Genomic DNA, 57,671 nt, shown 5'->3' with positions numbered 1-57,671 from the left:
TCGCCACTTGTCCGGCACCATGGTCGCCAGCATGAAAGATATTCTTGCCCATAACAGCGAGTATCGGTCCGGCTTTAGCAAATGCATCTTCACTACCACCGACAATAAAGGTTAACGTACCAGCGATGGCGCCGCCCGTACCGCCGGAGACTGGTGCATCTAAAAAGTCGATACCAAGCTTACTTGCTGCTTCTGCTACCAATCTTGCATCAGCTGCTGCGATGGTACTGCTATCGATGACTAATGTGCCTTTTGGTAGTTCTGCTAATAAGCCGTTATCTCCATCATCGCCTAAATAAACAGAATGGACGTGCTTGCCCGCAGGCAACATACTAATGACGACTTGCGCATTACGCGCAGCGTCTTTAGGGTTATCAGCCACACTAGCACCTGCTTGTTCTAAACGTTTGCTCGCCTCCTCAGACAAGTCATAGACAGAGAGCATATAACCTGCCTTTAACAAGTTTTCTGCCATCGGTGCACCCATATTACCAAGACCAATAAAGGATATATTTGGCTTGGCAGTATTGCTATTGGTCGTAACCGTATTCTTTGTTTCTTGATTACTTAGATCTGTATCCTTTGTACCCATCTCATCGCTCCTTGATGATTGCTTATTATTTATACATATATGTATGTAGACAGTGCTACATAGAGTCTTACGTTTCTTAATTTATACCTGATTTTTATAATGAGCATACAAGCCTTTAGCGCACAAGCTGGCTACCTAACGCTTCGTCACCCAACCAATTATCTAAGGGATGCTCACCTTTAGCATAAGGATTCACAAAATGCTGATGAATGTATGCTTGCCCTTCGGTGCTGAGACAGTCTGCTAGTGAACGCGACCATTGTGGATTACGGTCTTTATCAATCAGTAGCGCACGTACGCCTTCTTTAAAGTCAGGATTGGCCGCACAATGTACGGCTACGTTAGCCTCTAAATACAGCACTTGCTCTAGCGATAAGTCAGTGACTTTATGATAAAGCGCATAGGTCAGCGCTGCAGTCACTGGGCAGCCATGTCGATAGGTTGCTACGGCTCGCTGCGTCCAACTGTCGGCAGCAAAATCTGCATCAAGTTGTGTAAGCGCTTCGTCGCTTTGTAGGAGTGCATCAATATCTCCCAAGCCACCGCTGTTCATCAGCTGCTGGATAGCACTCCAATGCTGTGCAAGCTTACTAGCAGGCAATTTAGCAACTGGTTGCGCTGCCAGTGCGCGGCTCACGATACTATGGGCGATATTGTTATGATATTGATCTGTGCTACCAGCTGTGGCTTGCCAATCGCTCTGCTTTAGGCGTTGGATGATGGCATCATAATCATCACTGGCGACGGCATACTCTGCCAGATTGGCCAATAGGGCATCATTGCCATTACACATCGCACCCGTTAGCCCTAAGAACAAACCTGTTTTAGCTGGCATACGCTGCAAAAACCAACTGCCAGAGGCATCAGGGAACAGTCCAATGGTAATCTCAGGCATCGCAAAACGGGTGCGCTCAGTGACCAGACGATGACTACAACCTGCCATCAAGCCCATACCGCCACCCATAATAATGCCATCACCCCACAGGATAAGCGGCTTAGGGTAAAAGTGCATCTGTCGATAAAGGTTGTACTCACTACCAAAGAACTCTGTCGCATAAGGGTTTGGCAGTGGTGCTGTCTCTGACATACTGTCATAGAGCTTACGGATATCACCGCCAGCACAAAACGCCTTATCGCCCGCCCCTTTTAATACCAATGCCACTATCTGATCGTCACGTTGCCACTGCTCTAGCTGCTCGGCTAATAACTGACACATCTCAACGCTGAGGGCATTTAGAGATTTGGGCGTGTTTAACGTCATTATCCCAATTAAATGACCACAATCTGTCGGCTCAGTATTAAACAATACCGGTGCTTCTTGTTCTTTGTTTTCTGTTACTGCTGTCATAAAAGAGACCTACCAAAATTAAAATGAGTAAAGTAAATATTAAGACATGCCTACGGGCTATTTATTTTGCCAAGTGGGTTTGCGCTTTTCTAAGAATGCTTGCACGCCTTCGCGCTGATCTTTGGTGTCGAATAACTTAACAAAAGCTTCGCGCTCATGGATAAGGTTTTGGGCAGGTGGGGTGTTTCTCGCCGCTTGGATAAGCTGTTTAGAACAACTGACGGCAACAGGTGATTGCTTAGCGACTTTTTGCGCCAATGCTTGCGCCGCTAATAAACCACCACCTTTTACCGTGACTTCTTCGACTAAACCAATGCGTAATGCGGTATCAGCATCGACGCGCTCACCGCATAATATCATGCGCTTTGCCCAGCCTTCGCCAACCAACATAGTCAGGTTTTGTGTGCCACCAGCGCACGGCAATAAGCCAACGCCTGTCTCGGGCAATGCCATCTGTGCATGCGCTTCTGCGATACGGATATCACAGGCCAGCGCGCACTCAAGTCCACCACCCATCGCATAACCGTTGATGACCGCGATGCTAACGCTGCGATAGGCTGATAGCGCTTCAAACGCTTCACCAAAAGCGATAGCCATGCTGATGGCACGACCTTTATCACCATCTGCAAAATTATTTAAATCTGCACCAGCTGAAAAGAACTTCTCACCATCGCCATGAATAATTAAGGCATAAACATCATCATTCGCATTGAGGTCAGAAACCAGCTGCTTGAGCGCTGGTAGACTTTCCATCGTCCATGTATGAGCTGGTGGGTTGTTCAATGTCACGGTAGCAGTATGACCGTCAATCGATAATTGAAGATTGGTATAATCCGTCATGATCAAACATCCTTATCATAAAATCATTTTATTCATAAAAACAGGTTAGCGTAATTGGCTTAACGCATCATCTTGTAGCAGCTGACGCGAGACTATCACGCGCATAATCTCATTGGTGCCTTCCAAAATCTGATGGACACGCAAATCTCGCACATGGCGCTCAAGCGGATACTCATTTAGATAGCCATAGCCACCATGTAATTGCAGGGCTTCGTTAGCAACATCAAAACAAAGATCTGTAGAAAGACGCTTGGCCATAGCACAGTAGGTAGATGCTTGCCCGTCATTGTTATCGACTTTATTAGCCGCTAAATACAGCATTTGCCGTGCGGTAATGGTTTGAGTGAGCATATCAGCCAGTTTAAACTGTACTGATTGTAGGCTGGCAATCGGCCTACCAAATTGGCTGCGTTCTTGCACGTAATTGGTTGCTGTTTCTAGTGCAGACTGCGCGGTACCCACTGCACAGATACCGATATTAATACGACCGCCATCTAAACCTTTCATAGCGATACGAAAACCTTGGCCTTCATCGCCGATTAAATTCTCTACTGGCACTTTGACGTCTTTAAAGCTGATGGTGCGCGTTGGCTGCGCCTTCCAGCCCATTTTATGCTCATTTTTCCCATACTCGATACCGGCGCTATCAGCGTCTACTAAAAAAGCTGAAATGCCTTTTGGCCCTGTACCACCTGTGCGAGCCATCACTACTAAGACATCGGTCGAGCCTGCGCCTGAAATAAAGGTTTTTTCCCCATTGAGTACGTAATGGTCGCCTTGCTTATCAGCTTTGGTACGTAACGATGCGGCATCAGAACCGGCGTTCGGCTCAGTTAAGCAGTAGCTACCAAGCCACTCACCGCTGACCATATTGGGCAAATACTTCTTACACAAAGCATCACTACCGTACTCACCGATCATCCAGCCCGCCATATTATGAATACTCATATAGGCAGCAACCGCCGTATCACCCCATGCCAGTTCTTCAAAAACCATGGCAGAGTCTAAGCGTGGCAATCCCAAACCATCATATTCTGGATTGGTATATAGCCCCAAAAAGCCAAGTTCGCCTGATTTTTTAATCACATCGACTGGGAAATGCGAGGTGCGATCCCATTCAGCCGCATTGGGCCTTAGCTCTCTTTGGGCAAACTGTCTGGCAGTTTGGCGAAAGGCAATTTGATCTTCGGTCAGTGAAAAATCCATAGGGTCATCCTTGTGCTTAAAAAAGCAAATATGGTGGAGAGAGTTTAGTAAAGTATCAATTTAAAGTCACTTCTATAATGCCACTTATGAATGTCACTCATAATAGCAGCGGCATAACGAAAATCACAAAATCATGCATTAATGTTTAAAAAACTATAGTAAACAAGATGGACGTTACACCGCTAATATAGTGAATTAATGATTAAATTGAAATAGTGGTATTAACCCCGCGGCTCGCCTCATCATCAAACCAGCGCGCTGTAACGGTCTTGGTTTGAGTATAGAATTGCACAGCCTGCTTACCATAAGGACCGAGATCACCAAGTTTACTAGCACGCGAGCCTGAGAATGAGAACATTGGTAGTGGCACAGGAATTGGCAAGTTAATACCGATTTGACCCACTTGCACATCCTGTTGGAACTTATGCGCAGCAGCCCCTGACTGGGTAAAGATAGCGGTACCATTACCATGTGGATTGGCATTTAGCAGCTCAATCGCTTCATCAAGGTCGGCTGCACGCATGATACACAGTACAGGTCCAAAGATTTCTTCTTTATAAATTTGCATATCCGCAGTGACGTTATCAAAGATAGTAGGTCCTACAAAGTTGCCCTTCTCATAACCTTCAACCGTAATACCGCGACCATCAAGAATCAAACTAGCCCCTTCTTCTACACCAGTACCAATCAAATGCTCGACGCGGGCTTTTGCCGCAGGAGAAATCAGCGGACCTAAATCTTTATCATGCTTACCCGCTGATACAACCAAGCCTTCAGATTTGGCTTTGATATCATCAATCCACTCACCTGCTGCACCTACTAGTACCACGACTGACAGCGCCATACAACGTTGCCCAGCAGCACCAAAGGCAGCACCCGCTAGCTGATTAAGCGTTTGCTCTTTATTGGCATCTGGCAGGATAACACCGTGATTTTTTGCGCCCATCATACACTGAGCACGTTTGCCCGATTTACTAGCACGCTCATAGACGTGTTTACCGACATTGGTAGAGCCAACAAATGAAACCGCTTTGATGTCTGGGTGATCACAAATAGCATCAACCGTCGCCTTGCCACCATGAACCACGTTTAGTACGCCTTCAGGCACACCCGCTTCAACGGCTAGCTCAACCAAACGCATAGTGACCATAGGATCTTGTTCAGAAGGCTTAAGGATAAAGGTGTTGCCCGTGGCAATCGCCATTGGGAACATCCATAACGGAATCATCGCTGGAAAGTTAAACGGTGTAATGCCTGCGCAGACGCCAAGTGGCTGCCAAATGCTGTAAGTATCAACGCCTGAGGCGACGTTTTCAACGAAATCACCAATCTGCAAGTTAGCAATACCAGCGGCATGCTCAACCACTTCTAAGCCACGAAATACATCACCGCGCGCATCAGCAATCGTTTTGCCTTGCTCGGCCGTTAAGATTTCTGCCAGCTCGTCCATATGTTCACGTATCAATGCTTGATACCTTAAGAAGATACGGGCGCGGGTGGTAATTGGCGTTTTTCGCCAAGTTTGAAAAGCCGTTTGAGCGGCCGCGACTGCTTGGTTAATCTCATCATCGGTGGTTTGCGGAACTTTAGCGATGACTTCCTGCGTGGCAGGATCGGTAATATCAATCCATTCGCTAGTATTAGAATCAACAAATTGACCATTGATGAGCTGCTGAACGTGGTGCATAAGATTTCCTTATCTTGTTTACCGGACTGCCGTGTGACGGTGTCTTCGTGTGCGTAAAAGATGTTAAAAATAATAAGTTTTTAGCAATCAAATATAATTTTAAAATGATTTATTTTGTATCGTTATTGACTATAACAATAAAACAATTTTAGGGTCAAGCTCTTTATGTTGCTTTTAGCAAAGTTAATGTTAATGTCCGATTTCTTTATCATTACCAGTAAATTATTGGCGACAATAAAAAAGCCCATGACGATTCATGAGCTTTTTTAGATAAAGGCTATTTTAAAATATAGCTAAAAATGTGCTTAGTAATCTTTCATAGACTGTTTAATGGCCTCAATCGCTGTTGGATTATCCAGTGTAGACATATCACCTGTCTCATTACCTTCTGCTAAAGCACGAATAGCACGGCGTAAGATTTTACCAGAACGCGTCTTTGGTAATGCTTGCGGGAAATAAATCGCCGCTGGCCTTGCAATACCGCCAAGGGATTTGACCACTGCACCAATGACCTGCTGCTCAATGCGGAAGCGGTTTTCTGTCGTTGCCACTTGCTCGTGATCTTTGAGCACACAGAAGGCGATGGGCAATTCGCCTTTTAACTCATCTTGGATACCGACGACCGCACACTCCGCCATTTCTGGATGGGTACTGATCGCCTCTTCAATCTCTTGCGTCCCAATACGATGACCGGCAACGTTAATCACATCATCGGTACGTCCTAATATATAAAAATAACCGTCTTTGTCAGTCACGGCATAGTCTGAGGTCGAGTATTGCTTGCCGTCAAATAAACCAAAATAACTGCTAATAAAGCGCTCGTCATTACGCCATACTGTGGTGAGACAACCGGGCGGCAGTGGTGCACGAATCGCTAGCAGACCTTTTTCACCTGCAGCACAAGGCTCGCCTGTTTCTTCATTAATGACATGCGTATCATAGCCATACATGGGATATCCCGGTGAGCCTTGTTTGTGCGGTTTATGATTAAACTTGGGCGTATTACTTAGAATCGGCCAACCCGATTCTGTCTGCCAGTAATGATCTAAAATTGGCACCCCTAAATGTTTAGTCAGCCAATTGGCCGTTGACTCATCAAGTGGCTCACCTGCTAAAAAGAACGACTTGACGCTTGAAACATCATAGCGCGTCATCCAAGTCTCATCTTGTTTTTTGAGCATACGTACACCGGTCGGTGCGGTGAATAAGATATTCACTTTATTGGCTTCGACAATGCGCCACCAGATACCTGGATTTGGGCGATGCGGTAAGCCTTCATACATGATACTGGTCATGCCAGCGAGCAATGGTGCATAAATGGTATAAGAATGCCCAACGGCCCAGCCGATATCTGATATTGCCCAAAACGTCTCGCCCGCCTTGCCATCGTAGATATAATCCATCGACGTCGTCAGTGCCACTGCATGACCGCCGGTATCGCGTTGCACGCCTTTTGGCGTACCAGTGGTACCTGAGGTATAAAGCAAATAAGAGGGCGTGTTAGATTCTAACCAAACTGGTTCGACAATAGCACTGGCTTCACAGCTGATGCGGCGCTGGGTTGCATAATCCACATCAATAGCTTTTTTCTCAAACGGCAACACACCGCGATTAACGACTAATACATGCTCTGGCTTGACTGTTGCTTGCTCGACGCCTTGATTGACGAGGCTCTTATAATTAATAACTTTACCGCCTCGCAGACCTGCATCGACAGTGATAACCATTTTTGCTTCGGCATCATCCATACGAATAGCCAGATTATGCGCGGCAAAGCCACCAAACACCACTGAATGCACCGCACCAATACGAGCGCAGGCTAACATCGCGTAAGCGGCTTCTAGTATCATCGGCATATAGATAATGACGCGATCGCCTTGCTTAATACCGTGACGCTGTAGTACATCTGCGAAATAATTGACTTCTTTATAAAGATCGTTGTAAGTCAGGCGACGCTTGGTATAGTCAGTATAAAACTCAACGTTATTGCCCAAATCTTTAAACGCATTAACCACAGCGGGGAAGGTTTCTATTAATTCTTGATTAATCTCAGATGAGAGCCAGATAAAAGCATCCTGCTCTGCGCGTTCTTCAAGGTGACGATCGACACAGTTATAGCAGAGATTGGTTTCACCGCCGACGTACCATTTGGCAAACGGCAAATTGCTGTCATCAAGAATTTGCTCAGGCTCTTTATGCCAATAAATACGCTTAGCTTGCTCTGCCCAAAACTGCGCTTTATTTTCAATAGAGGAGCGATAAATATCAGCAAAGGTTTGATTGTTAGTTGGCGCTTGAGAGGTCTGGGTTGAAGTTTGGTTGGTCACTGCAGTGGCGGTTTGCTCGCTCATAATAGCTGTCCTTAGCATAAATGATGGGTGATGCGATATATGTATCCGATAATATCATAATATAAGACTGGCTATCCCGGCCAGAACTAAAAAACCGATACGTTATGTATCGGTTTAAAATGTAGCAGAGCGAACGATAAAGGTCAACTATTAAGAACGTAAGCCATTCGATATTTTGCTAGGCGTAAGTATGTTTAAAAGCCGACCACTCCCTAAACCATTACACCTCAGTCTGATTACCATACATCTCACGCATAACTTTTTTGTCATGTTTACCAACAGAGGTTTTAGGTAGCTCATCGACAAACTTAAACTGACTAGGCACACCATATTTAGGAATAATACCGCGCTCTACTGCCTGCTCAGCAATCGCTTTGATGTCATCAGCGCTGGTATCTTGGCAAGCAGGTTTGAGCACAATCAAGGCTAGCGGACGCTCGCCCCACTGCTTATCACGTACGCCAATCACTGACACATCAGCCACCGCTGGATGCAAGGATAAAATCGTCTCAATTTCTAATGATGATATCCACTCGCCACCTGACTTGATGACATCTTTTAGACGATCGGTGATTTTGATATAACCATCAGGTTGGATGTAGGCGATATCTTGGGTATGCATATAGCCATTTTCCCACAGCTCTTTACCCGCATCGTCATTCTTTAGATAGCTCTGCGTTAGCCAAGGGGCACGCAGCACCAACTCGCCCGTATGATCTTTACCGGTACCAACCGATTCATTGTTGGTATTCCATATTTGAGCATCGACCATCAGCACCGGCTTACCAGTCATACAACGGCGAGCAATATCTTCTTCTTCAGACATCTCAGGCTCATCGAGACTAAATTCTGTCAAGCTAATAAGGGGTGCCGTCTCTGACATACCATAGCCAGTATAAACTTCAATACCTTGCGCCAACGCTGCTTTTGCTAACCCTTCAGTCAGTTTAGAACCACCGATAATCATTTTTAGACCATTAAAACTGGCCTCGCGATCTTGCGCTTCTTTAAGTACCATTTGCAAAATAGTTGGTACGCAATGGGTGATACTGACCTTTTCATTGATAATCAAATCCATCAACACATCGGGCGCATAGCGACCTGGATAGACCTGCTTTAGCCCTACCATAGTGGCTGTAAAAGGGAAGCCCCATGCATGAACGTGGAACATCGGCGTCATTGGCATATAAACATCGCCGTAACTGACGCCTTGCTTGTTGGGCAGCATACCCAATGTCGCCGCCTCTGTGAGGGTATGTAATACCAATTGGCGATGGCTAAAGAACACACCTTTTGGATCGCCGGTCGTGCCTGAAGTATAAAAAGTAGTAGCAATGGTGTTTTCATCAAAATCTGGGAAATCAAATTCGCTATTGGCCGCCTCTAACAATGCCTCATACTCACCTGTAACGCGGTTTTGGTTACCACCGAAGACGCCTTCGTAAGATACCCCATTGTCATCGAGCCAAATAATATGCTCAATGCTGGAGTTTTCAAACTGATAATCTTTCACCAATGGCGCAAATTCAGAATTGAGTAGTAGTACTTTAGGCTTAGCATGATTGATGGTATAGAGAATTTTTTCGGGCGACAGACGGATATTAACGGTTTGCAGGATATACTCTGACATTGGTATGGCAAAATACGATTCTAAGTAGCGATGACTGTCCCAATCCATGACCGCAATCACATCACCGGCATCAAGATTCAAACTTGCCAAGACATTGGCTAAGCGATTGATACGCCCAAACAACTCTTTATAAGTGAAGCGCTTTTTATCGGCATAAACGATTTCTTGCTCTAGCGACACCGTTTTGGCACGGTTTAATAGTTGCTTAATAATTAACGGATAATCGTAGGCTGACGGCGCACTATGATAAATATTTGACATAGATTTAACTTCCTTGTGGATGGTTTAATTATTTTAAATTACCTTTAACATGTTTTAGAAAAGAGGGCATTTTTATCACATCGCTAACTATTATCATCGGTATACACGCTGCTATAACTGATGGCAACGCTTATCATCATGCTTGATAAGCTCCATTGATAGTAAGAAAAAACTTAAGGCATGTAAAGCGTGCTTGCGTAAGTATCTTACGACTATAAGTTCTTTGATAAACATTTAAATACTTAGGTTATTGTGTTATGGCAAGTTATGGTATGACGATGTAGAGTTAAGTTAAAAAACGTGGTATCAAAGGTTAGAAAAAATCCTCTTAATTCGTACGAGGGTTTGTTTTAATCATCCCAATACTGGCGACCAATAATGCCAGCACTTGCACAAACAATAATAACCAAACGGTCAGCGACCATTGCCCACGCGTATAAGCGATACCGCATAGCCATGCACCCATCGTACCGCCTGCGTAATAGCCCATATAATATAAGCCCGACGCCAATGAGCGTCCTTTTTTGACATTGACTGCGATATAGCTGATGGTAGCAGCTTGGGTAATAAAGACGCCGGTGGACATGACAGCAAGCCCTATCACTATCCCCCAAAGCGGTGTCACTAGCGTTAAGAGCACGCCAAGCATCGATATAATAACCGCTACCCGAACTGTACGCGCCGAACCAAAGCGGCGGAGCAACGTCGTCGACAATGGCGTAATAATAACGCCAATTAAATACACGGCAAAAATATTGGCAAGCGCACCTGTGCTTAATGCATAAGGCGTGCCTGCAAGATGCAAATTAATAAAGGTAAAACAGCCTACCAACGAGAACAACACGCAAGCACCGAGTAAGCAGGACGTGACGACATAGCGGTTGACTAAATGCTCACCAAGCGTCTGCATGGCTGAACGAAAATTGGGATTGGCGACAAAATGCCGTGATGCTGGTAGCATTTTACCCACCCATAGCGCCCCGATAAGTGTCATCGCTGCCATCACATAGTATCCGGCACGCCAACCAATCAGCTCATGCAAGTGCCCAAGTAAAAAACGCCCCATAAAGCCGCCAAGTACCGAACCTGATACATAAAACGACATCAGCTCAGTGACCGCACGTCCCTCAAACTCTTCACCGATATAAGCAATCGTCACCACCGTAATACCTGGTACAGACAATCCCTGCATAAACCGCCACATGCCCATCCAACCAATATCTGGGCTTTGGGCAATTAACGCAGTGGGTATCGCTAAAAACAATAACGCCCCCACGATAAATGATTTGCGCCCCACGGCATCCGAAAGCATGCCCAAAAATGGCGACATAATCGCAATCGCCAATATAGTGGCACCGACGATCATACCTGCCTGCACCTCAGTTGCCGAAAAATCCACCATCAATACCGGCAAAATAGCCTGAATAGAATACACCTGCAAAAAAGCAAACATCCCAATCAAGCCAATCGTCAGCTTCAGTACCCAAGAAGGGGCATCAAATGGCACTGGCTTATTGGGTGCTTGCATACGGCGGCTGATGTAGCTGTTATCTTCGCCATTGCCGTTAATATTGATGTTGTTATCTATACTGTTATTTATATTATTATTCAAAGTAGCACTGACTATATTGGACACCTTTTTTTAGCTGAAGCTATATAGGGCATGGGTGATAGAAATGGAGCGATAGCATTTGATATCGCAATAATAGAGCACATGGCTTACCGTAAAACGATGCGTGATTGATGATTTTATCACACCAAATACCAGACTCAGGTTTCGGTGTGTTATTCGCAATGCCTTTTATGAAACCAGTTATTGTTAAAGTACTTATGATTAAAGCGCTTATAACTAAAAAGCTATGCTAGGTTTAAAACTCTAGAGGTAACTGATATTTTTGACAGCTAACAGATTACTGCCTATTATTGTTTTACCTTGACGTATCTAATTGAGATTTCTACTTTATCGACTGTAGAGCATAAACCACAGACCAACTTAAGCCCTAAAACAACATAGGTTATAAAAGAAAACCTCATATAACAGACCATTTATCATGTTAAACACCCCTTTTTATTTAAGATTAATTACTGCTACAGGCACACTGATTTTTTCTATGAATGTGGCAGCGGTCACAACAGAACAAATAGTCCCAATTGAAAAGCTAACAATCAAAGAGCTGTCAACCGTCACCCTATCGACCAAAGAAGCCTCAACCACTACATCAAAATGCATCTCTGACAGTGTCATTACTGCAGCTGAACTGTCAGCTAAGCGTGATAACGGTCCTTTTACTGTGGCTAGTAAACCCGTTCTTCGGCAGCTGGCAAATGGCTTTGGTGGCGGAACCATTCATTATCCAACCAATGCTGGTGACTGTGGTCTGTTAGGCGGCATCGCAGTCATTCCTGGTTATGTGTCTTACGAAGCGTCTATTAAATGGTGGGGCCCGCGTCTCGCATCTTGGGGCTTTGTGGTGATTACTATCGATACCAACTCTATTTATGATGACCCAGATAGCCGAGCGACCCAACTAAGTACCGCCCTCGACCATATGCTTAGCGACAGTACGGTGGGTGCGCAAATAGATAGCACTCGTTTGGGCGCTATCGGTTGGTCAATGGGCGGTGGTGGCGCGCTGCAGTTAGCGACCAAGCGCAGTGACGTCCGCGCCATTATTCCGCAAACGCCCTATCATGATAAAGACTATGGCACTATGGACACGCCCGCTTTATTTATCACCTGCCAGAACGACCGTATTGCTTCCAATAAGAAGTATAGCAGTCCTTTTTATAATACTGCTGCTGGGCCAAAAATGAAGATTGAGATAAAAAACGGCAGCCACTTTTGTCCAAGTTATCGCTTTAACGAGATATTACTAAGTAAACCAGGTATTGCTTGGATGCATCGTTACATTAATGGTGATATGCGCTTCGATAAATTCTTATGCAACAATGAAAATTATGGCAGCAGCCCTCGCATATCAGCCTACGATTATAAGAATTGTATATAGTCAATTTAAGCTAAAAAGAATACAGCACGGCTGGGATAAATTTTGCGCAGCCACTGGAGTATGAAGCACACAGCAAGCAAGGACAGAAGGAAGGAAGAAGAAGTTATCTCAGCAGAACGCTATTTTGAACGACCCCTTTTCTATCAAACTGACCATATAGCAGAGCTTTTAATATTTACACATCTATATGGCTGATATCTATTTCCTTACAGACTTTACGACCTTAAAAAATCATAATCAGAAAGTATGCATAATTAGTTGGTATTACCAACAATGAAAAAACTCAGAAAATAACGATTAAGGAAAATATCAATGACCGATAAAATACATGATTTGGGTGCAGGGTTTTGGAATATTCGCGGCACGTTTCGCTTAGGTGGCGTCATTAATATAGGCACCCAATGCTCACTTATAAAATTAGCCTCAGGGCGCTTTGTGTTTTTGGACAGCTACGAGCTCACTGGCGACGTACGCGATGAGATAATGGCCTTAACCAATAATGGGCAAGATGTCGAGGCAGTACTCAATGTCCATCCCTTTCATACGATACACTGCGCGCAAATGGCAAAAGACTTCCCGCAAGCGATATTTTATGGCAGTCGCCGTCATCATAAAAAAATCCCTGAAGTTCAATGGGCAGAAGATTTAGTCGAAAGCGATGCGGTCGCCGAGCGTTACTCTGAGCTGAAGTTTTCTATATCGGAGGGTATTCACTATATCTCGCCTAATGAGATGATTCACGCAGGCTCGCTGTTGGTATTTCATCCTGCCAGTAAAAGCCTGCACGTCGATGACACCTTTATGAGCCCACCAACCAAACTACTAGAAGCTGTATTACCGGAGCTTTTGTTGCACCCAACGACCAAAAAAGCGCTTAAAGATGAGCCTGATGCTGGCAAGCAATATTGTGATTGGGCGACCAATTTGGCACATGAATGGCGCGAGGTACGAAACTTTTGCGCGGCGCATTCTTATTTGGTTAAGTTTAAAGAGGGCGAGTTTGAAAACGCTTTATTAAAAGCCATCGATAAAGCACGTCCTAAGCTTGAAAACGCTTAGCTGCTTGAATTGAATAATTTAAAAATTGATAGTAAAAAAGGCTGCCGACACTGTTACTAGTGGGGCAGCCTTTTTTAGTAACTTTATATATAAAGCTTTTATTTTACAAAGCTATTTAAGCTATTTCTATAAAATAACAACTCCGCAAGCTCTGCTTCATTACTGATAATATCGGCCAAAGTATAGCGCTCAAGGACGTTAATAAAAGCGGTCAATGCTTCAAAGAATACTTGTTTAAGCTGACAGACAGGGCTAATGATACAGCCCGATTTGACCACCGTACTTGCCTCTTCATCGATAAGCGTCAAAGATAAATCTTTGGCAGCCCCTATGTCGTCATCACTAATAACCGCACTATTAGCACTGCTATTCTTATCAGGCTCAGCGGTTATTAATAAATCGGTCGAAAAACACTCAACCAAATTAAAATCTGGCTCAATTTGCTTAATTAATACGCCTAAATTGATATCTTTTGGCGGACAAGCTAAGCGGATGCCACCATTTTTACCGCGTACGCTATCTATGTAACCAAGCTGACCGAGCTGGTGAATAATTTTGGTTAAATGACTTCTGGAAATATTGTAGCTATTGGCAATGTCACTGATATTTGCCAATAGATGCGGCTCAGGCTTAATCGCCAAATATATTAATGAGCGCAGCGCATAATCACTATAGTTTGTCAGTCGCATATTAAGCGCTCCGATTATTAATGTCGATGTTTAACTTACATTCTATCTCTTAAATAATACTTTATATACCACATCGATTGTTAAGTAAATTTTATTTTTTCATAAATTGCATTTTAAGATTACTAAGACATTATCACCCAAACAAGCCGTCTGGTCGTTGCCGTGCCAGCATCGGTAAATAACTGATGCAAAATAGCGCAAAACAAGCGATCCAAGCACCTTGTGCAACCATGATCCATAATAAATAATGACTTATATCAACCAAGGGCAAAAATACCCGACTGACAAACGTCAGTACCATAAGCGCAAACATGACATTAACGATTTTAGGCGGTTGATGTATACTACGTCCCGTATGACCGAGCGATACCCGCGCCATCATTGCTACGGTCATCATGCCCACGCCAGAGATTGATAATCCATGGACGGCGATACTGTGACTGTAGCCGAGCCATGGCTGCAATGCGTACAGCACAAAACTCACACACATCCCTAAAAACGCGATATATAACGACCATAGCAGCGGTTTTTGCCAAATGCCGTGATGGTACCAGCCTACCAAGCGTACAATGTTGACCACCGCCACCCCAAGTGCACTGATGGTCAGCAAGTATTTATTGGGATAAAACAAATCAACGAGGAAGAAAGCGAAAAAGAACAATAAGCTTGCGATATCTTGTGCTTTATTATTACGTACCGTTACTGCTTCTGTTTCGCCTTTAGCGTTTGCAATACTCAGACCACGCTCGATAAAGAACGGCACCACGCGGCGACCAATGGTCAATACCAAGCCGATAATGATATAGAAGCCTAAATACACCCCTAACTTGGTTAGATTCATGTTGGCGCTGATAATGCCCCAATAGCACAAAGCATTACCTAGTGTTAGGAGCGCAAGCTTGGCTAAAATACCCATCTGCTTATATTGTTTAACTTGCAGCACAGCCCGAAAAATTACGAACGCCATCGAGCCGACAAACAATAAATCAAATACCGCAGCCGCATATAGTAACGCCGCCCCATTGCCAGCAACCGTGATACCCAAGCCAAATGCCACCCAGCCCAGACGGGCCAGCAACCAACACATAAAAATACCGAGCAGCTTATAACCATACGGCATCATAACGCCTGTCCAGGTCTTCACTGCAGTCAATAAAAAGCCCGCCACAACTGCCAATGCGTAGCCATATATCATTTCATGACCATGCCAATATAACGGATTCAATGTTTGCGCATCGATATCTGTATGCCCGGTAAACACAAAGGCCCACAGTGTCATTGTTATAATGGCTAACAATGCTGCTGCGCTAAAAAATATCCGAAAGCTCAAATTGAGTATAGGATGCGGCGAGCTTGGCGGCTTAGTAGGTAAATTAATCGATTGCATAGCAAACTTCTTATAGTAAAAGTTAGAAGATACGTCATAAGATACATTTTAAATGAATGTTATATATAATACAACTAAAACTATATTACTGCTATGATTCATTAACGCACTTATTGCATACAACTTTGCTTTATATAACGCGCTAAACTGGATAACTCATATTATATTAATCTATATTCTATCACTTGTACTAAAAAACTGGTATCAAATAACTGGTAGCAAATAACTTACATTGGCTAATTTACAGCAGTATGAAATCAAACGCTAAACTCTACAAACTAAGCGCTAAAGTAGCTCATACCTTGATATTTGCCATTACTGTTAGCATTATAAATAGTGACCACAGCCAATTTGACTACATAAATGGTTCACCTTTAGGAGATTATCATGACAGAAGCGCATGCACCGATTGAAAAACGTAAAATCGTTAATAGATTTTTGACCCTACTGACTGAACAACAGCCGCAGATGTATTATGCTACGACATCAGAGGTCGCGCGTAGTATCCATACAATGATTAAAGAGCATACCAATCGCCTGACGGTAGAAGAACAAGCGCTCGTTAGGCACATGACTATTGAAGAGATACAGGGTTTATTAGGTTTTCATCTTAAATAATTATGTTTAAAATTTTTTAAAAGGCCGCCATATAGCGGTCTTTTCATTTATATTAAGAGCGATAATCTATTATTCCCAAAACTGACCACAATACATTGAAATCTCCATTACGCTCTAAAAAGTTTGACTTATTTATATTGTTATATATTATATTCATAATAACGAATATATCGGAGTAATGGGATTATGCAAAACTGGGCTAAAACGACCTGGTTCTTAATAACGATATGCGCGATATTATTAATAATAGTAACGCTTTTAAGAGTAAGCCATGTCATCTAATATGACTTTGATTTTTAATAGCCTTAAAAATAGCCTCTAGATATCTTTCGTTATCGTATACAAATAAAAAGACCACCCAAAGGCAGTCTTTTTTGATACTAAAAATTCAATCTAAATTATTTAGAATGGGTTATTTAAAACTGAGTATTTAAAAAGGATATTCACGTGGCTCATGCTGCACCGAAATCCAATGCAAAGTGGTAAATTCTTCTAATATCCACTCGCCATTAAAGCGCCCGATACCAGAGTTTTTCTCCCCGCCAAATGGTGCATTACTTTCATCATTGACTGAGATGTCATTGATATGGGTCATGCCCGCTTTGATACCACGCGCAAAACGCAAACCTTTTGCCATATCTTGGGTAAAGACCGCACTCGATAAACCATACATAGAGTCATTGGCAATCGATAGCGCATCGTCTTCATCTTTGGCACGAATGATACCAACCAAGGGGCCAAACACTTCGTTACGTGACAAATCCATCTCACGCGTCACTTCACTAAAGATATGCGGTGGCACGACTTGACCTTTAATCTCACCACTTAATATCATCTTAGCGCCCTCTTCCTGCGCTTTGGCGATTTTTTCTTGCAGCGATTCGACTTGTTTTTTATTAATAATAGGACCAACCGCGGTATCCGCCTTGCTAGGATCACCCACGTTTAGGGTTTTTACATGGGCGAGGAAACGCTCAACGAAATCATCATAAATCTTATCTTCGACAATGATGCGATTGATAGCAATACAGATTTGACCTTGGTGGAGGAATTTACCAAAGGCAGCCGCCTTCACAGCTTGCTCAACATCAGCATCTTTTAGCACCACAAACGGGCTATTACCACCAAGCTCAAGCGCCACTTGCTTGATATAATCGCCACCATTAGCAAGCTCGCCGATACGCTTACCGACTGAAGTTGAACCGGTAAATGACACCAAGCTTGGAATATCGTGGGTGACAATCGCATCGCCTATCTCGCTGCCCGCACCAACTACCACGCTCAGCAAGCCTTTCGGCAGACCCGCCTCTTCAAATATTTTTGCTAATAGCAGACCGCCGGTAATCGGCGTATCACTGGCAGGCTTAAGTACCACAGCATTACCCAAGGCTAACGCAGGCGCGATAGAACGCTGGGTTAAATGTAGGGGAAAGTTCCATGGGCTAATCACTGCAATCACGCCCATCGGTTCACGATAAATAAAGTTCTCTTTACCCGGCGTATTAGAAGGACGAATTTCACCATGCACACGGTTAGGGAAACTGGCAGCTTCAAGCGTAATCGCACGCGCACTACCGAACTCTACCATCGCCTTAATGCGCGTACTGCCCGACTCTTTTATCAACCAATCGACGATTTCTTCTTGACGCTCATCAAAGGTATTGACGACATTATATAAGACCGCTGCACGCTGGGCTGGCGTTTGCTTCGCCCACTCTGCCTGTGCGTTGGTTGCCGCCTGAAAAGCTTCATCGAGCTGTTTATTGGTTGCTTGCTGAATCTCTACCAAGGTTTCGCCATTAAAAGGGTTGGTATCGGTGTTGACGCTATCGTCTTTACCTTTTTGCCAAGTACCGGCGATATATTGCAAATGAAAATTGCTATAGGCGCTCTGCTGAGTCTTCTTAGTATCGGTTGACATAATTATCCTTATATATTTTATGGTTGTTTTTAAAAGCTATTTAATCAAAAGCATTTATTTAGTTAAAAGCATTTAGTCAGATAAAAGCTTGGTTATATAAATAGTCGGCTTGTCTATTGTGCAATAAGCATTTGCTATTAAACGTTGATAAAAGGTTTCTTAACAAACGCTACTTGCTAGACGATTGGTCTAATGCTAACATAGTAATCATAAAAACAAGAATCATTTATCACTACGTATTGTTGAAAAAACGTAACGTTTAAAACTATTATTAAAAATAGCAATTTCTATCTAACTGACTATCATTCCATTAAACAACCAAATAAAGATCTAAGGAGAACATCCTCTTCATGTCCACCATTACAACCACTGCTCCATCAGATACCAGAGCGCATCTATTAGCAATAGGTTATCAGCTCATTGCGCAAAAAGGCTTCACCGCTGTCGGCATCAAGCAAATACTCGATACTGCGAGTGTGCCCAAAGGCTCCTTTTATCATTACTTTGCATCAAAAGAAGCCTTTGGTGAAGCCATCATCGAGCATTATTTTGCTAACTATAAAAAGCGCTTAGAGTCGATTGCGGCTGAGGACATTAGTGCGCAACAAAAGATTTATAACTATTTTCAAAACTGGTATGACACCCAGCAAAACGGCTGCGACCATGAAAAATGTTTGGTGGTAAAGCTCAGTGCCGAAGTGGCTGATATCTCAGAAACCATGCGTAAAGCCTTATACGCGGGTTATCAGCAAACCATCAACTGGATTGCTGAGCAAATAAAAGCAGGTTGGGCAGATGGCTCTATACCTCACCCTGATAATATCGCCGCCGAGAGTATGGCTAAGCGTTGGTACTTTGCTTGGTTGGGTGCCAGTTTGGTCGCTAAGATCAGTCAAACCGATACGCCATTAGCAGAAGTATGGCTGATGACCACCTCGCAGCTTGGTCGCTAAACCTTTATTTAGGTCTTTAATCAGTAACTGTGTTGACCGCTAATTAGTAAATGACAATTTTTAGTTATACGATAGTTTTGTAAAATCAGTTAAAAAAATACTAGACGACCGGTCTAATTAATGTACAATGCGCACAGATGGCAATAATCGCTATAACGCGTATTTACTATAACAATCTGCAGACACTTATTAAAACCTTGTCTTTAAACCACACTTTTTAAAACCCACTTACGACTTCTCATTAGAAACTAGGAATATTATGAATAACTTTCAATATTACAATCCCGTACGTATCGTCTTTGGCGAAGGTCAAATTAAACAGTTATCAGAGCTCGTGCCAACAGATGCGCGCGTGTTAATCACTTATGGTGGTGGTTCAGCGCAGCGTACGGGGACTTTAGATGAAGTTAAAAATGCGCTATCAGCCAATGGCAACCGTGAAGTATTTGAGTTTGGCGGTATTGAAGCCAATCCAGAATTCACCACCTTGTTAAAAGCCGCTGATATGGTCAATGAACATAATATTGACTTCTTATTAGCGGTTGGTGGCGGTTCAGTCATTGATGGCAGTAAGTTTGTTGCCCTTATCTCTTCATTAACCGAAGATGGCAGCACGGATGGCACGGTATCTCGTGAAAAAGCATGGGATGCACTGACCAGTTATTATAAAAATATCGATTCAGCGATTGATTTAGGCGCGGTATTGACCATTCCAGCCACAGGTTCTGAGATGAACTCTGGCGGCGTGATTAACTATAGCGAACGTCAAGCAAAACTACCATTTGGTAATCCACTTGCCTTCCCTAAATTTTCAATTCTAGACCCTACCAAGACCCTAACTTTACCTGAGCGCCAAGTGATGAACGGTGTTGCTGACGCCTTTGTTCACGTCATGGAGCAGTACCTTACCTATCCTGTTAATGCAAAAGTTCAAGATGCATTTTCTGAGAGCTTATTAAAAATCCTTATCGAGGAAGGTAAAGCGGTCAAAGCCGATCCAGAGAATTTAGAAACGCGTAAAAACATCATGTGGACGGCCACCATGGCATTGAATGGTCTGATTGGTACTGGTGTACCGCAAGATTGGACGACGCATATGATTGGTCATGAGCTGACCTCACTACATGCGATTGACCATGCTCGTACGCTAACGATAGTATTACCATCAGTGCTGCGTGAGCTTAAAGACAGCAAGAAAGACAAATTGCTTCAGTATGCGCGTAACGTTTGGAACGTTACAGATACAGATCTAGACGATGACAGCATCATCGAAACTGCTATTGTTCATACTGAGAACTTCTTCCGTGAGCTTGGATTGCCAGTTAGCTTAGAAGATGCTGAGTTAGATAAGTCAGCCATTGACCCTATTATCAAGCAACTTGAAGCACACAAGATGGTGAAATTGGGCGAACATGGTAAAAATGATTTAGACGTATCACGCCGTATTTTAGAACGCGCTGTTACCAGCAAAGCTTGATCGTCATAACGATTCATTCTCAGATTTATTTATTGTCAAAATAATTTATGGTTATAACTTTTTATCGTCATAACTTTCTATTTCTACAACAATCGGTAGCCATCCATATTGGTGTGGCTACTGACTTCAAGAATTTTAAAACTTTAAGAAAATCAATAACTACAAAATAAATAACTAGAATAAGGAGCTTTAACATGAGCCTTGATAATAATTTTAATGCACAACAAAACCAAACACAAAACCGTCAAATCAAACTGGCCAGCCGTCCTAATGGTGCACCAACTAAAGATAATTTTGAGCTGACCACCAGCAACATCCCAACTCCTAATAACAATCAAATGCTACTACGCACGGTCTACATGTCACTTGACCCCTATATGCGCGGACGTATGAGTGCTTCAAAAAGCTATGCTGACCCGTTAGAAGTTGGCGATGTCATGATGGGTGGAACGGTCGCACAAGTCATCGAATCTAATATCGATAAATTTGCCGTCGGTGATTTAGTGGTGTCGAATTCAGGCTGGCAGGATTATAGCGTCAGTGATGGCGAAGGCGTGCTAAAGCTTGATAAGAACATGTCCAACCCTTCTTATGGTCTTGGTGTCCTCGGTATGCCAGGCTTTACCGGTTATATGGGTTTGACCGATATCGGCAAACCAAAAAAAGGCGAAACCTTAGTAGTAGCTGCGGCGACTGGTCCTGTGGGCGCAACGGTTGGACAAGTGGGTAATCATTTAGGCTTACGTACTGTCGGTGTCGCAGGCGGTGCTGAAAAATGTGCCTATGCAGTCGAAGAGTTGGGCTTTGATGTCTGTATTGACCATAAAGCCGACGACTTTGCCGAGCAGCTTAAAAATGCTTGCCCAGATGGTATCGATATCTATTATGAAAACGTCGGTGGCAAGGTACTCGATGGCGTATTGCCATTATTAAATGCCCATGCGCGTATTCCAGTTTGTGGCTTGGTTTCTCAATATAACGCAACTGATCTTCCTGATGGCAAAGACCGCCTAGGTATGCTGATGGGTCTTATCCTTAGTCAACGCCTGACGATCAAAGGCTTTATTATCTTTGAAGAATACGGCGATCATTTCCCAGAGTTCTTGAAAACCATGGGTGAATGGGTTGAGTCGGGTAAAGTCAAGACCAAAGAGCATATCGTCGACGGTTTAGCACAAGCACCGCAAGCTTTCTTTGACATGCTAGAGGGTAAAAACTTCGGTAAAACCGTGGTTAAAGTTGCCGATGTTCAGTAGTCAATAGACTGCAGCGAATACTCAATTACCTTCAGATAACCACTTAACAACATAATAAGTTAAGACAACTACTGAAAATAATGATCAATGCATCAATAATATTAGCAGCCAGCATTGTTAAAGCTATGCTGGCTGCTACACACCTAAACTTGGTATTAAAACTTAGCAATCAATACAAATAATAAATAAGGACAATTATGAATATCTTAATGGTACTAACCTCACACGATAAATTGGGCGATACAGGCAAGAAAACCGGCTTTTGGCTAGAAGAATTTGCCGCTCCTTATTATGCTTTTTTGGATGCTGGCGTCAACATTACCCTAGCCTCTCCTGCTGGTGGTCAACCACCACTCGATCCAAGTAGCGATACTGAAGACGCGCAAACAAAAGATACCAAACGCTTTAAAGAAGACTCTGAAGCTCAAGAGCGTCTTGCCAATACCAAAAAGCTTGCTGATGTAAAAGCTGAAGACTTTGATTCTGTCTTTTATCCGGGTGGTCATGGTCCATTGTGGGATTTGGCAGTCGATAAAAACTCTATTGAATTAATCGAAACCTTTGTTAAACAAGACAAACCGGTTGCTTTCGTTTGTCACGCTCCTGCAGCGCTTAAAAACGTCAAAATAGATGGTGAATATTTGGTCAAAGGTAAAAAAGTCACTGGCTTTACCAATACCGAAGAAGAAGGCGTACAGCTCACTGACGTCGTACCTTTCTTATTAGAAGACGTTTTAAAAGCCAATGGCGGTCACTACGAAAAAGGCGCAGATTGGGAGTCGTATGTCGTTGAAGACGGTCTATTGATTACCGGTCAAAACCCAGCGTCATCAGAAGAAGCTGCTAAACGCTTACTTGCTAAACTTAACGCTTAATATAAAAAATACCGCCAAAAGGCTAATATCATGATTCGCTTACACCATCTTAATCAATCGCGCTCACTGCGTACGCTATGGCTACTAGAGGAGTTGGGGCAACCTTATGAGCTCATTAGCCATCAGCGTGATGCCAAAACGCATCTAGCACCTGATAGCTTAAAGGCAATTCATCCACTTGGTAAATCTCCGGTTATTGAGATGGATGGCGAGCTTTATGCCGAATCAGGGGCAATTATTGAGATGTTAATTGAACGCTTTGCCCCAGAGCGCCTACGCCCTATTACCGATAGCGTAGAATATGGTCATTACTTGCAGTGGATTCACTTTGCCGAAAGCTCGCTGATGTTGCCGCTATTGCTCGAGCTGTTTACCACTAAAGCAGGTGTGGGCGATAATGCATTCTTGAGCGGTTATATCAGTCAAGAAAAGCACAAATTGCTGGGCTACTTAAATGACGAGGTTAAAGACAAAGCGTTTATCGTTGGTAATAAGCTAAGCGGCGCCGATTTTATGCTGTCGTTTGACTTAATCATGCTGGCTAAGCGTGGCGAGTTGGACGATTATATGCATATCAAGCAATATGCGCTGCAATTGACCAGTATTGATAGCTATCAGCGCGCTATGCGTTTGGAAGCCAATCATGATGACTCTATTAACTATTAAGCGCTAAGTAAGACAGTTCTGATTGTTTAATAAAAAAACAGCTCTTTAAGAGCTGTTTTTTTATGTCCGGTTTCTATAAATAGATAGTCTATAAATAGCTTGTTTGTCAATAGATTATTGGCGTTCGACTATTTTATAACTTTGTTCATTTATAAACGCTTGCAATACAAAACTTTTGCTCAAGCCAGCTATTCATAAAAACGTTATCAGGATCAAACTCACGGCGAATTTCTAAAAAGCGATTGAGCTTAGGATATAAGCTTTGCAGCTCGAGATGGTTCAATTTATTCACTTTACCCCAGTGCGGACGACCCTGCCATTTTTTCATATACTCGTACAGCCATTTAAATAGTGGCTCACAGTCCATACCTTTATAGACATGAAACGATAATACCGCGCAATCTTCTCCCTGCGTAGGACTGAGCATGCCAGTCTCACCTTTATGCGTGCGCACTTCGATGGGAAAGTGCGAGCCTTTATTGTCTTTTAATAAAATATGATTGACCTCAGAGATACATTCATCAAAATCAGATAACTTAATAAAGTATTCAGACTCATTAAACTTAACGCCGCGCGGTGTCGGAAACACCTCATAACTATAGCCTTCACGTTTGGTATTAGGAATGGAGCTGGCAGATATTTCACTCACTTTTTTGGTCAGCAATGGCTTCATACGAGCCAGCTCACACAATACATAAAAAGCACCATTCAAAGTGACCACGCTGTCGAAATGGTCTTTTAGCTTTTGTGTACCCGTCATCGCTTTGGGCTCTATTACCGACAGCGTCTTTTGCTGAATCTTATTGGTGCCGGGAAACAAAAACCATTCTAGATGACGATGGCTGTGCGCGGTTTCATGAAAACGTGCCAAGCCTTCTTCAAAGTCTAATACTTCGTTGGACTCTTTAAGTCCATAGAGGTCAACCACTTTAAGGGTTAATTTAGTAAAAATACCGAGCATACCAAGGCTGGCATGCAAAGCATTACCCAGCTCGTCAGTTTTTGGGTCGCCGCGATGATGGGTATGTACTTCTCCTTTACCATCAACCCACTCCCACATCACTACTTGATTGGCAATAGAACCCAGAGTAATCCCTGTGCCATGAGTTGCGGTACTGGCAGCACCAGCAATAGTCTGCGCTTGTACATCACCCATGTTTTCTAACGCCAAACCATGCTCTTTAAGTGCTGTGCCAATTTCATATAAATAAGTACCGGCATGTAAAGTGGCAAGCTTCGCCTCTTTATCGACCGAGATAAGACCGCGCATATTATGCAAACTGACGGCAATTTCTTCAGGTTTTGCGCAGCCACTAAAAGAATGCGCCGCGCCGGTGACTCTAACGCGCTTTTTATTCGCCCGTGCGTTTTTGACAATCTCTTGTAGTTCTGCAACCGATGAAGGCGTAAGCTTTTGCTCAGGGGCAGCACGCTCGTATCCTACCCAGTTTTGCCAGTCATTACTTCCTTGCCACTGCTTTAATGAAAACATTTGCCCTCTCCTCGGTAAGTTGTCATTATTTGCTGCTTTTCTTCTTTGTTTGTTTTTTCACTTTTCTCTGCAAGCGTTCCATCGATTACTAAACCGTCGCTTACCAAACCATCTGCTGTAGATTGAAAAGACTGTCGATAACAAATAAGCTCGTTAAAATGCTCACACAGCTCGCCTGCCTTCGCATGCCGGCACCAAACTCCATCACCGATACTAATAAGCGGGTTATCGCTACCTTTTCTATTTTTTGAGAGAGCCATTGGCGTTTGTACTTCACCAAAATCTTCATCGCTTAATGATGATAAATATTCGGGATAATGTATCACTGGCGCTTTATCCACACCTGTCGCACCCGACGCAATAAAGCCACCACCATGACAGGTGATGACGCCTTTTTCAGGCTGACGCGTCACAGGCAGCACAAAACCAGCAGCAGGCTGAAACTCATGCATGCTATCCATATAATCAAAATAGGCCGGTTTATAATACGCCGAACCAACCGTTATCTCGCTGACCTCAGGTTGGCTTGAGGTAAAATCCATACTGCCGCTACCGCCACCGTTGACAAGCTTCAGGGTATGGCCTTGTTTATGCAGATATTCAACGATTGAGCTGCGTCGCTTACTCACTTGTTTTTGTGAGCGGCTTTTTAATAAACGAATGGCAGGTGACAACAAATTTTTGCCCGGTAAATGCTCCGGTAAACCAGCAATTTGTGCCTCATAACCCATCGCCGCACTGACATTGATATGGACACATTTTTTGATATGCTTCAGTAGTTTCTTAACATCTTTGATGCTCATCAATGCCGAGCGCTTGGTACCAAAATATAACTTTGGTAGCGGCATCGACATATTGATATCGAGGCAAACGTCGATGATGACATCATGAGCTTTGGCAACTTTATTAAGTACATCAACATGCTCAGGGCGATCAACCATCCAAATCATGGTTGCGCCTTGCTTGGTATAGTTAAAGGTTGCTGCAACGCTCTCCATATCCAAGGTTGGATAAGCGCAAAGGATATTATCAAAGCTGTTTTCTAATAGATACAATGACTCGTCGGCAGCATAGGACATGAGGCCGATAAAGTGAGGAGATTTGTTTTGAATATAACGCAGGACATCGAGAGAACGAATAGACTTCGTTGCCAAACGCAACTTAACGGCTTGGGTTTTTTGATTGACCAATTTTATATTATGATCAAGCGCGTCCATATCGAGCCATGCACTTGGAGTCTTTGGCGGAGTAATGTGAGCAAAATCCATTTTACTTTCCTTGTAACAACGATTAAAAACAGCCCCTTTTTTTATTATTCTCTCAATTACACTCTATAAAAGAGCATAAATCAGCACCATAGTTTGAACCTAGCGTATAAGACAGTCAAGCATCATATCTATAAAAATAGAACAATTGTTAGGATGATAAGATAATTTATAATTATGAGCACATAAAAAAAACCCTCTAAATACCTATATTATTCGGTTTAGAGGGATTTTTGTTTTATCAATAAAACAGCGCGCTATAAATATTCGCTATAGATGTACAAATATTATGGCAATAAGCGCTTGGTTGTCCATTTTGCCGTGCTTTCTTCGCTACTGGTATCTAACGTATAAACAATACGGTCGTGCATACGATTGGCGCGACCTTGCCAAAACTCAATTTCCTCAATCGTAATCTCATAACCACCCCAAAACTCAGGAGTGGGTACTGGACTGTCTGTTGGATAATCGGCTTGTAGCTGTGCAAACGTTTGTTCCATCACGGCGCGATTGGCAACTTCACCACTTTGCGGCTGGCTAACCCACGCGCCCACCTGACTATCATGTGGACGTTTTTGAAAATAAGCCGCAGATTTATTGGCATCAATTTTAGCAATACTGCCGCTGATACGAATTTGACGCTCAAGCTTATGCCAAAAAAACAGTGCTTCGGCATTGGGGTTTTCAGCGATATCTTGGCCCTTCGCGCTTTCATAGTTGGTATAAAAAACGATACCTTTATTGGTAATCTCGCGCATCAAAACAATACGCACGCTAGGCTTATTATCCGCTCCACAAGTCGCTAAGCTCATCGCATACGGTTCTTGCACTTGTGCTTCTATTGCCTCATTCATCCAAGCTTTTAACAGCTCAAATGGTGACGCGGGTACTAACTGTTGGTCAAGTTGGCCTTTCTCATAGGATAGGCGCTGATCGGTAAAATCCATACTCATGATTGTTTCTCATTATATTCGTAAATACAAACCATACTCGTAAATACTATTAACCCGAGGCTTTTAACCCAAGACCGTTTTGATTTTATCTGCCAAATCATTTGCCATTACATCGCATTCTATCTCATCATCTGACTCGACCATGACTCGAATCATCGGCTCTGTACCCGATTGGCGAATAAGCAAGCGGCCACGACCTTCTAAAGTAGCGCGAGCTTTATCAAAAGAGGTAACCAATTCCTCATGTTCAAACGGATCTTGCATTTTCGATAAGCGCACATTGACTAACTTCTGCGGTAATACCTCAAAACCTTCGGTCAAATCGCTAAGCGCTTTACCGCGTGCTTGCATCACTGCCAGCACTTGCAAGCCTGCAATAATCGCATCGCCAGTACGACTTTTATCCAAGCATAAGATATGACCCGATGGCTCACCACCCAATATCCAGCCATTGGCTTCAAGCTCTTGCATCACATAACGGTCACCCACTTTTGCACGCGTAAACTCAATGTCAGCGTCTTTTAACGCCAACTCTAAGCCCATGTTGCTCATTAACGTCCCAACGACGCCTTTGGCTTTGGTTTGACCTTGAGTCGCAAGTACATACAAAATACCATCACCGTCGACCAACTCACCTGCTTCATCGACCATCACGATACGGTCACCATCACCATCTAAAGCAATACCGACATCGGCTTCGTGCTCGAGTACGGCTTTTTGCAGACTTTCAGGATGGGTCGAGCCGCACTTTGCATTGATATTAATACCGTCGGGTTTGTTGTTAATCGCAATAACATTGGCGCCAAGTTCACGCATAACGCGCGGCGCGACACTATAACCTGCGCCATTGGCACAGTCGACAACGACGGTCAAATGATCTAAATCGTATTGATAAGGAAAGCTGCCTTTGCAAAACTCAATATAGCGCCCTTTGGCATCATTGATACGATTGTTTTTACCCAATTGTGCTGGATCTAAAATAGGCATCAGAGCGTCGTTACTGTCTGTGGTAGACATAATGGCGGTCAATTTATCGTTAATAGCATTTTGCAGCTCATCAGTGAGTTTTTTGCCATCACCTGAGAAAAATTTGATACCGTTATCAAAATAAGGATTGTGCGAGGCAGAAATCACTACACCAGCATCAGCATTAAAGCTGCGCGTCAGATGCGCGATAGCAGGCGTTGGTAACGGTCCTAGCATATGGACGTCGACACCGGCGGCATTAAAGCCTGCCTGCAGCGCCCCTTCAATCACATAACCTGATAGACGCGTGTCTTTACCAATAACCACACTAGGTTTACGAGCAGGATTATTATTATTTTCTATCAGCACCAACCCCGTCACATAGCCCAACTTTAAAATAAAATCAGGGGTAATGGGTAGTTCACCAAATTTTCCGCGAATACCATCAGTGCCAAAGTAGCTCATTATTATTATTCCTCAATGTTAAAAGTAAAAACCAGACGTGCGCACAGGCATAGCCTTAGATAAAAATACGCTTAATCCAATCTTGTATTTTACAAAAAAAACAGCCAACAATAACAAGGCATTGTTGGCTGTTTGTATCTCGAAGTCACGACAACGCTACTAAGCAGGTGATTTACGCTTATACAGCGTTAAAAACGTGATTAGTCGACACGATAGTTAGGCGCTTCTTTAGTAATCTGCACATCATGGACATGTGATTCTTTCATACCCGCTGAAGTCACTTTAACAAACTGTGGTTTAGTGCGCATCTCCTCGATGGTTGCACAGCCAGTATAGCCCATTGATGAACGCAGCCCACCCATCATTTGGTTAACGATACCAGCCACTGGTCCTTTATAAGGTACGCGACCTTCGATACCTTCTGGAACCAGTTTTTCTACCCCATCTTTGGCATCTTGGAAATAGCGATCTGACGAGCCGTTTTGACCTGACATCGCACCCAAGCTACCCATACCGCGATAAGCTTTATAATAGCGACCTTGGAATAGTTCGACCTCACCTGGCGCTTCTTCGGTACCGGCCATCAGCGAACCAACCATGATGCACGACGCGCCGGCAGCAATGGCTTTTGCCATATCGCCTGAATAGCGAATACCACCATCAGCAATTAGTGGAATACTGTCTTGTAGCGCATTTGCGACGCTATCAATCGCAGAAATTTGCGGCATACCAACACCAGCGATAATACGCGTGGTACAGATAGATCCTGGGCCGATACCTACTTTCACCGCATCTGCACCAGCATCACGTAACGCTTTAGCCGCATCGCCAGTGGCAATATTACCGCCGATAACTTGAACATTTGGAAAGTGCTTTTTAATCCAAGAAACTTTATCCATCACGCCTTTTGAGTGACCATGCGCGGTATCAACAACGATAATATCGACGTCCGCGGCAATCAAGGCTTCAACACGTGCTTGGGTATCAGCGCCAGTACCAACAGCTGCGCCAACTCGCAGACGACCGTGCTCATCTTTACATGCGTTAGGGTTGTTTTCTGCTTTAGCAAAATCATTAACCGTAATCAGACCACGCAAGCGAAAATCATCATTAATGACAATGACTTTCTCGATACGGTGCTCATGAAGGAGTTTTTTGATATTTTCGTTGCTCTCACCTTCTTTAACGGTGACCAGCTGATCTTTTGGCGTCATAATATGACTGACTGGCAATGATAGATTGGTCTCAAAACGCCAGTCGCGGTGAGTGACAATACCGATGACTTTATCAGTGCCCTTCTCAACCACAGGCACACCTGAGATATTATTATCTTGGGCCAATCTTAATAGCTCACCAATCGTCATCTCTGGATGAACCGTGATAGGATCAACCACCGTACCCGCTTCGAATTTTTTAACGCGGCGTACTTGCATGGCTTGCTTATCGATATCCATGCTTTTATGTAAGATACCCAAGCCACCAAGCTGTGCCATAGTGATGGCCATCTCAGATTCAGTGACGGTATCCATCGCAGCAGAGATTATAGGTAAATTCAATGTGATATTTTTGGTTAGGCGGGTCGTTAAATCAGCAGCTTTTGGTAGGATTTCAGAATAAGCTGGCAATAATAAAACGTCATCAAAGGTTAAGGCTTCATCGACAATTCGCAACATACAGACCCCTAGTGGTGGTTATTTTGATGGGTGGGCAATGCAGTATTAAGTCAATAAACGAACGTTTTGTCAAAAACGGTAGGCTAAAATGCAAATAAAGATAAAGCCGTTAGATTATGAGAAAACCATGAGGAACAAACTCTAAACACCAACATTCGCTCGGCACGTTATCTATTTATCAGTAGTAATAAAACGATTAGTAAGTAGATTTGCCAATACAGCGCCTCTAAACCTCCTAAAGTCTGATTACACGATGCTTAATAACTGAATTATCCCTTAAAAATAACGCCATATTATAACAAATAAGGCAAGCCTACGCATAACATATTTGTCAGCTTATTTTGCTATATTAATACGATGATATGATGGCACTGTCATTTAATAATCTAAGGTCATTTAATAATATAAGGTTCTTTGATAATTTATATTTATTTGGAAAGTTTTCAAAAACTTATCTTTGAGAAACTTTCCAAATAAGTTCAAGCCGTTAAAAAATGATTAAAATTAGCCGAACTTAATCAGCACTATTTTTGACTATCAAACGCTCAGCCGGCAAATATTCTTTTTGTTCGCTATATAAATAGCTCAGCATCTGCTCACGCACTTCACATTCGAGTGTCCAAGCATTGAGAGGGTTATCAGACGCTTGACTACAACGCAGTTTAATGGTGGTTTCTGATACCGAGACGGTAAACAACTCAGGCTCAATTTCACTGTCCCATAGCGCATTGTCTTTTACAAGCTCGATATATTTTTGCCGAATGGCGTCAATATCGGCACCGTAATCGACATATAAATAAATCACCGAGGTTTGATGCGATTCGGTATGCGACCAGTTCTCGACAATCTCAGTAATAAAATGCCGCATGGGCACAATTAAGCGGCGCTCATCCCACGTCTTTAGTACCGCATAGGTGTAACCCAAATCCTCAATCGTGCACCACTCACCTTCCATCATCACCGTATCGCCAATACGCACAGGCTGGGTAATCGCAACTTGCATACCTGCGATAATATTTCCCAAAATAGGCTGCGCAGCAATACCTATCACCGCGCCCGCAATCCCTGCTGAAGTGAGTAGGGTTTTACCTAAACCATCAATATTGGTAAATTCACTCAGTCCTATCCAAATTCCGCCCAAAATCATCACAAAGATAAAGACACGGCGAAAGATAGACACATAAGTGCGACGGCTGCGACCTTTATCAAACTGCGCTTCGCTTAAATTTTCTATTTGAAAATCTTTATAACGATTGGCAAAAAAATTAATGGCACGAATACCAAGCCACATGGTGCTAAACACCAAGCCAATCCAAATAATGGGGCGTGTCGATGAGGCTAAGGCATCTAGATAAGGAAGGCCGCCCGATACCAATGTATAAACAGAGGAGAAACTGATGGTAAAAGTCAAAGGTACGGTCAGCTTATTAACCAAATCCTCTACCCCGTTGTGATGAACAGTACCAAGTCGATTGCCCTCTTTGTCTAAAACATACCAATTCAGCAATTTACCAGCCGCTTTACTAAGTAACCAACCGGCGCCCATGGTAAAAGAAAAGAACATGAATAGTGCTATAAATTCCCAAATAGCAATGCCAAAGACTTTTAATTTGGTCCAGTCGGGCAAATAGCGCTCAAACTTTGCGGGCTGATATTGCTCGTATAACTTATTGATATTAGACACCGTCTGCGCGGAAAACACCCAAAAAGGCGCATTGTCATCGATGCGCACGCGCTCAAGATGTATCGGTACACGGCGCTCGCGATAATCGATATAGCCCAATTGGATTGAGCGCCTAGGAATACCTTGGATACTATTCGTGCTACCAAGCGGCGGTTCAATCAAACCGTCAGGACGGTCAGGCAGCTTATCAAACACATAGAGCTTTCTCTCTACCAATAAAAAATCAAGCTGTTTGGCAAGCTCCATCGCTTGGTTAGGCTGCAACTCCTTATCAATCAAGTTCATATTGAGCGCATAAGCGGCCAAGTCATATTGCTGCTTCATGACCGCTGATTGAAAAAACTCTAACGTTGCCAATGGTGTCGATAAATTCGGTGGCTCAGATAGTGGCGGCAAGCCTACATTGAGCTTATTTAACGCATAATAGCTTTCGTTATAATCGCCTGTCAGACCAGAATCGCCCTGTAACACGCCTGCCTGCTGCACCGTCTTTTTCTCAAGCGGGCTAATCCCTTCTCTTTTCAGCTTATCAATGCTTTGCGATGCATAATCAACGACATTCTCTGGTGCGGCAGTGACGGGCGCAGTTGCTTCATTTTGATTATTAGTAGCAGAACTGGTAGCTGAATTTTTAGCTGAGTTTTCATCAAGCACAGCGTTGACACTGCTAGCGGCATAAGCAGGCAGATAGACAATGCTTAGGATAATAACGGAGATACTGATAATAAAATGGCGTATGCTCAAATGCCTCGCCATTAATTTACGCTTACCCTGAACAGTATTCAAACTCTCACAACTTTCAAAGTTCTCAAAGCTCCTAAAACTAGAAAAATCAGTGTCGCCAATATCGCCTGTATTGTGAACTTGGATATTTTTAGCAATCAAGGACTGAGGAAAATGTTTCATACGATAAGTTTCTAGGCTGATTAGTGAAATTAGTTATTAAAATTAAGGGTTAATATAAGCTTAAGCTAATGCAATGAACAAAAAAAAGCCAGCGCTAAGCTGACTTAATTTATGAGTAAAACCATTAATGGATACCATTAGTTAGATGGACGACATGCTTTATGCGCGGCGCCAAGTGGTACCCGCACGGCTGTCTTCAAGTTCAATACCTGCATTTTTTAACTGCTCGCGTATCTCGTCAGCACGGGCGAAGTTTTTATTGGTTTTAGCATCCGCACGCTCAATAATTAATCCATCGATAGCGGCATCGGTTAAACCGTCTGCTTGCGCCTCACCGATGACCGCTTGTAAAAACTGCTGTACGGGCAGCTGCAATATATTTAATGTCTGCGCCAAGGCTTTAAGCTGCTGCGCCAATTGCCATGCATCCTCTACATTTTCAGCTTTGATTGCTTTATTGATATCACGCGCCAGCCCAAACAATACACTGATTGCCGTTGAGCTATTAAAGTCATCATTCATGGCTTTGATAAAATCTTGTCCGGCGGCACTACTATACGCAGCGGTTATCAGCTCATCATTGATGGCGAGTTCCTGCCCTTTTTGTTGCTCAGCAGCCTTTAATGCTTGATACAATCTACTTAGGCTATTATGTGCTTCATCTAAAGCTTTGTCCGAGAAATTTACTTGGCTGCGATAATGACTTGATAGTAAGAAAAAGCGCAGCGTTTCAGGATGAAAATGCTTGATGACGTCACGAATGGTGGCAAAGTTACCCAAAGATTTAGACATCTTTTCGCCATCGACATTAATAAAGCCAACGTGCATCCAATTACGCGCGTACTCGCAGCCCGTCGCCGCTTCAGATTGCGCTATCTCATTTTCATGATGCGGAAACTGTAAATCATGACCGCCGCCATGAATATCAAAGGTATTACCAAGACATTTGGTCGACATCGCCGAGCATTCAATATGCCAACCGGGACGCCCTTGACCCCATGGCGATGCCCATTGTGGCTCACCAGGTTTTGCCGCTTTCCATAAGACAAAGTCAAACGGATTGCGCTTGTCATTTTCGACATCAACGCGTGAGCCCGCTTGCATATCATCCAAATTACGCTTGGATAATTTACCATAATCAGGGAAGCTATCGACCGCATAATAGACATCGCCATTATCACCCGCATAAGCGTAGTCATTGCTGACCAAATTACCAATCATCTGCTGCATCTCATCGATATGGTCGGTCGCGCGCGGCTCGGCATCAGGCGCTAAGCAGCCAAGCGCAGAGAAATCTTCATGCATCGCTGTAATAAAACGCTGGGTTAATGCACCAATCTCTTCGCCATTTTCGGCAGCACGGGTGATGATTTTGTCATCAATATCGGTGATGTTACGCACATAATTGACGTCATAACCCAATTGCTTCAGCCATCGTACCGCCATATCAAAGGCAACCATCATCCGAGCATGACCAATATGACAATAATCATAGACCGTCATCCCGCACACATACATGCCAACTTTGCCCGCCACAAGCGGCTTGAATGACTGCTTGCGTCCGTTAAGTGAATCGTAAATGGCAAGCTGAGACATAGCGTCTGCAAGAGGTGTGGTCATAGTAGAAAAGCCTTTTGATAAAAAGTATAAGAATGAAACGAGCATATCCATACTGCATACTTAAATAATAAAAACGTCTAGCTATGAAAGCTTTGAAAGTGATTATTATCTTAGGAAAAGCAGCAATATAAAACTTAACCCATTATCTTAGCGAAAATGCTCGTAAAATACTACAATGAGCGCACAACTAACACTCGCAATGATAAAAGATACTGAACGTTAAGGAGACGAACATGGGCAATCGTTTAAGCAAAATATACACACGTACTGGAGATGACGGCACTACAGGTATGGCAGATGGCAGCCGCGTAAGTAAAGCAGACAATCTGTTTAGCGTGATGGGTGATATCGATGAGCTCAACTCGCACATTGGTTTGGTACGCGCGCAGTTGACGCAAACCTCGACTGACGCGAATAAAGAAGCCGACTTTGCTCAAGCGTTAGTGATTATTCAGCATTTGCTATTTAATATCGGTGGTGAGCTTGCCATGCCAGAATATGAAGGCGTGAATAGCGCTCATATTGAATGGTTAGAGCAGCAGATTGATGCGATGAATAGCACCTTGCCGGCGCTGAAAGACTTTATCTTACCGACGGGCTCAGTGCTTGTCAGTCAATTGCATGTGGCACGTACCGTCTGCCGCCGTGCTGAGCGTCAAGCAGTGCTATTGCAACAGCAACGCCCAGAAGCCATTCGTCCGACGGCGGTCAGCTTCATCAATCGTTTGTCGGACTGGTTATTCGTCGCCGCCCGTTTTTGCACCGACCCTGAGGAAGTTTCTGAAGTGCTGTGGGACAGTCAAGTACTACAAAAATTCGCTGAGAATAAATAGTTTAATCTTTGCTAACATCTAAAATTAATAGCTAAAAACCGATTCCAGCAAATAAAAAAGCCCACAACTATCATAAGTTGCGGGCTTTCTTATTTCAAACTCTCTAATTAAAGACCAACTACTGACATGTTATTAATAATTAATAAGTTGCGTCTTTATCTTCGATAATTACCATATCGATACTTTCATCTTTAGGTACTGACTTAGGTGTGGCTGGAGCCGCAGGCGCTGAAGTACTAGGCGTTGCAGCCGCTTGGTTATTGTTTTGATTGCTACTGTTCTGACTGCTATTTTGATTGACAGTCGGTGGCGTAGCCGGTTCAGTTGGACGCACAGGGGTAACTGGCGTTACTTGTCTTGGTTGACGAGTTTGGTTTTCGCTATTGTTTTGCGCAGCTTGACGGCGGCGTTCGGCTTCTTGTGCGGTGCGCTGGGCACGCTGCTCTTCTAAAGCCGACTGGAAGGCTGAGCCTGCCACCACTTCCGATACCACAGTAAGCAATGCAGGCTGCCCTGCGATACGCGTACGTACTTGACCGCCTTGCGTACCAACGACATAAGTAAAGGCATCATCAACGAGCATGTTGTTATTGATGCGGATATTGTCATTGGCTAAACGTGATTGCAAGCTTGGCTGATTGTTAGCTGCTTGTAGTTGGCTGGCTTGGTATAAATCTTCACTTGGCAAGGTCATGCTGACGCTCGCTTGACACGTTGTCATGCCATTATCGTTAGTAGCTTGTAACACTGCAGCGTTTTGCACATCGATGACGATACCATTGGTTTTCTCAGTGACAACGCCATTATTTAAACCAATTTCAGCATCATTAGCGTAGCTTGCAGCCAAGGTTTTTGCTTGTTGATTGAGCGTATTTTTTAAGGCAGATTTGAGGCGATCTTGTACCATAGGATCATCACAGCTAACCGCCGTAGCAGCAGCGTTTTCACTGGCAGCGGTCTGTTCGGTTAGCTCTGCTGTTTCCGTGGTCTCTTCTTTTTCTGAGCGGTTACAGCCAGTAAGCACCAAACTACATGCGATACCAATACCAGCAACTTTATACCACTTGCTCAAACTCTTATTTGCTACGCTCATCTTTATTTTGCTCCAATTACCTGATTCGTACCGCCACTGACGGACAGTGTTTGACATTCAAATTTTACGCCCAAACTATTATCTCTAAATTTTTAAATCTTAATATCTAATATAGTAGTGATAACGCAAGTTTTGAAAACCACATTATTATACGGTGTTTGTTTTAAATGGTCATCAGTGTAGCCTATTGATGTACAAATAACGTCCAACATTCGCCCTAAAACCGAGGTTTGGTTGCAAAAACGCAACAAATACATATTTTAATAATGGCGTAAGTTTTCGACTGGTTCAATTTTTAGCTTGTTCAACATTTAACTTATCCATTTTTCAAATTGCCAAAACCCTTGAGTAGATATTCCGTAGGCAAAGAATATTCCGTAGGCAAAAATTGTATTAGACCCAATTTTGCAGAGGCGATATGATAGCGATAAAATATTTGATAGTTATTAATGATGATAAATTTTAAAAACACCCTTTTACTAGGGCATCGCGGGGCGCGGGGCGAAGCATTAGAAAATACTTTAGAAGGTTTTGAACTGGCGCAAAATCTGCAAACGGCGGGCTTGGTCGGTGTCGAATTCGATGTACAGCTAAGTGCTGATGGTCACTTAATGATCTTTCACGATGACAATTTACAACGACTGTGCGGACAGCAGTCGCGCCTCGATCAATTAAACGTTGCTGAAATTCAGCGTTGCTCGCAGCTAGATAATAAGCAATCTGGTCATAAAATTACGCCGTTAGCCGATATAGCACCTGCATTAGAGGGCTTTGATTATATAGAGCTTGAGATTAAGACTCACGAGCGCACAGATTATCGTAAACTAATCAAGGTTTTGATGATAGAGCTAGTCGACAGTCCACTTGCCCGCCTACCTATCGTATTGACAAGCTTCGATGTCGAGCTACATGCAGGATTGCAACGCAACAAGCTATTAAAACATATACCGCGTGGTCTACTGATTCGTACGCCTGAGACCTTACTAACGGCGACTAATACTGCGCTGCAACTTGGCTGCGTGCAACTGGGTATTCACTACCCGCTTCTGAATCAAGCAGTCATTGACCACTGTCATCGCTATGACTTACCGGTGAGCGCATGGACGGTCAATGATAGCGACACGATGGAAAACCTGATTGCATGGCAAGTCGATGCCATTATTACCGATTATCCAACGTATTTTCTTACGCACTAAACAGGTAAATTTCTCACTCATTTTTCTCTCACCATTCGAATAATAGTGTTTAGAAATCCACTTAAAAAGCCAGTTAATTAATTGTCCGAATAGTCACCTGTGTATTTTGATAACCTACATATATGTCTTGCTACTTACACTTTTACCCAATTGCTGATAAATCATGGGGTATTTACAATAATACTTCCCATAACTCATACAAGTTATTGTTATTTAGCAATATTTTTCTAGTGTATAAGTGTTCACTTTATACTTGTTTTAGGGTAATATAGAGGCTGAAATTAATACCGTTAGGGATATTACATGATTGCTAAGAAAGTAATAGGCTTACCACTTAAGGGCTTGCGTCTCGCTATAAAGTCTGGTGATACGCTGATACAGCATGCTGGCACTCAAGCGCTGCGCGTGAAGACGTGGCTTGATACCGAAAAAGGTAAAATTGACGCTGCTGCTGATACGCAATTGGTGACCACCAGTGGCGATAAAAACGCCAATGCCGTGGAAAATTATGAGGGCATTGATCCTCTAGAGCTTGAATTCCAAAAGTCGCCGATCAACTTGGTTCCAGCGATTTTTCTGATTGCAACGCCTATTGCTGCTGCTGTCATTACACCATGGTACTTGATGACCCATCAGGTTAGTGCGCCCGTTTGGGGTGTATTTGGTGCCTTTATGGTTTGGACAGGTATTAGTATTACCGCAGGCTATCACCGCCTATTGTCGCATCGTGCCTATAAAGCACATCCTTTGGTAAAAAACTTCCTATTACTAGGCTCAACCCTTGCGGTTCAAGGCTCTGCTTTTGACTGGGTATCAGGTCACCGTACGCATCACCGTCATGTTGATGATCTTATGGAAGATCCATATTCAGCACAGCGTGGTTTTTTCTTTAGCCATATCGGTTGGATGCTACGCAATTATCCTAGCGGTCGCTTTGACTATAAAAATATTCCTGATTTAACCAAAGATAAAGTGCTGCAGATTCAGCACAAATACTACGGTTTATGGGTACTAGCAACCAACGTCGCCATGGTCGCTGCAGTTGGCTGGTTAATCGGTGATGTTTGGGGCACATTAGTATTGGCAGGTCTACTGCGTTTGGTACTGACCCATCACTTTACCTTCTTTATTAACTCGCTCTGTCACATGTTTGGTACGCGTCCTTATACCGATACCAATAGTGCTCGTGATAACTTCTTCCTTGCTATCTTTACGTGGGGTGAGGGGTATCATAACTACCATCACTTCTTCCAATACGACTATCGTAATGGCGTGAAATGGTGGCAATATGATCCAACTAAATGGTTGATTGTTGGCTTATCTAAACTTGGTTTAACGAGTGAATTGCGTACGGTTGATGACACCACCATCAAGCATGCTGAAGTGCAAATGCAGTTCAAAAAAGCCCAACAGCAGATTGATAACGCCACTGCAAACGGACTTGATATTCCTCATACGATGAAGAGCTTCCAAGATCGTATCAAGTTTGAATACGATGCCTTTACCCAAACGGTCGAAGAATGGCAAGCGCTAAAAGCTAAAACCATTGAGCTGAAAAAGACAGAGTTTGCTGATCGTTTGCATGAAGTTGAAGAAACGTTAAAACAGGATTATGCTAAGGTTGAACAAAAAATACTAGCGCATAACAGCAATCTAAAAAATGCGTTTCGCTCTATTGGTCAAAGCCCAAAAGCAGCTTAAGCATTTATAAAAATTACTCATTTAATCGCTTTATTGTCAGTCTCTCCTGCCCTCTATCTGTAAAGATAGAGGGTTTTTTTATGGTAATGATTTACGTGCTAATTACTTATAGACTAATTACAAGAGATGGACAGAGTGAAACGCGGCATTATTAAGGCTATGTTATAGTAAGTTTATGAATATCAGCACTCACTATTTGCATCTACATTTATAGAGCTACCAATCGATATCTACCACCTTATTAATCTACTCCCCTATATTGGAACGGCACCTATGCGCTATCAAAATACTTATGTCAAATTAGACACCCGCCTTTATCATGAGCAGCAGCCGACACCACTTGATAATCCTCGCGCAGGTCATTTTAACATCCAAGTTGCCGAACAATTGGGCTGGCTTGATGATAAAGATTTGATGGCGCGCTGGGTTGAAATCTTGGGTGGTCAATACGTGCCAGCCCAGTTTCAACCACTATCGATGGCTTATGCCGGTCATCAGTTTGGCCAATGGGCAGGACAATTAGGCGATGGGCGCGGTTTACTCATGGCGCAAGTCCTTGATAAAAATAATCAATTACAAGACTTACATCTAAAGGGTGCAGGTTTAACGCCCTACTCACGTATGGGTGATGGGCGTGCGGTGTTACGCAGCACCATTCGCGAATATTTATGTGGGCATGCGCTGATCCAGCTTGGTATTCCTTCATCTAACGCCTTGGGCTTTGTGGTATCAGATAACAAAGTGCGCCGTGAGCGCATGGAAGCTGGGGCAGCATTGATGCGCGTCGCTGACAGTCATATTCGCCTCGGCCATGTTGAGTGGATTGCTAGCTTTGCGCCTGACCTGCTTGGCGAGTTTACCGACTATATGATTGATACTTACTATCCAGAATGCCGTGAGAGTGAAGTGCCAGTCTTGGCATTTTTACAGGCGGTGGTTGAGCGTACGGCGCGCATGATTGCCGACTGGCAACTGATTGGCTTCGCCCATGGGGTGATGAATACCGATAATTTATCGATTACTGGCAGCACCTTAGACTTTGGTCCATTTGGTTTTATGGAGCGTTTTAATCCTGCGTGGATTAACAATCACTCTGACCATACCGGACGTTATGCATATCAAAACCAACCGGCCATCGGCCATTGGAACTTAAATATTTGGCTACCACACTTTATGCGCTTAGATGGCGTAACACGCGAAACTTTGGCTGATTGCTTAGAGCCGTATGAAGCGACCTTTATGCAGCATTATCAACAAGGACTGTGCCGTAAGTTGGGATTACCGCATGCCAAAGAGAGTTTAACCCTTGCTTTTGAATGGTTGACGTTATTAGAAGACAATTTGCTCGACTATAGCAATAGTTTCCGCGCCCTGTTGGGTTTGGTCGCGCCAAATGAGCATCCTTATGAGCAACAGCTGCTGGCAATAATGACTGCTGAGTTTAATAATGAGGCGCAGCAAGTCTGGCAAGAGTGGTCAACACGGTATTTGGCAGCGCTACAGTCGTTACCTAGCGAGCACTCTATTGATGATATGCGCAGCAATAATCCGGTTTATGTGTTACGTAATAGTATGGCGCAGCGCGTTATCACGGGCGCTGAACAAGGGCAATTTGATGAGTTAAATCGAGTCTTTGAATTGCTTGCGACCCCTTATACGGTACAAGATATCGCCACTGAGCTTGATACTATGCCACCTGCTCCGCATGCGCCGCAAATGCCGATCAGCTGCTCGTCTTAACAAAATGCTATTCTGTAATGTTTTGAAACATGATGCAATTAGCGTCGATATTTAGCCCTATTACTTGTCATCATCAGTCAGCGAAATAATGAACATCATTGTATTATATTACTCTTACTATTGCGCTCAGCTGACTAGGCAGCTAAATGCCAATAATGCTAGAATAGCTGTTTTTGCAGCATTGTTGTTTTTACCCTGATGTCCAGCCGCTAATGAAGACTCTTTTAGTATAAAGCTAGATTCATTGTCATATTTTATGGTTTTGAGGTTTAGACATTAGTTTTTATCACCATTTACTTTATTCCAATTATCCCAACCATGGCAATTATTATGAATGACGATATCACTTTGAATACGGATACCCCTATCACGGAAAAAGAGCAGTTCGAACAAGCTGCCTTACATTACCATGAGTTTCCACGCCCAGGTAAAATCTCAGTTACGCCTATCAAGCAACTGGCCAACCAACGTGATCTGGCGCTCGCCTACTCACCAGGGGTTGCCGTACCTTGCCTTGAGATTCAAAGAGATCCCGCATTAGCGGCTAAATATACCGCTCGTAGTAACTTGGTCGGTGTGATTACCAACGGTACTGCGGTACTTGGTTTAGGGAATATTGGTCCATTGGCATCAAAGCCTGTGATGGAGGGTAAAGGGGTACTGTTTAAAAAATTCGCTGGTATCGACGTTTTTGATATTGAAATTGCTCAAAACGATCCAGACAAGTTCATCGAAGCCGTTGCCTCTTTAGAGCCTACTTTTGGTGGTATTAACTTAGAAGACATCAAAGCACCAGAATGTTTCAAAATCGAGCGCGAATTGCGTAAACGTATGAACATTCCAGTATTCCACGATGACCAACATGGTACCTCAATCATTGTTGCCGCAGCGATGCTAAACGCTTTGCTCATCACTGGCAAAAAAATTGAAGAAATTAAAGTAGTCTGTTCAGGCGCAGGTGCCGCAGCTATTTCTTGTTTAGATATCATTTGTGCGCTTGGTGTTGATAAAAACAACATCTTAGTATCAGACTCACGCGGTATCATCACGACCAGCCGTGAAAACCTTGATGAGACTAAGCAGCGTTATGCCCGTGATACCACCGCTTCTACTATTGAAGAAGTGATGGATGATGTCGATATGTTCTTAGGCTTATCTATGCCTGGCACATTGACCGAAGACATGGTTCGCCGGATGGCAAAAGACCCTATCGTCTTTGCCCTTGCCAATCCAACGCCTGAGATTATGCCAGAATTGGCCCATGCGGTACGTCCAGACGTCATCATGGCAACAGGTCGCTCAGATTATCCAAATCAAGTAAACAACGCGCTATGCTTCCCTTATATCTTCCGCGGTGCGTTAGACGTTGGCGCAACCACGGTTAACGAAGAGATGAAAATTGCTTGCGTAAAAGCAATCGCCGCCATGGCACACGTTGAAGCAACGCCAATGAGCAACGTGAAAAACGTTGAAAGCACGCCAAGCTTTGGACGCGAATATCTCATTCCAGGACCACTTGAGCCAAATTTAATCATTGAAATCGCTTCTGCCGTTGCTAAAGCGGCAATGGATTCTGGGGTTGCAACCCTTCCTATCGCGGATATGAAAGCCTATCGTCAACGCTTATCTGAGTTTGTTTATAATTCAGCGTTCGTTATGAAGCCTATCTTTGCCCGCGCGAAAGCCGATCCTAAACGTATCGTGTACTGTGAAGGCGAAGACAGCAACGTCTTGCTCGCGGTACAAGTGGTCGTCGATGAGCAGTTGGCACATCCAATCTTGGTAGGTCGTCCTGCCATCATCGAAAAGAATATTGAAAAATTAGCGCTACGCCTAAAAGATGGTGAGAACATCACCATTGTGAATCAAGATGACGATCCACGCTATAAAGACTACTGGCAAGGTTATTACGAGAAAAACAAACGTAATGGCGTCAGTATCGAGCTTGCCCGCCGTGATGTCCGCCGCAAGACTTCTTTAATCGGTGCCTTACTGGTTGAAAATGGTGATGCTGATGGCATGATTTGTGGCACATTCAGCTACTATCATCTACATTTAAAATACGTCAGCAGAGTCATTGGTAAAAAAGAAGGCGTCAGTGATTTTTATGCGATGAATGCTGTCTTGATGCAAGATCGCAATATCTTTATTGCTGATACTTATATCCATGAAGACCCAACGGCTGAACAATTGGCTGAAATGACGGTGCTGGCAGCCGATCAATTACGCCGCTTTAGTATCACGCCACGCGTGGCACTGGTTTCGCATTCAAACTTCGGTACATCAGACCGTGCCAGCGCGGTAAAAATGCGCAAAGTACATCAGCTGCTGACAGAAATGAATGTCGACTTTGAATTCGATGGTGAAATGCAAGGTGATGCGGCCCTTGATGAACATATTCGTGCTAATGATTTACCATCAAGCAACCTAAAAGGCTCAGCAAACTTGCTAATTTTGCCAACGCTTGATGCAGCGAACATTGCTTTTAACCTACTCAAAACAGCAACCCGCAGTGCGTCTATTGGTCCTATCTTGCTAGGGGCTAATAAACCTGTGCATATCCTAACCCCATCAGCGACAGCGCGTCGTGTGGTTAATATGACAGCGCTTGCAGTTACTGAAGCTCAAGACTTAATCAATGAGCAGAAGTAGTTGTTTATATAGCGTATAAACACATGGCTAAGCCGGTCTTCTGTTAGTTATTTATAGAACCCGTCTGCTATACTAAAACCAGTCAATACTCCTAAGCGAGCGTTGGCTGGTTTTTTTTGGCAAAACGATTTAGTAAATACTGGATAAAAAAAGAGACTATTATGCAAGTGTATCTCGTCGGCGGTGCTGTCCGTGACCAACTGTTAGGTCGTCCTATCAAAGACAAAGACTTTGTCGTCGTCGGCGCCACTGTCGCAGATATGCTGGCGGCAGGTTTCCAACAAGTAGGCGCAGACTTTCCGGTATTTTTGCACCCTGTCAGCCGTGAAGAGTATGCCTTAGCACGTACAGAGCGCAAACAAGGCCTAGGCTATCAAGGCTTTAGTGTGCATGCTAGCCCTGATGTAACCTTACTTGAAGACTTACAACGTCGTGATTTGACCGTCAATGCGATGGCGATTGAAGTTAAAAGCCTAACCGATGACACGCCTATGAATGGTGAAGTGGTCGATTACTATGGCGGATTGGATGACATTAACAGAAAAACTCTACGTCATGTCTCAAGCGCTTTTAGTGAAGACCCATTGAGGGTACTGCGAACCGCACGCTTTTATGGACGTTATTACGATTTGGGCTTTCGCATCGCCGATGAAACCTTGCTATTAATGCGCCAATTGGTAGGCTCAGGAGAGCTTGCGCATTTAAGTAGTGAACGCATTTGGCAAGAATCAAGCCGTGCCATGATGCAAGTATCGCCTCAGGTTTATTGGCAGCAACTTTTTGAGATTGGTGCGCTGATAGAATATTTTGCCCCACTACATCAAGCTTGGAGCCATACTCAATACGGCCAAGTAAGAGAGATTGTACAAACAGCGTTATATTTCGCTGGTCAAATGCAGTTAAACTTATCACAGCGCTGGGCGTTATTAATGTCCAGTCTGAACACAGATCTATTTGCTTTAAAACCTACAGACTCGAATTTAGATAACATAGCATCAAATAACATAGCAACTGCTGTTAAAGGTATTAATGAAATAGGTAACAGCGCGAAGGTACCAAAAGCACAGACCCAATTTGCTACTTTGTTTGTGCAGCAAGCAAAGAATCTTAGCATCATAAACCAGCTTAACGCCGCTCAGAAAATTGATCTTATCCAAGCCTGTAGCGCCCATAAAGCACCGGAAAAACTCTCGCAGCTCTTGGTCACTAGCCATGTATTGCAACTCGCCATACAGCATCGACAAATGATGTTGGCACTGGGTAGCTTTCATGCAATCGGCATGGATGATATTGACCAAAACCTCAAAGGTCCAGCAATTGGCGAAGCATTACGACAACGTAGAATTGAGCATTTACAAGCACAACATTTCTCGTAAACAAGCTCTTTCAACCAGCATTTTAGATTATAAAAATACCTTTGATATGAACCAAGAATTTAGCTTAAACCAACCAAAAGATACTAATGCCTCAGCGCCAGTCATGCTAGTAACTGGTGGCGCTAAGCGTATCGGTGCGGCTATTGTTCGTGCCGCCCATGAGCAAGGCTACCGTGTCATTATTCATTGCCATCATAGTAAACAAGAAGCCAATGCGTTAGCTGATGCGCTTAATCAAAGCCGTCCTGATAGTGTGGTCGTTGTCCTTGCAGATTTGGCGGTTGTTAATAATAGCGAGACGCTACAGCAATTTACTCGCAATATCATTCAAGCATTTGGGCAACTCGATGTCCTAGTACACAACGCCTCACGCTTTTATCCAAGTCCGCTTGGTCATATCAATCTTGATCAGTGGGATGAATTGTTTTTGACTAACGCCAAAGCGCCTTTATTATTGAGCCAAGCGTTATATTCTTATCTACGGACACAACAAGGCTGTATTATTAGCCTACTTGATATCCATGCGCATAATAAACCTTTTGGGCATTATGCTGTCTACAATATGGCAAAGGCGGCGCATAGGATGATGGTGCAGTCACTGGCGCTTGATATGGCGCCTGATGTACGCGTCAACGGCGTCGCTCCTGGCGTTAACATCTTACCAGATGCAGATAGCGACCAAGCAATTGACCAACAGCAGCAAAAAAGTATTGTCGACTCTATTCCTATGCAGCGAATAGGCAGACCTGCTGAGATTGCGCATAGTGTCCTTTATCTTGCACAAGCCAGTTATGTCACTGGTGAGATAATTACGGTAGATGGAGGCCGAAGCCTGACATTAGCTGGCGGTCATATTTGATAGAAAGTAACACTGCGTAAAAATATCTGTATTAGTTCCTATCTTTTACTTGAAAAATTAAAAAAATCAGGTATCATTGTGCGTCTAAAGGGCCCATAGCTCAGTTGGTTAGAGCAGAGGACTCATAATCCTTTGGTCGTAGGTTCAAGTCCTACTGGGCCCACCACATATTAAAAAACCCTTACAGTTATTCGCTTGTAAGGGTTTTTTATTGCTCAAATTTTAGTAAAGCATAGTGTGAAGTGTTTAAAAGGTATATTTCGCCATAACCTCTACTTCCTGACCCGCTTGTCTCCAAGGAAGCGTCGTGTCACTACGGTCTCGCCATTCAACACCAATATCAAGATTTGGTAAATAGGTGTAGATAAGGTTAGCACTCTTTATATCGATCGAAGTATCTACCTCATTATCTACATTGACCTCTCCGTAACGCATATTACCCCGCAGTTTTGGTGAAAAGACATGACGATAGCCTATACTAAAACCAGTTTGGGAAACAAGTTCACCGTTTTCAGCATCACAATTTAGGCTGACTGGCGTTAATGCGCCCGTCGTACACACACCAGAATAAACGCCCATGCCCTTACCTGTATAAACACTACCATGTAGCGAGCCGTCGCCCAAGCTTAGCTTACCAGCTAATGAGACGCCTAGACCTAAATCCGAATCCAACTTATCTCCAACTCCCGTTCCAGCTTCACGAGCAGTAACCGCTAAAGTATAGCCAAGATTAGAGATGTCATCACTATAGCTTGCCACCATATCTGGCAAATCCGCGTCTTCATAAACAGGGTCTTGAGCCGTCAGACGCAGTCCCTTGTTAGCATAATGCAGCGTCAAATCTGGACGAGCATAAATCCCACTACCAGCGATGGTTCCAAAACCAGTACCCCAGAAATCAAGTTGTTCAGTCAAACGTGGAGCGACCGCAAAAAACTGACCGCTCCAAGTCTTACCAACCGTCACATTATCTACCTGTAAATAAGCATGACGCAATCGCAAATTGGAGGCACCTGATGCATAGTCTCCGTAAAAGTCCCCTTCAATGAAACCTTTTAGTTTTCTATTATCTACTAGCGTCGTAGTGGTGAAGTTAATGCGAGACTCACGAGCATTGCCTTCGAAATTAGATTCTCCTTTGTCTGGAGAGGCAAATACGCCTTCTGCTTTAACATAGCCACTAACACTGAAGGTGGTATCGCCATTCTTGACCAGTTCTATCGCTTGCGCCTGTGTACACAGCACACAAGCAATCACTGCCAAAGATATATTTGTGATTTTATGCATGATTGTTTTATTCCCTATGGTTCTATCAATAAAGTCCGTTTTATCAGATTAATTAACACCGAATATTCTTCATGTATCTAAGCCTTTAAAAGCAAAGCTTGATCTACTTTTTCACGCCGAGCGATATTATTTGCTAGTAGCATCGCAGCGATACCAGCAATAATAATCACCGGAATACTACTTCCAATGACAAATGAAGAGTTCGAGTTATAAGAGAAAATGACACCCGCTAATAGAGGCCCTACGAACGAACCAACACGTCCCATAGCAACGGCCACGCCAACTCCTGTACCACGCATGTTCTTGCTATAAGCTCTAGCCGCTAACGCATATAAAGCTGATTGTCCACCAGTGATAAAGAATCCTGAAAGACCTGAGGCTAATATAAGTGCCGTTAGGGATTTGGAGAAAGTTAAGGCAGAAAGTCCGACCAAAATACCAATATAAATCATGATGACGACTGACCTAAGCTTGATATTAGATAACAACCAACCCAAAATCAGCACACCACAAACTCCGCCCACTTGATAAGCGACTTGGATGTTGCTCGCGCTTTTTAGACTCAAGCCATTGTTCTGCATCAGAACCGGTAGCCAATTTAAGATAAAATATAGAACAATTAAGGTACCTAAAAAACTTAGCCAAATTTGAATGGTGGTTGCGGTACGCCCTTCACCAAATAAAATAAATTTAAAATCAGTGTTTTCTGTCACGGCATCTTGGCTAACTTCTTTTTTGGTATATGTTTCTTTTAAGAAAATAAAGAGAAGTGGCACAAGAGCAATTGGTGTTAGCCCACCTAAGTAAAAAATATTTTTCCACTCTCCAATACCAGTAAATCCTCCTGCAATTAGTGCAGTGATACCAGCACCAAAGGGTACGCCTGCATACATTACGCTAACTGCAGTGGCACTCCAACGTTCAGGTACAGACTCTGATGACATAGCAATCATCAAAGGTAACGCACCGCCCATACCGATGCCGGTGAGAAAACGTACTATTACTAGAGAATTAAAATCTGTGGTAAATGCCGTCATAAGTGACATAATGCCAAATAACGCGACGCTAAAGATGAGTATCTTTTTACGACCAATTTTATCTGAGAGACGTCCAGCAACGATTGCTCCTGGAAACATGCCCAAAGTGGCGGCGCTAAAAATCCAGCCCAGCTGCCCTTTACTTAAATTAAATTCCGCTTGAATAGATGACGCCACCACACCGATGGATTGAATATCAAACCCTTCTAGAATGGCAATACAAAAACACATGAATAATGTCATATACATTACTGCAGGTTTTTTTGGCACAGCATTAGGCACAGAGATTGTCATAGACTCTTCCTTGAGTACAAAATAAATATGAAAGTTAGGTTTGGTTGTTTTTACAGCTATTGCTTATTGTCAGAATTAAAAGCACATTTGATAAATACTATTGGCCGGCAGATAATCCTCCATCACTGACTAAAATAGTGCCAGTTACATAGCGTGCACCCTTCGCGCTTGCTAGCGTGACATAAAGATCGGTATGTTCCTCAGGAGAGGAGACACGACCTAGAGGGATATGTTTGCCCATAGACTCTAAACGTTCGCGATCTTTATTCATTGATTTGCCCGTCTGATTTAAACCATCAGTGCCACCAATTGGTGTATCCGTGGCACCTGGCGCAACCCCGCAGACGCGCACGTTAGGCGCAAAGTCTAATGCTAACTGAGCAACGACTCCGCGCAGCGCGTATTTAGAAGCGGTATATAAAGGCCCGCCGCCGCCTGGACGAAAACAGGCGTTAGAACCTGTGGTAATAAAGCAGCCTCGCGAGTCTTCTAAAGCTGCATAGCTGGCATGAGCCGCCATCAATACTGCTCGGACGTTGGTTGACATGATTTGCTCAAAACCGTCTTCTAGCTCTTGGGCTGACATTTTTTGAAGCTTTTTAAAGAAATCCCACACGCCAGCATTGGCTACCATGGCATCAAGCCCGCCCCACTTCTCAATTGCCGTATTTACAGCAGATTGGTTGGTCGCATAATCATTGACGTCACCGACCACATAACAGAAGTTTTCATTGGTTAAAAACTCCTCTATTTGTTCAGGTTTGCGTACGACAGCAAGCACTTTAGCGCCTTCTTGCAGAAATCTGTCTACAATAGCTTTACCGATACCGCTGCCGGCGCCAGTGATAATCACTCGTCTATTCAATAGCATTTGCATATTATTGCCTCAAAATCACCTATTAAATTTTATAAAGCGCTACATAAATACGTTTAGGTTTTTGGTCAGTAACGTAGATTGTTGCAGCAGAATCAGCCGTCCAGCCAAACGATACTCATCGCTTACTTTGCGCCAGATGTCTTTACGGCGTCCCATCAAGGTAGAGTCATCACGCTCAAAGCGACTGCGGTATAAAGTAAATACACTATGGACTTCAAACTCGTCCGCTTTATCGGTATGAAAGACCTCTAAGTTTGATATCGCCGTTACCTGACGGGTTGGCGGATCTTCTGTCCAGCACATGCCACTATCATTGCGTTTTAGGCGCATCATGATTGAATCTTTATCTTCTTCAAACAAGGACACCCTAGCTGTGGTAATTTCTGGCGTACGGTTTCTGCGCAGGATGTTCTCGCGAATAGGTGCCCAGTAAATTAAATCGTCTTCCAAATTGTCTGCCCATTTATCAAGAATCTCGTGATTCAGCAGATATATTTCGTGATTGACAAACCTTTGAACATCAAAAAAGGTCTGCATATTCACATGTTCACCTTTAGCTTCAAGTGCTAATAACTGATCTCTGGTCATGGTTAGCTCCTTTTAGAATTGTGACTCTGCTAGTGGAATATCAGCCCAACTGCCAGCTTCCATAAATTCGGTATAGCGTTTGAAAAACAGACGTTGGTTGGCGTCATTCAACTGACCCTTGGTAACCGTACCTGGCAAGTCAATAGGAACCGCTTCGCCCTTTGTTGGATTCATGGCATAGCATAATTTTTGATTACGAGTGACGTATCCTGAGTTGCCAAGCGTGGCATGTTCCCAGTTTTCTCCATCATCCATCTCCAAAATCCCACTTGGCGAAAAAGTACGCATAGCTCCCAGTCGCCACTTATCTTTTATCTCGTCCGACGCTTCGCTTGGAACTAACGTCCAGCTATGCAGTTCTGTCTCTGTTGGCCCTTTGGGTAAAAAAGTTCTAAAGGTTAGGTAACCAGGTAAGAAAGCAAAGTTAGGGAAGATAAGTCCCGATGCCACCGAACCTAGCATTTTTCCACGTGCTACCCCTAAGCGCTTGGTAATTTCCTGCTCGCGAGAGCGTAGATATTTGATGATATCCTTGTCGCCCATGGTCGCGGCATTACCGAAGTTATTGGCTAACGAGAACTCCCAACCATGACCATTAACACTGGCTTGATAAGAGTTTTCATTGCTGACCACAATACCACCAGCATCTTTAAGCGTTGCCTCTGCCGCCCCAAGATGCGTCCATAAAGCGTGGTAGATATCACCGACGAAGTTATCGGCAGGATATTTCCAATTACACTTTAGTAGTGAGCGTGTCGTCCCAGGCAAAAACTCAGTGCCTTTATCGTCTACGTCCAAAATAGCATCCAAATACCAGCGGAAATCACCCAAATACTCTCCTAAAGACGGCGCTTCTTCATCGAAAGTCGCAAACACCAAGCCTTTATAAGTTTCGACGCGAGCTCTATGCAAGCCCCAGTCTTCTTTGTTAAAGCCTTCGGTTTTGTCATACAGCTCATTTGCAGGCATGCCATTGAGCTTGCCGTCTAGCCCAAATGCCCAGCCATGATAATTACAAACGAATGAGCGGATTTTACCTTCACCGGCAAAGCACACTTTATTTCCGCGATGTGGACATGCATTGAGCATGACGTTGATGCTTTTATCTTTTGCTCTCGCGACAATAACTGCATCTTCGCCAATGTAAGTGGTGATAAAGTCGCCAAAGGATTTGACCTGTGATTCGTGGGCGACAAAATGCCAGCAGCGTGCAAAAATCTGCTTAAGCTCTTGTTGATAGATAGCCTCATCCCAAAAAATACGTCTATCTATTAATCCATTTTCGTGATCGACCATTGATCGTATATTCATTGACATTAGTGTTTCTCCGTAATTAAAATTCAGCAATTTTGGTTTAATAAGCGGTTGTGGTTTAAAAAGAATGAAAATAAATACTCGCTTGTCTTTCTTCGTCATACATCTTATCGATGAGTTCTGACCAACTCTCTAATAAGGCTCGTTGATTTAAATAGCCCTTATCAGTTATTTCATTTTTTTCAATCGATGGTTGCTCAGGTATGATTGCCACCCTACCTATCCTGGTGCTATTGCTGAAATACACGTCGTTATATTGTTGCAATAGCTCAACGACCTGATGAACAACCGCATCCAGCTGTTGTAAATGGGCGGCATTTTGTTGCTCTTCCGTCAATTGATGCTCTTTGGCCAAACGCTCAATATTAGGCACGATAAGTAAACCAATTTCCGACTGGTTGTGTCCTGTAATAACTGCATCTAAAAAATAAGGTTTTAATGCCGTCACGACCCCGACTCTGATCGCATTGACATTAACCCAAGTGCCAGAGCGCAGTTTAAAATTCTCAGACGTTCTGCCATCAAAGATTAGGCCTTCAGATGGATTGTCTGGATTGATTAATCGACCTGCATCACCTATCGAATAAAAACCGTCTGCATCAAAAGCTTCAGCCGTTGCTTTCTCATTGCGCCAATACCCTGGCGTCACATTGGGACCACGTACCGCAAGTGCCATCTTATCCTGCACCGCTGTTAACTTAATCTCGGTTCCAGGCATAGGAACACCAATATTAACGGCGACATCAGACTCAAAATTTAAGCACGTTGCAAAAGGAGCGGTTTCTGTAGAGCCCCAACCGGCCAAAAGCTTAGGACTTGTGCCAACCAGCTCAATGGAAAGCTCAGCCAACCTATTTCTGGTTTTCTCAGGTAAGGCTGCAGCAGCAATAAAGATGACTTTTACGACTGAAAAGAACTTGCGCGCTTGGCGATGATTGTCTTCAAATTCTGCCAATAAAGCTTCTATACCAGCGGGTACGTTGAAGTGAATATTGGGCTCAATCATGCAGATGTTTTCAATGGTTCTGCCGATATGCCCTGGAACTGGTTTGCCATCGTCGATGGTCAAGGTGCCACCATTAAACAAAGCGATATTGACACATACGTTGCCACCAAAGGTATGACTCCACGGCAACCAACTTACCAAACTGGGGGTCATATCCTTCAAAAACGGCCACATTTTATAGAGCGCAACTTGATTGCTATACATCATTCGATGAGTGTTAATAACCCCTTTTGGCGTGCCAGTAGAGCCAGAAGTCATCATCACTTTACAGATAGTGTCTTGGTTAACAGCCCTCCTTCTCGCCTCAACTTCTGCCTCTGTCACTTGCGGCAAGCTTCGAATCGCAGGGATATCATCCATATCTGAATTAAAAGCAATACAAGGTATGTCATGTTTAGCAAGAATAGATTTCGCTGCATTTTTAAAAATATTGGTATTGCTGAAATGGATTACGCCAGGTTTTACCGTATCAATAATACTAGACAGACGCTCAAAGGAATTGCCGTATACTGCATAAGCAATTGAAACAGGCGTGACAGGAACGCCAAGTGTCATTGCTGCAAATGCTACCAACGCATGATTGATAGAGTTTGGTGCGATTATCATCAGAGGCTTGTCCGCTGAAATATCTAAAGCACCTAAATGCGTCGCAATACTCTTTACTCTGGAGGCAAACTCTTTGTAAGATATCTCCGACCAACCATCCGCTGCTCTTTCACGCATACAAACGGTATTTGGAGAGCGTTTAGCCCAGTGATCAATGCAGTCCAGCATCGTATGCTCATCAAGATTAAGCGGCTCTTTATTACGTAGCACAATATAGTTTTGAGCACTGTCATCAGTGACCACATCGTGGCGACCAAGTTTTATTTGTGGGTCAGTTTTGGATACAAACTCAATCATTTTGCCCATCCTTCCATGGTTAGACTAACTTGAATCTTTATATTCAATGCTCATCAATTGGTATTGGATATAAAGATAGAAACTGCTTGTTACTTACCGCTTATGCTTTGGGCCATTCGGCAAGCTTATCGTTAAGCGTAGATTTCAAGGTTTTAAGCTCGGTAGCTAACGAGTCAACCACATCAGCGACGCTCTCAACGCACTCGGTCGCGCTCACCCCGTGACCTGCGCCCCAAGTGTCCTTCCAAGCTTTACCTTCACCGTGGATATCAGAAAAATCAATTTCTGTACTGCCTTTAGACGACTTAAGATCAAAGCCTGATTTTTCTAAACTGGCTTTTAGCCAATTGGCCATCACTCCAGAGACGACATCTGATGTCACAATATCCGACATGGTTGATTCAACCAACATACTGCGATAATCATCGTTCACTAAGCTCTCAGGACAGCTGATAAAGCGAGTGCCCATATAAGCAAAGTCAGCCCCAAGAGCGAGCAAGGCGGCAATTGATTTGGCGCTTTGTATCGCGCCGCCAACGATGATAGGCCCATCATAAAAACGGCGAACCTCTTCTACAAAAGCAAAAGCCGTATATTTGCCGGTATGACCACCCGCTCCAGAACAAACCAAAATCAGACCATCAACGCCTGCTTCGACGGCTTTTTTTGCTTGTTCTGCATTGATAACATCGGCGAAAACCTTGCCGCCAAACGCATGAACTCTATCTAATACGCGTTTAGGACTACCAAGCGCGGTCACCACAAACTTAGGTTTGTAGCGCTCAACCAATGCCAACTCGGCCTCAAAACGGTCATAGCTTTTATGAACAATCATGTTCATCGCCCACATACCCTCATAGGCGGTATCTTTAAGCTCGGACTCGATTTTGTCTAACCACTCTTCTAATACCTCAATCGTGCGAGCGTTAGGGGCTGGGAAACAGCCTATTATTCCCGCTTTTGCCGATGCGATAACCAAGTCAGGGCCCGATATCAGGAACATCGGCGCTACGATAACTGGCAGCCGCATCTGATCATATAATGCAGATACGATATCTCTATTGGCCATATCCTCTACCCCTTCACTTTATTAATTAAGTCCAGAGCCACATCAACGATCATGTCTTCTTGACCACCGATAAGCTTACGCTTGCCCACTTCAACCAATATCTCTCGCACATCAATATTGTATTGCTTAGATGCTTTTTCGGCATGACGTAAGAAGCTAGAGTAAACACCAGCATAGCCAAGTGTTAGCGTCTCACGGTCAACCCGAACAGGTCTGTCTTGTAGTGGTCGCACCAAGTCTTCAGCCGCATCCATCAATTTATAAAGGTCGCAGTTATGCTCCCATCCTAAGCGATTGATGACGGCAATAAACACTTCTAACGGTGCGTTTCCAGCGCCAGCGCCCATACCAGTTAAAGAAGCATCGACACGAGTTACGCCATTTTCGACCGCGACAATGCTATTGGCGACACCTAGACTTAGGTTGTGATGCGCGTGAATACCAAGCTCAGTGCTGGCATTTAACGTATCTTTTAGTGCCTTGACGCGATCTGCAATATCATTCATATTCATCGCGCCGCCGCTGTCTACGACATAGACACAACCTGCGCCATACGACTCCATGATTTTTGCCTGTTCGGCCAGTTTGGTGGGAGACACCATATGCGACATCATCAAGAAGCCTATCGTGTCCATGCCCATCGCTTTCGCGGTTTCGATATGCTGTTTTGAGACGTCCGCTTCTGTACAATGGGTCGCAACACGCACTGAACGTACGCCCAAATCATAAGCGCGCTTTAAATCTTTGACAGAGCCGATACCGGGTAGCAATAGCGTGGTCAGTACGGTTTTGTCTAATACATCAGCAACCGCCTCTAACCACTCCCAATCGGTATGCGCACCAAAGCCATAGTTGAAGCTACTGCCACTTAGGCCATCGCCATGCGCAACTTCAATAGCATCAACACCTGCTTCTTCGAGCGCTTTAGCGATATCACGTACATGGTCAATACCGTATTGATGACGTATGGCATGCATACCGTCGCGAAGGGTGACGTCTTGGATATATAGTTTTTTATTAGTCATAATTTATTCTCCCACTTGTGCTTGTCTGGCTACCGCAATTTTTTCAGCAGTTTTCAGTGCCGCTGAGGTCATAATGTCTAAATTGCCCGCATACGAAGGTAGGTAATGCGCCGCCCCTTCTACTTCAAGAAATACTGAGGTTTTCAGCCCTGTCAACGTACCGATATCTGGTATATGCAATGGGTTTTGTTCGGTATAGCGCTCAAACTGTACTGTCTGCTTTAAGCGATAACCTGGCACATAGCTTTGTACCTCTTTTACCATTTCATCAACACTGGCTCTAATGTCGTCCTCATTGGCATCTTCAGAAAAGGTGAGTACAGTGTCACGCATAATCATCGGTGGCTCGGCAGGGTTTAGGACAATAATCGCTTTGCCTTTTTTGGCACCGCCTACCTGCTCAATTGCTTGCGAGGTAGTTTCGGTAAACTCATCAATATTTGCACGAGTACCGGGTCCTGCAGATTTTGATGAGATAGAGGCGATGATTTCTGCATAATGCACCGGTGCCACGCGCGATACGGCATATACAATAGGGATGGTCGCTTGACCACCACACGTCACCATGTTGACATTAGGCTGATCAATATTGGAATCGCCATTGACCGCAGGGACAATAAACGGACCAATCGCAGCTGGGGTCAAATCAACAATGACTTTGCCCGCTTCATTACAAATTTTAGAATGGGTGGCATGCGCAGAGGCAGAAGTGGCATCGAAGACAATCGCGATGTTCTCCCACTCAGGCATAGCCACTAAACCATTGATACCTTCATGAGTGGTTGCGACGCCCATACGTTTGGCACGTGCTAAGCCATCAGATTCAGGATCGACACCAACCATGGCGACGATCTCTAGCTCTTGAGAGGTTCTTAGAATTTTAATCATCAGATCGGTTCCAATATTTCCTGAACCGATGATGGCGACTTTCGCTTTCGTTGACATATTATTGACATCCTTTTCGATAGGTGAACTACTTATTCGGTTTGCTATTTAGTTATTAATCGATAAAGCTTACTGACACACTATTCAGACCATCTATGCTGGCGGTAAATTGATCCCCTGATTTGACGGCTATCATTGGACCTAGAGCACCAGATAGCACCACATCACCTGCTTTGAGTGGCTGACCATTTTTAATCATCATATTGGCAAGCCAAAGTGTCGCCAATAAGGGGTTGCCTAAACACGCCCGACCTTCGCCTTCAGAAACGACTGCATCACCATTTGCCAACTGCATTTTGCAGCTTTCTAAATCCAGTTGGCTAAGCGGTACGGGTGTGGTTCCCATAATGATTCCGCCGTAAGAAGCATTGTCAGCGATAGTATCAAACAGGCTAATATCCCAGTTCGCCACACGACTATCGACAATCTCTAAAGCAGCAACGGCATAATCAACGGCATTGATGACATCAATAATCGTTAAATGCTCAGCATCTAAATCAGACTTCAGTACGAAGGCAATTTCGGCTTCAATTTTGGGCTGCAAAAACTGATCGACAGATATCTGCGCGCCTGAGCAATAGCATGTATCGGCGTAGACCATACCGTAGTCCGGTTGATCCACACCCAATTGTGCTTGCACGGCGGATGAGGTCAGGCCAATCTTGCGACCGATGGTGACTCTACCTTGCTCGCTCCAGCGGCGGTGATTCTCTTGCTGAATCCCATAAGCTAAAGAGATATCGGTGGCGTCAACTTGGTCACGTAGTGGTGCGATTGCGCCTTTACTATAGGCATCAAATAGTGAAGTGGCTAAATCAGCAGCGGTATTCTTGTCATTCATAATGTAAAGCTCTCATGTACGTCGTGTATTTTTGCGTCGTATATAGATGGGTTATTTACGTGGCGGACGCTGAAATTTATGTCCCCAAGCTGAATTGGTATGATGAACTTTGACATGCCAGCTATCATCATCAACTTCTATGGCACCCCAGCCAAATTCAACATCAAAACCAGAAGGGCTCATGGTG

The 57,671-nt window shown here is 43.7% G+C and carries 45 protein-coding genes and 1 tRNA gene (2 of these 46 only partly in view); 16 read left to right on the top strand and 30 right to left on the bottom strand.

Annotation, left to right across the window (positions count from 1 at the left end; genetic code table 11):
* The 8 genes from mmsB to JMW39_RS04185 form a co-directional block, all read right to left on the bottom strand.
* Nucleotides 1-592 carry the 5' portion of a 3-hydroxyisobutyrate dehydrogenase gene (gene mmsB / locus JMW39_RS04220; protein WP_201544124.1) on the bottom strand. The gene continues 383 nt to the left of window position 1, outside the view, so the window shows 592 of its 975 coding nt (coding positions 1-592); the start codon lies at nucleotides 590-592; the stop codon falls past the left edge of the window.
* A 115-nt stretch (nucleotides 593-707) separates the two neighbouring features.
* A complete protein-coding gene (locus JMW39_RS04215; protein WP_201544122.1) occupies nucleotides 708-1,940 on the bottom strand; it encodes an enoyl-CoA hydratase/isomerase family protein in 1,233 nt (410 codons plus the stop codon).
* Between the two features lie 57 nt (nucleotides 1,941-1,997).
* Complete coding sequence (locus JMW39_RS04210; protein WP_201544120.1) at nucleotides 1,998-2,780, bottom strand: enoyl-CoA hydratase; 783 nt, start codon at nucleotides 2,778-2,780, stop codon at nucleotides 1,998-2,000.
* A gap of 45 nt (nucleotides 2,781-2,825) precedes the next feature.
* Nucleotides 2,826-3,986, bottom strand: coding sequence for an acyl-CoA dehydrogenase family protein (locus JMW39_RS04205; protein ID WP_201544118.1), 1,161 nt, complete (start codon nucleotides 3,984-3,986; stop codon nucleotides 2,826-2,828).
* A gap of 202 nt (nucleotides 3,987-4,188) precedes the next feature.
* Nucleotides 4,189-5,673, bottom strand: coding sequence for a CoA-acylating methylmalonate-semialdehyde dehydrogenase (locus JMW39_RS04200; protein WP_201544116.1), 1,485 nt, complete (start codon nucleotides 5,671-5,673; stop codon nucleotides 4,189-4,191).
* A gap of 305 nt (nucleotides 5,674-5,978) precedes the next feature.
* On the bottom strand, nucleotides 5,979-8,024 hold the full coding sequence (locus JMW39_RS04195; RefSeq protein ID WP_201544114.1) for a propionate--CoA ligase: 2,046 nt from the start codon (nucleotides 8,022-8,024) through the stop codon (nucleotides 5,979-5,981).
* Between the two features lie 220 nt (nucleotides 8,025-8,244).
* Entirely contained in the window at nucleotides 8,245-9,915 is a 1,671-nt protein-coding gene (locus JMW39_RS04190; protein ID WP_201544106.1) for a fatty acid--CoA ligase, read from the bottom strand.
* A gap of 328 nt (nucleotides 9,916-10,243) precedes the next feature.
* Complete coding sequence (locus tag JMW39_RS04185; RefSeq protein ID WP_201544298.1) at nucleotides 10,244-11,443, bottom strand: MFS transporter; 1,200 nt, start codon at nucleotides 11,441-11,443, stop codon at nucleotides 10,244-10,246.
* A gap of 523 nt (nucleotides 11,444-11,966) precedes the next feature.
* Between JMW39_RS04185 and JMW39_RS04180 the strand changes: the two genes are divergently transcribed.
* On the top strand, nucleotides 11,967-12,923 hold the full coding sequence (locus tag JMW39_RS04180; RefSeq protein WP_201544104.1) for a dienelactone hydrolase family protein: 957 nt from the start codon (nucleotides 11,967-11,969) through the stop codon (nucleotides 12,921-12,923).
* Between the two features lie 312 nt (nucleotides 12,924-13,235).
* Nucleotides 13,236-13,982: a hypothetical protein gene (locus JMW39_RS04175; protein WP_201544102.1), complete on the top strand. Its 747-nt coding sequence runs from the start codon at nucleotides 13,236-13,238 to the stop codon at nucleotides 13,980-13,982.
* Between the two features lie 98 nt (nucleotides 13,983-14,080).
* On the opposite strand, the gene JMW39_RS04170 is transcribed toward JMW39_RS04175, so the two are convergent.
* Complete coding sequence (locus JMW39_RS04170) at nucleotides 14,081-14,671, bottom strand: Rrf2 family transcriptional regulator (protein ID WP_201544099.1); 591 nt, start codon at nucleotides 14,669-14,671, stop codon at nucleotides 14,081-14,083.
* A 133-nt stretch (nucleotides 14,672-14,804) separates the two neighbouring features.
* Nucleotides 14,805-16,058 (bottom strand): NnrS family protein, encoded by a 1,254-nt coding sequence (locus tag JMW39_RS04165; RefSeq protein ID WP_201544097.1) that lies wholly within the window; start codon nucleotides 16,056-16,058, stop codon nucleotides 14,805-14,807.
* A gap of 387 nt (nucleotides 16,059-16,445) precedes the next feature.
* On the opposite strand from JMW39_RS04165, the gene JMW39_RS04160 reads away from it, so the two are divergent.
* The gene (locus tag JMW39_RS04160; RefSeq protein ID WP_201544095.1) at nucleotides 16,446-16,676 is read left to right on the top strand and encodes a hypothetical protein; all 231 of its coding nucleotides are present in this window, start codon (nucleotides 16,446-16,448) and stop codon (nucleotides 16,674-16,676) included.
* Between the two features lie 430 nt (nucleotides 16,677-17,106).
* Here the strand turns inward: JMW39_RS04160 and JMW39_RS04155 are convergent, their stop codons facing one another.
* Nucleotides 17,107-18,597 carry an aldehyde dehydrogenase family protein gene (locus tag JMW39_RS04155; RefSeq protein ID WP_201544093.1) on the bottom strand — a complete coding sequence of 497 codons (1,491 nt, stop codon included), beginning with the start codon at nucleotides 18,595-18,597 and terminating at the stop codon, nucleotides 17,107-17,109.
* A gap of 350 nt (nucleotides 18,598-18,947) precedes the next feature.
* Here JMW39_RS04155 and JMW39_RS04150 point away from each other — a divergent pair, with 350 nt between their 5' ends.
* The 5 genes from JMW39_RS04150 (at nucleotide 18,948) to JMW39_RS04130 (ending at nucleotide 23,824) form a co-directional block, all read left to right on the top strand.
* On the top strand, nucleotides 18,948-19,550 hold the full coding sequence (locus JMW39_RS04150) for a TetR/AcrR family transcriptional regulator (RefSeq protein WP_201544091.1): 603 nt from the start codon (nucleotides 18,948-18,950) through the stop codon (nucleotides 19,548-19,550).
* A 259-nt stretch (nucleotides 19,551-19,809) separates the two neighbouring features.
* Nucleotides 19,810-21,027, top strand: a complete 1,218-nt coding sequence (locus tag JMW39_RS04145) for an iron-containing alcohol dehydrogenase (RefSeq protein WP_201544089.1) — start codon at nucleotides 19,810-19,812, stop codon at nucleotides 21,025-21,027.
* Between the two features lie 194 nt (nucleotides 21,028-21,221).
* Nucleotides 21,222-22,283, top strand: coding sequence for an NADP-dependent oxidoreductase (locus tag JMW39_RS04140; protein WP_201544087.1), 1,062 nt, complete (start codon nucleotides 21,222-21,224; stop codon nucleotides 22,281-22,283).
* A 197-nt stretch (nucleotides 22,284-22,480) separates the two neighbouring features.
* On the top strand, nucleotides 22,481-23,158 hold the full coding sequence (locus JMW39_RS04135) for a type 1 glutamine amidotransferase domain-containing protein (RefSeq protein WP_201544085.1): 678 nt from the start codon (nucleotides 22,481-22,483) through the stop codon (nucleotides 23,156-23,158).
* Nucleotides 23,159-23,188: 30 nt separating this feature from the next.
* On the top strand, nucleotides 23,189-23,824 hold the full coding sequence (locus JMW39_RS04130; protein ID WP_201544083.1) for a glutathione S-transferase family protein: 636 nt from the start codon (nucleotides 23,189-23,191) through the stop codon (nucleotides 23,822-23,824).
* 145 nt (nucleotides 23,825-23,969) lie between these two features.
* Here the strand turns inward: JMW39_RS04130 and JMW39_RS04125 are convergent, their stop codons facing one another.
* The 7 genes from JMW39_RS04125 to cysS form a co-directional block, all read right to left on the bottom strand.
* Entirely contained in the window at nucleotides 23,970-25,316 is a 1,347-nt protein-coding gene (locus JMW39_RS04125) for a D-arabinono-1,4-lactone oxidase (protein ID WP_201544081.1), read from the bottom strand.
* Nucleotides 25,304-26,584, bottom strand: coding sequence for an alanine racemase (locus JMW39_RS04120; protein WP_201544078.1), 1,281 nt, complete (start codon nucleotides 26,582-26,584; stop codon nucleotides 25,304-25,306). Before JMW39_RS04120 ends, JMW39_RS04125 begins: the two co-directional genes overlap by 13 nt.
* Before the next feature lie 284 nt (nucleotides 26,585-26,868).
* Complete coding sequence (pdxH, locus tag JMW39_RS04115; RefSeq protein ID WP_201544297.1) at nucleotides 26,869-27,528, bottom strand: pyridoxamine 5'-phosphate oxidase; 660 nt, start codon at nucleotides 27,526-27,528, stop codon at nucleotides 26,869-26,871.
* Nucleotides 27,529-27,597: 69 nt separating this feature from the next.
* Nucleotides 27,598-28,965, bottom strand: a complete 1,368-nt coding sequence (gene glmM, locus JMW39_RS04110; protein ID WP_201544076.1) for a phosphoglucosamine mutase — start codon at nucleotides 28,963-28,965, stop codon at nucleotides 27,598-27,600.
* A 200-nt stretch (nucleotides 28,966-29,165) separates the two neighbouring features.
* Nucleotides 29,166-30,638 (bottom strand): IMP dehydrogenase, encoded by a 1,473-nt coding sequence (guaB, locus tag JMW39_RS04105; RefSeq protein ID WP_201544074.1) that lies wholly within the window; start codon nucleotides 30,636-30,638, stop codon nucleotides 29,166-29,168.
* A gap of 514 nt (nucleotides 30,639-31,152) precedes the next feature.
* Entirely contained in the window at nucleotides 31,153-33,228 is a 2,076-nt protein-coding gene (locus JMW39_RS04100; protein ID WP_227679239.1) for a mechanosensitive ion channel family protein, read from the bottom strand.
* A 159-nt stretch (nucleotides 33,229-33,387) separates the two neighbouring features.
* Nucleotides 33,388-34,848, bottom strand: a complete 1,461-nt coding sequence (gene cysS, locus JMW39_RS04095; RefSeq protein WP_201544072.1) for a cysteine--tRNA ligase — start codon at nucleotides 34,846-34,848, stop codon at nucleotides 33,388-33,390.
* Nucleotides 34,849-35,081: 233 nt separating this feature from the next.
* Between cysS and JMW39_RS04090 the strand changes: the two genes are divergently transcribed.
* Nucleotides 35,082-35,681, top strand: coding sequence for a cob(I)yrinic acid a,c-diamide adenosyltransferase (locus JMW39_RS04090; protein WP_201544070.1), 600 nt, complete (start codon nucleotides 35,082-35,084; stop codon nucleotides 35,679-35,681).
* 139 nt (nucleotides 35,682-35,820) lie between these two features.
* Here JMW39_RS04090 and JMW39_RS04085 read toward each other — a convergent pair whose 3' ends face one another.
* Nucleotides 35,821-36,831 carry a hypothetical protein gene (locus tag JMW39_RS04085; protein ID WP_227679232.1) on the bottom strand — a complete coding sequence of 337 codons (1,011 nt, stop codon included), beginning with the start codon at nucleotides 36,829-36,831 and terminating at the stop codon, nucleotides 35,821-35,823.
* A 395-nt stretch (nucleotides 36,832-37,226) separates the two neighbouring features.
* Between JMW39_RS04085 and JMW39_RS04080 the strand changes: the two genes are divergently transcribed.
* The 7 genes from JMW39_RS04080 (at nucleotide 37,227) to JMW39_RS04050 (ending at nucleotide 46,464) form a co-directional block, all read left to right on the top strand.
* Nucleotides 37,227-37,970, top strand: coding sequence for a glycerophosphodiester phosphodiesterase (locus tag JMW39_RS04080; protein ID WP_201544068.1), 744 nt, complete (start codon nucleotides 37,227-37,229; stop codon nucleotides 37,968-37,970).
* Nucleotides 37,971-38,273: 303 nt separating this feature from the next.
* Nucleotides 38,274-39,671 (top strand): acyl-CoA desaturase, encoded by a 1,398-nt coding sequence (locus JMW39_RS04075; protein ID WP_201544066.1) that lies wholly within the window; start codon nucleotides 38,274-38,276, stop codon nucleotides 39,669-39,671.
* Between the two features lie 273 nt (nucleotides 39,672-39,944).
* The gene (locus JMW39_RS04070; RefSeq protein WP_201544064.1) at nucleotides 39,945-41,411 is read left to right on the top strand and encodes a protein adenylyltransferase SelO; all 1,467 of its coding nucleotides are present in this window, start codon (nucleotides 39,945-39,947) and stop codon (nucleotides 41,409-41,411) included.
* A gap of 330 nt (nucleotides 41,412-41,741) precedes the next feature.
* Complete coding sequence (locus JMW39_RS04065; RefSeq protein WP_201544062.1) at nucleotides 41,742-44,063, top strand: NADP-dependent malic enzyme; 2,322 nt, start codon at nucleotides 41,742-41,744, stop codon at nucleotides 44,061-44,063.
* Between the two features lie 161 nt (nucleotides 44,064-44,224).
* Nucleotides 44,225-45,439 (top strand): tRNA nucleotidyltransferase, encoded by a 1,215-nt coding sequence (locus tag JMW39_RS04060; protein ID WP_201544060.1) that lies wholly within the window; start codon nucleotides 44,225-44,227, stop codon nucleotides 45,437-45,439.
* Nucleotides 45,440-45,485: 46 nt separating this feature from the next.
* Nucleotides 45,486-46,298 carry a pteridine reductase gene (locus JMW39_RS04055; RefSeq protein WP_201544058.1) on the top strand — a complete coding sequence of 271 codons (813 nt, stop codon included), beginning with the start codon at nucleotides 45,486-45,488 and terminating at the stop codon, nucleotides 46,296-46,298.
* An 89-nt stretch (nucleotides 46,299-46,387) separates the two neighbouring features.
* A tRNA-Ile gene (locus tag JMW39_RS04050) sits at nucleotides 46,388-46,464 on the top strand.
* Nucleotides 46,465-46,544: 80 nt separating this feature from the next.
* On the opposite strand, the gene JMW39_RS04045 is transcribed toward JMW39_RS04050, so the two are convergent.
* The 11 genes from JMW39_RS04045 to JMW39_RS03995 all read right to left on the bottom strand — a co-directional run.
* The gene (locus JMW39_RS04045) at nucleotides 46,545-47,585 is read right to left on the bottom strand and encodes a hypothetical protein (protein ID WP_201544056.1); all 1,041 of its coding nucleotides are present in this window, start codon (nucleotides 47,583-47,585) and stop codon (nucleotides 46,545-46,547) included.
* A gap of 77 nt (nucleotides 47,586-47,662) precedes the next feature.
* Nucleotides 47,663-48,916, bottom strand: a complete 1,254-nt coding sequence (gene mhpT, locus JMW39_RS04040) for a 3-(3-hydroxy-phenyl)propionate transporter MhpT (protein ID WP_201544054.1) — start codon at nucleotides 48,914-48,916, stop codon at nucleotides 47,663-47,665.
* 97 nt (nucleotides 48,917-49,013) lie between these two features.
* Nucleotides 49,014-49,793 carry an SDR family NAD(P)-dependent oxidoreductase gene (locus tag JMW39_RS04035; protein WP_201544052.1) on the bottom strand — a complete coding sequence of 260 codons (780 nt, stop codon included), beginning with the start codon at nucleotides 49,791-49,793 and terminating at the stop codon, nucleotides 49,014-49,016.
* A 39-nt stretch (nucleotides 49,794-49,832) separates the two neighbouring features.
* Nucleotides 49,833-50,381 (bottom strand): 3-phenylpropionate/cinnamic acid dioxygenase subunit beta, encoded by a 549-nt coding sequence (locus JMW39_RS04030; protein ID WP_201544050.1) that lies wholly within the window; start codon nucleotides 50,379-50,381, stop codon nucleotides 49,833-49,835.
* A gap of 12 nt (nucleotides 50,382-50,393) precedes the next feature.
* Nucleotides 50,394-51,698 carry an aromatic ring-hydroxylating oxygenase subunit alpha gene (locus JMW39_RS04025; protein ID WP_227679230.1) on the bottom strand — a complete coding sequence of 435 codons (1,305 nt, stop codon included), beginning with the start codon at nucleotides 51,696-51,698 and terminating at the stop codon, nucleotides 50,394-50,396.
* A gap of 55 nt (nucleotides 51,699-51,753) precedes the next feature.
* Nucleotides 51,754-53,604 (bottom strand): AMP-binding protein, encoded by a 1,851-nt coding sequence (locus tag JMW39_RS04020; RefSeq protein WP_201544046.1) that lies wholly within the window; start codon nucleotides 53,602-53,604, stop codon nucleotides 51,754-51,756.
* A 100-nt stretch (nucleotides 53,605-53,704) separates the two neighbouring features.
* Nucleotides 53,705-54,673, bottom strand: coding sequence for an NAD(P)H-dependent flavin oxidoreductase (locus JMW39_RS04015; RefSeq protein ID WP_201544044.1), 969 nt, complete (start codon nucleotides 54,671-54,673; stop codon nucleotides 53,705-53,707).
* 5 nt (nucleotides 54,674-54,678) lie between these two features.
* Nucleotides 54,679-55,698: a 4-hydroxy-2-oxovalerate aldolase gene (gene dmpG / locus JMW39_RS04010; RefSeq protein ID WP_201544042.1), complete on the bottom strand. Its 1,020-nt coding sequence runs from the start codon at nucleotides 55,696-55,698 to the stop codon at nucleotides 54,679-54,681.
* 3 nt (nucleotides 55,699-55,701) lie between these two features.
* Nucleotides 55,702-56,643 (bottom strand): acetaldehyde dehydrogenase (acetylating), encoded by a 942-nt coding sequence (locus JMW39_RS04005; protein WP_201544040.1) that lies wholly within the window; start codon nucleotides 56,641-56,643, stop codon nucleotides 55,702-55,704.
* 55 nt (nucleotides 56,644-56,698) lie between these two features.
* The gene (locus JMW39_RS04000; RefSeq protein ID WP_201544038.1) at nucleotides 56,699-57,484 is read right to left on the bottom strand and encodes a 2-keto-4-pentenoate hydratase; all 786 of its coding nucleotides are present in this window, start codon (nucleotides 57,482-57,484) and stop codon (nucleotides 56,699-56,701) included.
* Between the two features lie 51 nt (nucleotides 57,485-57,535).
* Nucleotides 57,536-57,671: the end of a VOC family protein gene (locus JMW39_RS03995; protein WP_201544036.1), read on the bottom strand. It continues 752 nt past the right edge of the window; the window shows 136 of its 888 coding nt (coding positions 753-888); its start codon lies beyond the right edge, outside the window — the gene reads right to left on this strand; it ends in the stop codon at nucleotides 57,536-57,538.

Origin of the sequence: Psychrobacter immobilis (genome assembly GCF_904846175.1) — a bacterium.
In the GTDB taxonomy this organism is placed as follows: domain Bacteria; phylum Pseudomonadota; class Gammaproteobacteria; order Pseudomonadales; family Moraxellaceae; genus Psychrobacter; species Psychrobacter immobilis_E.
Note: the sequence above shows the minus strand (reverse complement) of the source record. Positions and strands in the feature narration are given on the sequence as shown.

Coding starts and splice junctions, on each gene's coding strand:
- JMW39_RS04215 (WP_201544122.1), bottom strand. CDS start 1,940: ATGACAGCAGTAACAGAAAACAAAGAACAAGAAGCACCGGTATTGTTT.
- JMW39_RS04210 (WP_201544120.1), bottom strand. CDS start 2,780: ATGACGGATTATACCAATCTTCAATTATCGATTGACGGTCATACTGCT.
- JMW39_RS04205 (WP_201544118.1), bottom strand. CDS start 3,986: ATGGATTTTTCACTGACCGAAGATCAAATTGCCTTTCGCCAAACTGCC.
- JMW39_RS04200 (WP_201544116.1), bottom strand. CDS start 5,673: ATGCACCACGTTCAGCAGCTCATCAATGGTCAATTTGTTGATTCTAAT.
- JMW39_RS04195 (WP_201544114.1), bottom strand. CDS start 8,024: ATGAGCGAGCAAACCGCCACTGCAGTGACCAACCAAACTTCAACCCAG.
- JMW39_RS04190 (WP_201544106.1), bottom strand. CDS start 9,915: ATGTCAAATATTTATCATAGTGCGCCGTCAGCCTACGATTATCCGTTA.
- JMW39_RS04185 (WP_201544298.1), bottom strand. CDS start 11,443: ATGCAAGCACCCAATAAGCCAGTGCCATTTGATGCCCCTTCTTGGGTA.
- JMW39_RS04180 (WP_201544104.1), top strand. CDS start 11,967: ATGTTAAACACCCCTTTTTATTTAAGATTAATTACTGCTACAGGCACA.
- JMW39_RS04175 (WP_201544102.1), top strand. CDS start 13,236: ATGACCGATAAAATACATGATTTGGGTGCAGGGTTTTGGAATATTCGC.
- JMW39_RS04170 (WP_201544099.1), bottom strand. CDS start 14,671: ATGCGACTGACAAACTATAGTGATTATGCGCTGCGCTCATTAATATAT.
- JMW39_RS04165 (WP_201544097.1), bottom strand. CDS start 16,058: ATGCAATCGATTAATTTACCTACTAAGCCGCCAAGCTCGCCGCATCCT.
- JMW39_RS04160 (WP_201544095.1), top strand. CDS start 16,446: ATGACAGAAGCGCATGCACCGATTGAAAAACGTAAAATCGTTAATAGA.
- JMW39_RS04155 (WP_201544093.1), bottom strand. CDS start 18,597: ATGTCAACCGATACTAAGAAGACTCAGCAGAGCGCCTATAGCAATTTT.
- JMW39_RS04150 (WP_201544091.1), top strand. CDS start 18,948: ATGTCCACCATTACAACCACTGCTCCATCAGATACCAGAGCGCATCTA.
- JMW39_RS04145 (WP_201544089.1), top strand. CDS start 19,810: ATGAATAACTTTCAATATTACAATCCCGTACGTATCGTCTTTGGCGAA.
- JMW39_RS04140 (WP_201544087.1), top strand. CDS start 21,222: ATGAGCCTTGATAATAATTTTAATGCACAACAAAACCAAACACAAAAC.
- JMW39_RS04135 (WP_201544085.1), top strand. CDS start 22,481: ATGAATATCTTAATGGTACTAACCTCACACGATAAATTGGGCGATACA.
- JMW39_RS04130 (WP_201544083.1), top strand. CDS start 23,189: ATGATTCGCTTACACCATCTTAATCAATCGCGCTCACTGCGTACGCTA.
- JMW39_RS04125 (WP_201544081.1), bottom strand. CDS start 25,316: ATGTTTTCATTAAAGCAGTGGCAAGGAAGTAATGACTGGCAAAACTGG.
- JMW39_RS04120 (WP_201544078.1), bottom strand. CDS start 26,584: ATGGATTTTGCTCACATTACTCCGCCAAAGACTCCAAGTGCATGGCTC.
- pdxH (WP_201544297.1), bottom strand. CDS start 27,528: ATGGATTTTACCGATCAGCGCCTATCCTATGAGAAAGGCCAACTTGAC.
- glmM (WP_201544076.1), bottom strand. CDS start 28,965: ATGAGCTACTTTGGCACTGATGGTATTCGCGGAAAATTTGGTGAACTA.
- guaB (WP_201544074.1), bottom strand. CDS start 30,638: ATGTTGCGAATTGTCGATGAAGCCTTAACCTTTGATGACGTTTTATTA.
- JMW39_RS04100 (WP_227679239.1), bottom strand. CDS start 33,228: ATGAAACATTTTCCTCAGTCCTTGATTGCTAAAAATATCCAAGTTCAC.
- cysS (WP_201544072.1), bottom strand. CDS start 34,848: ATGACCACACCTCTTGCAGACGCTATGTCTCAGCTTGCCATTTACGAT.
- JMW39_RS04090 (WP_201544070.1), top strand. CDS start 35,082: ATGGGCAATCGTTTAAGCAAAATATACACACGTACTGGAGATGACGGC.
- JMW39_RS04085 (WP_227679232.1), bottom strand. CDS start 36,831: ATGTCAAACACTGTCCGTCAGTGGCGGTACGAATCAGGTAATTGGAGC.
- JMW39_RS04080 (WP_201544068.1), top strand. CDS start 37,227: ATGATAAATTTTAAAAACACCCTTTTACTAGGGCATCGCGGGGCGCGG.
- JMW39_RS04075 (WP_201544066.1), top strand. CDS start 38,274: ATGATTGCTAAGAAAGTAATAGGCTTACCACTTAAGGGCTTGCGTCTC.
- JMW39_RS04070 (WP_201544064.1), top strand. CDS start 39,945: ATGCGCTATCAAAATACTTATGTCAAATTAGACACCCGCCTTTATCAT.
- JMW39_RS04065 (WP_201544062.1), top strand. CDS start 41,742: ATGAATGACGATATCACTTTGAATACGGATACCCCTATCACGGAAAAA.
- JMW39_RS04060 (WP_201544060.1), top strand. CDS start 44,225: ATGCAAGTGTATCTCGTCGGCGGTGCTGTCCGTGACCAACTGTTAGGT.
- JMW39_RS04055 (WP_201544058.1), top strand. CDS start 45,486: ATGAACCAAGAATTTAGCTTAAACCAACCAAAAGATACTAATGCCTCA.
- JMW39_RS04045 (WP_201544056.1), bottom strand. CDS start 47,585: ATGCATAAAATCACAAATATATCTTTGGCAGTGATTGCTTGTGTGCTG.
- mhpT (WP_201544054.1), bottom strand. CDS start 48,916: ATGACAATCTCTGTGCCTAATGCTGTGCCAAAAAAACCTGCAGTAATG.
- JMW39_RS04035 (WP_201544052.1), bottom strand. CDS start 49,793: ATGCAAATGCTATTGAATAGACGAGTGATTATCACTGGCGCCGGCAGC.
- JMW39_RS04030 (WP_201544050.1), bottom strand. CDS start 50,381: ATGACCAGAGATCAGTTATTAGCACTTGAAGCTAAAGGTGAACATGTG.
- JMW39_RS04025 (WP_227679230.1), bottom strand. CDS start 51,698: ATGTCAATGAATATACGATCAATGGTCGATCACGAAAATGGATTAATA.
- JMW39_RS04020 (WP_201544046.1), bottom strand. CDS start 53,604: ATGATTGAGTTTGTATCCAAAACTGACCCACAAATAAAACTTGGTCGC.
- JMW39_RS04015 (WP_201544044.1), bottom strand. CDS start 54,673: ATGGCCAATAGAGATATCGTATCTGCATTATATGATCAGATGCGGCTG.
- dmpG (WP_201544042.1), bottom strand. CDS start 55,698: ATGACTAATAAAAAACTATATATCCAAGACGTCACCCTTCGCGACGGT.
- JMW39_RS04005 (WP_201544040.1), bottom strand. CDS start 56,643: ATGTCAACGAAAGCGAAAGTCGCCATCATCGGTTCAGGAAATATTGGA.
- JMW39_RS04000 (WP_201544038.1), bottom strand. CDS start 57,484: ATGAATGACAAGAATACCGCTGCTGATTTAGCCACTTCACTATTTGAT.